Origin of the sequence: Pedobacter sp. ASV12 (genome assembly GCF_016429155.1) — a bacterium.
GTDB lineage: Bacteria > Bacteroidota > Bacteroidia > Sphingobacteriales > Sphingobacteriaceae > Pedobacter.
This window is the reverse complement of sequence record NZ_JAELUC010000002.1, coordinates 115,343-165,852: the sequence shown is the minus strand read 5'-3', so window position 1 is coordinate 165,852 and position 50,510 is coordinate 115,343. Positions and strand designations below refer to the sequence as shown.

General features: G+C 44.9%; 45 protein-coding genes, 2 tRNA genes and 1 pseudogene (1 of these 48 cut by a window edge). 26 read left to right on the top strand and 22 right to left on the bottom strand.

Annotated features, from left to right (window positions below):
- From JHD69_RS01695 to JHD69_RS01665, 7 genes and pseudogenes are all read right to left on the bottom strand, one after another.
- Positions 1-401: pseudogene (locus JHD69_RS01695) on the bottom strand (hypothetical protein); the annotation flags it as partial.
- Positions 402-413: 12 nt separating this feature from the next.
- Positions 414-1,004 carry a dephospho-CoA kinase gene (gene coaE, locus JHD69_RS01690; protein ID WP_199136688.1) on the bottom strand — a complete coding sequence of 197 codons (591 nt, stop codon included), beginning with the start codon at positions 1,002-1,004 and terminating at the stop codon, positions 414-416.
- Complete coding sequence (locus tag JHD69_RS01685) at positions 1,004-1,951, bottom strand: CdaR family protein (RefSeq protein WP_199136686.1); 948 nt, start codon at positions 1,949-1,951, stop codon at positions 1,004-1,006. The genes coaE and JHD69_RS01685 overlap by 1 nt, the downstream gene beginning before the upstream one ends.
- 68 nt (positions 1,952-2,019) lie before the next feature.
- On the bottom strand, positions 2,020-2,331 hold the full coding sequence (yajC, locus tag JHD69_RS01680; RefSeq protein ID WP_199136684.1) for a preprotein translocase subunit YajC: 312 nt from the start codon (positions 2,329-2,331) through the stop codon (positions 2,020-2,022).
- Between the two features lie 68 nt (positions 2,332-2,399).
- Positions 2,400-2,855: a DUF1573 domain-containing protein gene (locus JHD69_RS01675; protein ID WP_199136682.1), complete on the bottom strand. Its 456-nt coding sequence runs from the start codon at positions 2,853-2,855 to the stop codon at positions 2,400-2,402.
- Between the two features lie 5 nt (positions 2,856-2,860).
- Positions 2,861-3,814 carry a transcription antitermination factor NusB gene (gene nusB / locus JHD69_RS01670; protein ID WP_199136681.1) on the bottom strand — a complete coding sequence of 318 codons (954 nt, stop codon included), beginning with the start codon at positions 3,812-3,814 and terminating at the stop codon, positions 2,861-2,863.
- A 34-nt stretch (positions 3,815-3,848) separates the two neighbouring features.
- Positions 3,849-4,937 carry a Glu/Leu/Phe/Val family dehydrogenase gene (locus JHD69_RS01665; protein WP_199136678.1) on the bottom strand — a complete coding sequence of 363 codons (1,089 nt, stop codon included), beginning with the start codon at positions 4,935-4,937 and terminating at the stop codon, positions 3,849-3,851.
- 113 nt (positions 4,938-5,050) lie between these two features.
- Here JHD69_RS01665 and JHD69_RS01660 point away from each other — a divergent pair, with 113 nt between their 5' ends.
- Both JHD69_RS01660 and JHD69_RS01655 read left to right on the top strand, forming a co-directional pair.
- On the top strand, positions 5,051-6,835 hold the full coding sequence (locus tag JHD69_RS01660) for an ABC transporter ATP-binding protein (protein ID WP_199136676.1): 1,785 nt from the start codon (positions 5,051-5,053) through the stop codon (positions 6,833-6,835).
- 145 nt (positions 6,836-6,980) lie between these two features.
- The gene (locus tag JHD69_RS01655) at positions 6,981-7,310 is read left to right on the top strand and encodes a DUF3276 family protein (protein ID WP_199136674.1); all 330 of its coding nucleotides are present in this window, start codon (positions 6,981-6,983) and stop codon (positions 7,308-7,310) included.
- Between the two features lie 84 nt (positions 7,311-7,394).
- On the opposite strand, the gene JHD69_RS01650 is transcribed toward JHD69_RS01655, so the two are convergent.
- On the bottom strand, positions 7,395-7,856 hold the full coding sequence (locus JHD69_RS01650) for a DUF5362 family protein (RefSeq protein ID WP_199136672.1): 462 nt from the start codon (positions 7,854-7,856) through the stop codon (positions 7,395-7,397).
- A gap of 304 nt (positions 7,857-8,160) precedes the next feature.
- On the opposite strand from JHD69_RS01650, the gene ychF reads away from it, so the two are divergent.
- Entirely contained in the window at positions 8,161-9,255 is a 1,095-nt protein-coding gene (gene ychF / locus JHD69_RS01645) for a redox-regulated ATPase YchF (RefSeq protein WP_199136670.1), read from the top strand.
- A 132-nt stretch (positions 9,256-9,387) separates the two neighbouring features.
- On the opposite strand, the gene mgtE is transcribed toward ychF, so the two are convergent.
- Entirely contained in the window at positions 9,388-10,764 is a 1,377-nt protein-coding gene (gene mgtE / locus JHD69_RS01640) for a magnesium transporter (RefSeq protein WP_199136668.1), read from the bottom strand.
- A 256-nt stretch (positions 10,765-11,020) separates the two neighbouring features.
- Between mgtE and JHD69_RS01635 the strand changes: the two genes are divergently transcribed.
- The 5 genes from JHD69_RS01635 to JHD69_RS01615 all read left to right on the top strand — a co-directional run bounded on the left by JHD69_RS01635 (position 11,021) and on the right by JHD69_RS01615 (position 15,532).
- Positions 11,021-11,092, top strand: a tRNA-Arg gene (locus JHD69_RS01635).
- Between the two features lie 163 nt (positions 11,093-11,255).
- Positions 11,256-11,891 carry a class I SAM-dependent methyltransferase gene (locus JHD69_RS01630; RefSeq protein WP_199136666.1) on the top strand — a complete coding sequence of 212 codons (636 nt, stop codon included), beginning with the start codon at positions 11,256-11,258 and terminating at the stop codon, positions 11,889-11,891.
- Positions 11,892-11,960: 69 nt separating this feature from the next.
- On the top strand, positions 11,961-13,250 hold the full coding sequence (locus JHD69_RS21360) for a TlpA family protein disulfide reductase (protein WP_199136664.1): 1,290 nt from the start codon (positions 11,961-11,963) through the stop codon (positions 13,248-13,250).
- A gap of 15 nt (positions 13,251-13,265) precedes the next feature.
- Positions 13,266-14,783, top strand: coding sequence for a sensor histidine kinase (locus JHD69_RS01620; RefSeq protein ID WP_199136662.1), 1,518 nt, complete (start codon positions 13,266-13,268; stop codon positions 14,781-14,783).
- The gene (locus tag JHD69_RS01615) at positions 14,780-15,532 is read left to right on the top strand and encodes a LytR/AlgR family response regulator transcription factor (RefSeq protein ID WP_199136660.1); all 753 of its coding nucleotides are present in this window, start codon (positions 14,780-14,782) and stop codon (positions 15,530-15,532) included. Before JHD69_RS01620 ends, JHD69_RS01615 begins: the two co-directional genes overlap by 4 nt.
- An 85-nt stretch (positions 15,533-15,617) precedes the next feature.
- Here JHD69_RS01615 and JHD69_RS01610 read toward each other — a convergent pair whose 3' ends face one another.
- From JHD69_RS01610 to JHD69_RS01570, 9 genes are all read right to left on the bottom strand, one after another.
- Positions 15,618-17,024, bottom strand: a complete 1,407-nt coding sequence (locus JHD69_RS01610; RefSeq protein WP_199136658.1) for a TolC family protein — start codon at positions 17,022-17,024, stop codon at positions 15,618-15,620.
- Positions 17,025-17,256: 232 nt separating this feature from the next.
- On the bottom strand, positions 17,257-20,427 hold the full coding sequence (locus JHD69_RS01605; protein ID WP_199136656.1) for an efflux RND transporter permease subunit: 3,171 nt from the start codon (positions 20,425-20,427) through the stop codon (positions 17,257-17,259).
- 9 nt (positions 20,428-20,436) lie between these two features.
- Positions 20,437-21,627 (bottom strand): efflux RND transporter periplasmic adaptor subunit, encoded by a 1,191-nt coding sequence (locus JHD69_RS01600; RefSeq protein ID WP_199136654.1) that lies wholly within the window; start codon positions 21,625-21,627, stop codon positions 20,437-20,439.
- Positions 21,628-21,701: 74 nt separating this feature from the next.
- Positions 21,702-22,301 (bottom strand): TetR/AcrR family transcriptional regulator, encoded by a 600-nt coding sequence (locus JHD69_RS01595; RefSeq protein ID WP_199136652.1) that lies wholly within the window; start codon positions 22,299-22,301, stop codon positions 21,702-21,704.
- A 250-nt stretch (positions 22,302-22,551) separates the two neighbouring features.
- Positions 22,552-24,966, bottom strand: a complete 2,415-nt coding sequence (locus JHD69_RS01590; RefSeq protein ID WP_199136650.1) for a GAF domain-containing protein — start codon at positions 24,964-24,966, stop codon at positions 22,552-22,554.
- A gap of 55 nt (positions 24,967-25,021) precedes the next feature.
- Complete coding sequence (locus JHD69_RS01585) at positions 25,022-28,630, bottom strand: BamA/TamA family outer membrane protein (RefSeq protein WP_199136648.1); 3,609 nt, start codon at positions 28,628-28,630, stop codon at positions 25,022-25,024.
- Between the two features lie 44 nt (positions 28,631-28,674).
- Entirely contained in the window at positions 28,675-29,556 is an 882-nt protein-coding gene (locus JHD69_RS01580; protein WP_199136646.1) for an SdiA-regulated domain-containing protein, read from the bottom strand.
- Complete coding sequence (ppk1, locus tag JHD69_RS01575) at positions 29,546-31,603, bottom strand: polyphosphate kinase 1 (protein WP_199136644.1); 2,058 nt, start codon at positions 31,601-31,603, stop codon at positions 29,546-29,548. The genes JHD69_RS01580 and ppk1 overlap by 11 nt, the downstream gene beginning before the upstream one ends.
- Positions 31,604-31,605: 2 nt before the next feature.
- A complete protein-coding gene (locus tag JHD69_RS01570) occupies positions 31,606-32,829 on the bottom strand; it encodes a Pycsar system effector family protein (protein WP_199136642.1) in 1,224 nt (407 codons plus the stop codon).
- A 103-nt stretch (positions 32,830-32,932) separates the two neighbouring features.
- On the opposite strand from JHD69_RS01570, the gene JHD69_RS01565 reads away from it, so the two are divergent.
- From JHD69_RS01565 to JHD69_RS01550, 4 genes are all read left to right on the top strand, one after another.
- On the top strand, positions 32,933-34,135 hold the full coding sequence (locus tag JHD69_RS01565; protein ID WP_199136640.1) for an alginate lyase family protein: 1,203 nt from the start codon (positions 32,933-32,935) through the stop codon (positions 34,133-34,135).
- A 67-nt stretch (positions 34,136-34,202) separates the two neighbouring features.
- Entirely contained in the window at positions 34,203-34,691 is a 489-nt protein-coding gene (locus JHD69_RS01560) for a TspO/MBR family protein (protein ID WP_199136637.1), read from the top strand.
- A gap of 55 nt (positions 34,692-34,746) precedes the next feature.
- On the top strand, positions 34,747-37,038 hold the full coding sequence (locus tag JHD69_RS01555) for a patatin-like phospholipase family protein (protein ID WP_233165619.1): 2,292 nt from the start codon (positions 34,747-34,749) through the stop codon (positions 37,036-37,038).
- Between the two features lie 18 nt (positions 37,039-37,056).
- The gene (locus JHD69_RS01550) at positions 37,057-37,584 is read left to right on the top strand and encodes a hypothetical protein (protein ID WP_199136633.1); all 528 of its coding nucleotides are present in this window, start codon (positions 37,057-37,059) and stop codon (positions 37,582-37,584) included.
- Positions 37,585-37,642: 58 nt separating this feature from the next.
- Here JHD69_RS01550 and tamL read toward each other — a convergent pair whose 3' ends face one another.
- Entirely contained in the window at positions 37,643-40,072 is a 2,430-nt protein-coding gene (gene tamL, locus JHD69_RS01545; protein ID WP_199136631.1) for a translocation and assembly module lipoprotein TamL, read from the bottom strand.
- Between tamL and JHD69_RS01540 the strand changes: the two genes are divergently transcribed.
- The 11 genes from JHD69_RS01540 (at position 40,063) to JHD69_RS01490 (ending at position 45,177) form a co-directional block, all read left to right on the top strand.
- Positions 40,063-40,803 carry a TrmH family RNA methyltransferase gene (locus JHD69_RS01540; RefSeq protein ID WP_199136629.1) on the top strand — a complete coding sequence of 247 codons (741 nt, stop codon included), beginning with the start codon at positions 40,063-40,065 and terminating at the stop codon, positions 40,801-40,803. The genes tamL and JHD69_RS01540 overlap by 10 nt on opposite strands.
- A 110-nt stretch (positions 40,804-40,913) precedes the next feature.
- A tRNA-Cys gene (locus tag JHD69_RS01535) sits at positions 40,914-40,984 on the top strand.
- Positions 40,985-41,022: 38 nt separating this feature from the next.
- Positions 41,023-41,199, top strand: a complete 177-nt coding sequence (locus tag JHD69_RS01530) for a spore protein (protein ID WP_199136627.1) — start codon at positions 41,023-41,025, stop codon at positions 41,197-41,199.
- 152 nt (positions 41,200-41,351) lie between these two features.
- Positions 41,352-41,660 carry an ArsR/SmtB family transcription factor gene (locus JHD69_RS01525; protein ID WP_199136625.1) on the top strand — a complete coding sequence of 103 codons (309 nt, stop codon included), beginning with the start codon at positions 41,352-41,354 and terminating at the stop codon, positions 41,658-41,660.
- A gap of 24 nt (positions 41,661-41,684) precedes the next feature.
- Positions 41,685-42,122: an SRPBCC family protein gene (locus JHD69_RS01520; RefSeq protein WP_199136623.1), complete on the top strand. Its 438-nt coding sequence runs from the start codon at positions 41,685-41,687 to the stop codon at positions 42,120-42,122.
- 11 nt (positions 42,123-42,133) lie between these two features.
- Entirely contained in the window at positions 42,134-42,580 is a 447-nt protein-coding gene (locus tag JHD69_RS01515) for an SRPBCC family protein (RefSeq protein ID WP_199136621.1), read from the top strand.
- A gap of 168 nt (positions 42,581-42,748) precedes the next feature.
- Complete coding sequence (locus JHD69_RS01510; RefSeq protein WP_199136619.1) at positions 42,749-43,141, top strand: STAS/SEC14 domain-containing protein; 393 nt, start codon at positions 42,749-42,751, stop codon at positions 43,139-43,141.
- The gene (locus JHD69_RS01505; RefSeq protein ID WP_199136617.1) at positions 43,138-43,518 is read left to right on the top strand and encodes a VOC family protein; all 381 of its coding nucleotides are present in this window, start codon (positions 43,138-43,140) and stop codon (positions 43,516-43,518) included. The genes JHD69_RS01510 and JHD69_RS01505 overlap by 4 nt, the downstream gene beginning before the upstream one ends.
- A 75-nt stretch (positions 43,519-43,593) precedes the next feature.
- Positions 43,594-44,031 (top strand): VOC family protein, encoded by a 438-nt coding sequence (locus tag JHD69_RS01500; RefSeq protein ID WP_199136615.1) that lies wholly within the window; start codon positions 43,594-43,596, stop codon positions 44,029-44,031.
- Between the two features lie 94 nt (positions 44,032-44,125).
- On the top strand, positions 44,126-44,530 hold the full coding sequence (locus tag JHD69_RS01495) for a YdeI/OmpD-associated family protein (RefSeq protein WP_199136613.1): 405 nt from the start codon (positions 44,126-44,128) through the stop codon (positions 44,528-44,530).
- A 20-nt stretch (positions 44,531-44,550) separates the two neighbouring features.
- Complete coding sequence (locus JHD69_RS01490) at positions 44,551-45,177, top strand: hypothetical protein (RefSeq protein WP_199136611.1); 627 nt, start codon at positions 44,551-44,553, stop codon at positions 45,175-45,177.
- 103 nt (positions 45,178-45,280) lie between these two features.
- Here JHD69_RS01490 and JHD69_RS01485 read toward each other — a convergent pair whose 3' ends face one another.
- Positions 45,281-46,309 (bottom strand): quinone-dependent dihydroorotate dehydrogenase, encoded by a 1,029-nt coding sequence (locus JHD69_RS01485; protein ID WP_199136609.1) that lies wholly within the window; start codon positions 46,307-46,309, stop codon positions 45,281-45,283.
- A 215-nt stretch (positions 46,310-46,524) separates the two neighbouring features.
- On the opposite strand from JHD69_RS01485, the gene JHD69_RS01480 reads away from it, so the two are divergent.
- On the top strand, positions 46,525-46,758 hold the full coding sequence (locus JHD69_RS01480) for a hypothetical protein (protein ID WP_199136607.1): 234 nt from the start codon (positions 46,525-46,527) through the stop codon (positions 46,756-46,758).
- 61 nt (positions 46,759-46,819) lie between these two features.
- Here the strand turns inward: JHD69_RS01480 and JHD69_RS01475 are convergent, their stop codons facing one another.
- Positions 46,820-47,467, bottom strand: a complete 648-nt coding sequence (locus JHD69_RS01475; RefSeq protein WP_199136605.1) for an NAD(P)-dependent oxidoreductase — start codon at positions 47,465-47,467, stop codon at positions 46,820-46,822.
- A 55-nt stretch (positions 47,468-47,522) separates the two neighbouring features.
- Positions 47,523-47,933, bottom strand: a complete 411-nt coding sequence (locus tag JHD69_RS01470; protein WP_199136603.1) for an Rrf2 family transcriptional regulator — start codon at positions 47,931-47,933, stop codon at positions 47,523-47,525.
- A 208-nt stretch (positions 47,934-48,141) separates the two neighbouring features.
- Between JHD69_RS01470 and JHD69_RS01465 the strand changes: the two genes are divergently transcribed.
- Positions 48,142-50,055 (top strand): ABC-F family ATP-binding cassette domain-containing protein, encoded by a 1,914-nt coding sequence (locus JHD69_RS01465; RefSeq protein ID WP_199136601.1) that lies wholly within the window; start codon positions 48,142-48,144, stop codon positions 50,053-50,055.
- A gap of 9 nt (positions 50,056-50,064) precedes the next feature.
- Positions 50,065-50,510, top strand: the 5' portion of a protein-coding gene (locus tag JHD69_RS01460) for a DUF5103 domain-containing protein (protein WP_199136599.1). 817 nt of this gene lie beyond the right edge of the window; only the first 446 of its 1,263 coding nucleotides appear in the window; its start codon is at positions 50,065-50,067; its stop codon lies beyond the right edge, outside the window.

Genomic DNA, 50,510 nt, shown 5'->3' with positions numbered 1-50,510 from the left:
CCCCCCCCCCCCCCCCCCCCCCCCCCCCCCCCCCCCCCCCCCCCCCCCCCCCCTTTTTTAGATGTGTATAAGAGACAGATCAACACCAGCGCCGAACCCAACATATGTCCGGCGGGATAAAAGCTGATGGCTACACCGTGGAGGTTAAAAACTTCGTGATAAGTTTTTAAATGAAAGTTCGCAGCCGCAAATTTGCGATAACGATGTTGCATAAAGGCCGCTGTAGGCGCCGTACAATAAACATTTTGATTGCCACTTACCGCGTGGTCGCCGTGGGCATGCGAAATAACCGCCTCAACTACAGGTTCTTTGGGGTCGAGATAGAAGTTACCATAGCTACAAAATAAGCCAATTTTGGTTTGAACGATAAAATCGTCGAGAATTGCAACAGAATTTGACATGTATAAAGATGGTTAAAGCTTCAAAAATTGTTCGTGAAGCGCCAACACTTGTAAGATAATGGATTGATGTTCGGTATTTTCGATAAAGTAGTCGGCCATTTTGCCTTTTTGCTCATCGCTCCATTGTTTGTCCATACGGGCTTGCACCTGTTCTCGACTGGCGCCATCGCGCTGCATAACCCTGGCCAGCTTGAGTTCGAGCGGCGCCGTTACCAGTATATTTTTGTCGCATAGTTGATAGGAACCACTTTCAAACAACAAAGCTGCTTCTTTTAAGGTATAGGGAACACTTGGAGGTACTTTTTTTACCCAGCTATCGAAAGCCCTGAATACGGCCGGATGTACCAAGGCATTGAGCTTATCGAGCTCAGCTTGATTGTTGAACACGATCTGCGCAATATGCTTGTTATTGAGGGCACCACTTACCGCGTAGCTTTCTTCTCCAAAGGCCTTTTTTACGCCTGCTATCAACACCGGATCGCTTACCATGAGTCCTTTGGCCACGGTATCGGCATAAAAAACCGGAATGCCCAAGGTTTCGAATACTTTGCAAACCGTGGTTTTGCCACTGCCTATCCCGCCTGTTATTCCTATCTTCAGCATTATTTTTCGATGATAAAATTGATTTTTCGCGGCACCACCTTTACCAGGGTGCAATATTCTGGAAAACGGGTCAGCTTTACGGTTAATTTATCGTGATGCAGGTTTTTCCATTCGTTGAGGTCTAAAGTAGCTTCTATAAAGTCTTCATCCACTTCCTGATAGCTTGAAAGCGCCACCATAAAAGTAACCTGTACTTTTTTGGGATAGAGCTTTACGTCGTAATAATCGCTGTTGTTGATGATTTTTAAGGGTACATCAATCGTTTTCTCGGTAAATTCATCAACCGGTATTTTTACTCCGATGCTGCTGGGATAAACGCTTACGTTATTAGAATTGGTTTGCCTAATAGCCAGCCGGGTATTGACGGTTTGCTGCAAATCGGCCAGTTTTAGGGTATCAGTATACCATTGGCTAATTTTGGCCAGTTCTTCCTGCGGACCGGAAATATTAACATAAGAAGGTGTAAGCTGTACCTGACTTGCAATGCCGTACTGCTTTACGAAGCTGAGGTCTGACACCAATTTAACGGGGATGCGCTTAATGGTGCGCTTAGAAAAATCGAAATAAAGCGTATCTGGTTTTACCGAAATCACCCTTTGCGAAGTTTCCAATTGCTTGTTAATCTGTTCCAGCTGGTCTGAAAACAGGATATAGCTGCGATTGTTGAGTTTTTCTAAACTTACGGTAATAGACTGGGGTTTGATGCGAAGGCGCGAAAACAGCAGCTGCCAGCCCGTTCCTTCTACCTGCAGGTTAACCCGATCTGGCTGTAAAGGCTTAAAGGCCTTGTTTTGCGGTTCGTCTTTATACAAAAGCTCTGTTTTGGCGACATACTTGTACTTGCCATTTAACGCCATGAACAGCCAAGCGCCTATGGCACAGACTAAACAGGCAATGAGCGTTCCCAAACGCTTTCTTTCCAGTTTATTTAGCTTGATCAATGGCATGACGGTAAAAATACAAAAAAAGCCGCTCTCCTTTGCTGGAAGAGCGGCTTTTTATCAGTCAAAAACAATTATGCTTTCGGTGCCGCAGCTTTGGTTGCATCCAAAGAGATGGCTGTTTTGTCGAAACGGATTTTGGTACCGCCTTCTACTTCGATTAAAAAAGTAGTATCGTTGTTGCCAACAATTTTGCCGTGAATGCCAGCGGTAGTTACGATTTTGTCGCCGATTTTAAGTTCTTCTACCAATTTCTTATGGTCTTTGGCTTTTTTTACCTGTGGCCTAATCATGAAGAAATAAAAAACGATCATGATCAAAACCATTGGAATAACCATACCCGTAAGTTGGTTACCGGCTGCTTGTAATAATACTGTTGATGTCATTATTTTTGTTTTATTGTTGAATTGTTAAAATTGCTTTACTGGTGGATGGTGAAATTGCAGGCCGAAAACTATGGCCTCGCTTTCACTTCGCCTACCAGGTGCAGTTTCGGGATATCGGGATTTGCATTAGAAATAATAGTTACAACTTTATCCTGCATGCCCATTTTGCCTTCGCTGTTAAATGTCACTTTTATCGTGCCTTCTTCTCCGGGCTTTACCGGCTCACTAGGATATTCTGGTTGCGTACAACCGCAAGTAGCACTTGCATTGGTGATGATCAACGGGGTTTTGCCTTCGTTTTTGAACTTAAACTCATAGTGTACTTTTTCGCCCTGCGTAATTTGGCCAAAATCGAAAATCTCCTTTTCGAACTTCACCTTGGGCGCATTGGCAACGGGCGCAGCTGATGCACCGGCAGCCGAGAGACCACTAGCTTCTGCTTTTTGTTCAATTGTGTCAGACTTGCTTCTGTTGCAGGCGGCAAAAGCGATTACCACACAGGCAGCGATCAATAATCTTTTCATGGATATTAGTCTTCTATAAGGCCACGGCCAATTTTCTTGATACTATTTGTTCTTTTCAGGTCGTTCAAAATCTTGTCTAAGATACCATTAATAAACGAATTACTTTTCGGCGTACTGTAATCTTTTGAAAGCTCGAGGTATTCGTTGATGGTTACTTTTACCGGGATCGACGGGAAATTCATCAGTTCGCAGATGGCCATTTTCATCAGGATGGTATCCATCAGGGCTATACGCTCCGATTCCCAGTTCTTGGTACGCTCGGCAATCAGTTCCTGGTATTTATCGTCGTTTTTAAGGGTATAGGCAAACAAATCTTTCACAAATTTGCTGTCTTCGTCCCAGTCGGCACTGATGGGCGTTAGCTTGTTCTTGAACGAATCTTCGAAAGTAAAGTTCTTCAGGGTTTTGGCAATCATGCCTTGCATTACTTCCCTATCCACTGGCCAGTTAATAAACTTGTCTTCAAATGCCTGGATGATGTTCTGGTTTTTGAGCAGGAGCTTGCGGAAAATGAACTTGATGATCTCCTTCGAGCTCTCCAGGGTTTCTTCGGCTTCTTCGGCCAGATAAGCTTCGTACTCTTTGGTGGTCTTCAGCTTGTTGAAGATTGATTTAACCAATTCTGGATCGGCAAACCAGTTTACCTGATACTTGTTCACGGCCGAAACATACTCTGGGTTTTCTTTTAAGATCGTTGCAAACCGGTTGTGCAGCAATTTTTGGTTCGGGCTCAAATCTTCGGCAGTTGGCAGGTGCTTATTGGCTCTCTCCAATGCATCGTGGGCGGTATATTCGGTTACGTCGACCAAAAGGGCCAACATACGGATATACATTTCATAAACATTGTCAATGCTCTGCATCAGCTTTTTCTGACTGCTTAGAATGTCTTTTTTGTCTGTCATGTGCCAAGCAAAAATATTTTGCAGGACTTTGATTCGGAGGTGCCTTCTGTTTAACATGAATGTAAGAACGATTGGTATTTTTACCGTTTAATTAATATGAGGATTTTATTTTTTTGATGTCGCTTATTCTTTTTTCGGCAATGCGGCTGGCGGCCAGATTGGTCGGAATTTGTTCTGTTTTAGAGAGTTTGATTACTTCGCGGGTAGCATCGTAAATGTTTTCGGTTAGCTGCATGGTTCTTTTTTTGCCAAAACCGGTCAGTTCGGCATAGCAGTTGATCAAGCCGCCGGCATTGATCAGGTAATCTGGCGCATATAAAATGCCTTTTTCCAGCAACAGTTGTCCATGCACCTGCTCATCGGCCAGCTGGTTGTTAGCCGAACCTGCAATGATGGCAAACTTCATCGTTTTGATGGTTTTATCGTTTACTGTTGCGCCCAATGCACAAGGGGCATAGATATCGGCTCCAATGGTAAATATCTTATCGGCATCAATTGGCTTCGCCTTGTATTTGCGCGCTACTTCCTGCAAGCGGTCTTGGTTGATATCGCTGATGTAAACTTCTACGTTTTCTTGGCGCAACAATTCCACCAAATGCTCGCCCACGTTGCCAATGCCTTGTACCACAACCGATTTTCCGGCCAGCATATCGGTGCCAAAAACTTCTTTAACACAAGCCTTGATTCCCAAAAACACGCCTTTTGCCGTATAAGGTGCAGGATTGCCTGCGCCACCCAACGATTCGGGAACGCCGGTAACATAATTGGTTTCCATGCGGATGTACTCCATATCCCTGGTGGTAGTCCCCATGTCTTCGGCTGTAATGAATTCGCCGTTCATGTTTTTGATGAATCGGCCATAGCTGCGCATTAAAGCTTCTGTTTTTTGTTTTCTCGGATCGCCGATGATAACGGCTTTGCCGCCACCAAGATTTAATCCGGTAATGGCTGATTTGTAGGTCATGCCCTTCGAAAGGCGCAGCACATCTTCCAACGCTTCGGCCTCAGAGTTGTAGGTCCACATGCGCGTACCGCCCAAAGCAGGGCCCAACGTGGTGTCGTGTACGGCAATGATGGCTTTTAATCCGGTATCTGGATCATTGCAAAAAACCACTTTTTTGTGGCCTGATGCACTTAATTGGTCTAAAACTGAAGGAACGATAGTACTGTTACCAGACATACAAATTTCTTGAAATGATACGGACAAAATTAAAACAAAAAAACCATTATTTTACGTTGTTTTTTATGTAATTGCGAAAAAAAGAAAAGTCTTTTGGCTAACTTTGCCTATACATGAGGCACCTTCTATTTTTAAACAAATACTTTTATAAATATAAATGGTGGATTATTCCGGGGGTAATCTTCGTGGTCATCTCCAACATTTTTGGCGTCGTTCCGGCGCAGGTGGTTGGACATGCCTTTAACCTCATTACCGAGAACATTGCCATTTACCAGCTCTGCAACGGCTTTGAGCGCCAGCAGGTGATGTACGATATTTTCAGCAACAGCCTTTTCTTTTTTGGGGCGCTGATTTTGGTGCTTTACCTGTTGCGAGGACTTTTTCTTTTCTTCATGCGCCAAACGATCATCCTCATGTCTAGGCACATCGAGTTCGATATGAAGAACGAAATCTATGCGCATTACCAAAAGCTGAGCCTTGGTTTTTACCGCCGCAACAATACCGGCGACTTAATGAACCGGGCTACCGAAGACGTTAACCGCGTAAGGATGTACGTTGGTCCGGCCATCATGTATACCATTAATACAACGGTACTGTTTTTCCTCATTATTTATTTCATGTTTTCGGTAAACAGCACTTTGGCCATTTACTGCTTATTGCCCCTACCCATTTTGGTGCTGACTATTTATTATGTGAACACCATCATTAACCAGCGCAGCGAAAAGATACAGGAACAGCTTTCGCGCCTGTCGAGCTTTGTACAGGAGCGGTTTTCGGGCATCAGGGTTATCAAATCTTACGTTAGGGAAGACCACACCCAGGATGTTTTTGCCGAAGAGAGCCAATCGTACAAGAATAATTCGATGGGCTTGGTCAAAGTGCAGGCGCTTTTCTTTCCGTCTATGCTCCTCCTCGTGGGACTGAGCACAACCCTAACCGTATACATTGGAGGCAAGCAGGTAATCGAAGGCTCAATTACGCCGGGCAACATTGCCGAATTTATCGTGTATGTAAACCAGCTTACCTTTCCGGTAACCATGCTGGGCTGGGTAACTACGCTTATCCAACGTGCGGCCGCCTCGCAAAAGCGTATCAACGAATTTTTGCAGCTCAAGCCCGATATCAGTTCGGCCAGCACCGAAGAAAAGGATTTTACAGGCAAGATCAGCTTTAAAAACGTAAGCTTTACCTACCCGGATACAGGTATCGAAGCGCTTAAAAATGTAAGCTTTGACATCGAAAAAGGACAGTTTTTAGCCATCATTGGCCGAACCGGCTCTGGAAAATCAACCTTGGCCAACCTCATCATGCGCATGTACGACGTAAACTCGGGCAGTATACAAATCGATGGCAACGAACTGAGAAACCTTAACCTGCACAGCTATCGCAACCAAGTGGGTTTTGTGCCCCAAGAGGTTTTCCTGTTTTCGGATACGATCAAAAACAACATCGCCTTTGGCTTAGACAAGGTTGAACCCGGACAAGTAGAACAGGCCGCGAAAAACGCCGCCGTTTATCAGAATATCATCGATTTTGACTTGCAGTTCGAAACCATGCTGGGCGAAAGGGGCATAACGCTTTCGGGTGGACAAAAACAACGGGTTTCTATTGCCAGGGCCTTGATCAAAGAACCCAAGATCCTCATTTTCGACGATTGCCTCTCTGCAGTAGACACCAAGACCGAAGAAGAAATCCTTGGCAATCTTGGTGCAATTATGAAAGGCAAAACCAGTATTCTGATTGCCCATCGTATCTCGACCATCAAGAACGCCGATAAAATTATTGTGCTCGACGAAGGCCGGATTATTGAGCAGGGCACGCATCAACAACTGCTTGATTTGGGAGGCGCCTACGCCGAAATGTACGACAACCAACTACTGGAAGAAGAAAACGGCTAATCTGTCGTAAAAAACGCCCATACCAATGCGTGTAGCATAAAGTTCAGTTTTTTAACTAAAACTAAAAACTGCGATATTCTATTTTGAACTTTGAGAATTATTGCTTTATATTTACGACAACCTTAAACAAATACTACACACAACAATGGGAGATTTTGACAACAAAGAGAGAGAAGAGGTTTTTTCCAAGAAGGTAAGAGCAGGTAAACGGACTTATTTTTTTGATGTAAAAGCTACACGTTCAGGCGATTACTACCTTACCTTAACAGAAAGCAAAAAAAGATTGGAAGATGGCGTTTTTGTGAAACACAAAATCTTTTTATACAAGGAAGATTTCGAGAAGTTTACAGAAGGCTTATCAGAAACCATCGACTACATCAAATCACATCAAGAAGTAGTGGAAAAACGCTACGAATATTCTGAAAACGCAGAATATAACGTTACCAAATCTGAAAACGACGATTTTTCTTACTAAGAACCACCAATATTTACAATCCCTCAGCCAACATTGAGGGATTTTTTTTGCACCTTAATTTTTGAGGCTCATGTGGGTAATCGACTAAACCTTCATGGTCATGACAGTAGAAACCAGCGCAATGACATAAAAGCTGATTAGAATAATCGTCATGATGCCCCAGTATTTGAACAGCGATTTCAACCTCATCAAAGCCTCGTTCAGGCTGTTTTGGTCGCCATACAAAACTCCCAGTTTAGCACGGGAAGCATATTTGAAAAGCAATAGGCTCGGATAAAAAATAGCAAAGGCGTATAATAGGCAAACCAGGGTAATGCCTAGCCCACCCAACGCCGCGAAAGATTTGAGGGATGCCAATTCTGGATTTGTACCAATAGCCGCCCCTACGGTGAAAGCACTAACGATGATCAATCCCGTAAAAACAAAGCCTACGATAGCTAAAAAAGTAGCCCATTTGGCCATTTCATAAAGATAGCTGCGCATTTCTTCGCTTACAATCAGTTGCGGGTGGGTTGATGACACAGGAGTTAATTCTTCGTTTTCCATGATTTGGGCATTGTGATTTACAATCAAAGATAAACAATTAATTTTGCCTACCACAAAACACTAGGGAAAGGGCTTAAAAATTAATATCTTTGCGGCCTTGAAAGGAAGTTCTGGGTGGAAGGTGGAAGGTGGAAGGTGGAAGGTGGAAGGTGAAAAGTGGAAAGTGGAAAGTTCAATGTTGGGAGTGGAAAGATTTGAGAGCAGATGAAAACCATTAACAAACAACTGGAAACTGTTAATTGAAATTTAACAACGAGCAACCCAAAACTGATAACTGAACAATAATCGTAAATCAAAAATATAAATGGCATTACAATGTGGTATAGTTGGCTTACCCAATGTGGGTAAATCAACCTTATTTAACTGTTTATCTAACGCAAAGGCGCAAGCGGCCAATTTTCCGTTCTGCACCATCGAACCCAATGTGGGCGTAATTACCGTACCCGACGACCGTTTAACCAAACTTGCCGAGCTGGTGAATCCGCAAAAAGTAGTACCCAATACCATCGAGATCGTTGATATTGCGGGCTTGGTAAAAGGCGCTTCGAAGGGCGAAGGATTGGGCAACCAATTTTTGGGCAACATTAGGGCTACCAATGCCATTATCCACGTGCTGCGTTGCTTTGACGACGGCAATGTAATCCACGTTGACGGTTCTGTTGACCCTATCCGCGATCGCGAAATCATCGATACCGAATTGCAGCTCAAGGATTTGGACACCGTGGTTAAGCGCATCCAAAAAGTAGAGAAGCAGGCCAAAACCGATAAAGACGCCAAAAAGACCTTTGATGTTTTGAGCGTAGTGAAAGCACATCTCGAAACCGGAAAATCGGTTCGTACCGCTCCTCTGCAGCCAGAAGATTTCGATTTCATTAGCGATTTGGGCTTACTGACCCAAAAACCTGTGATGTATGTTTGCAATGTTGACGAAGGCTCGGTGGTTACCGGCAACAAATATGTGGACCTGGTGAAAGCCAATGTGGCCGACGAGAATGCGGAAGTTTTAGTGATTTCGGCAAAGATCGAATCGGAAATTGCCGAATTAGACAGTTATGAAGAGCGCCAGGAGTTTTTGGCCGATTTGGGACTGACCGAATCGGGGGTTAACAAACTGATCAGGGCGGCCTATCGCCTGTTGGATCTATACACCTACTTTACGGCCGGTGTACAGGAAGTTAGGGCCTGGACCATTACCAAAGGCTTTACCGCGCCACAGGCTGCAGGCGTAATCCATACCGATTTTGAAAAAGGCTTTATCCGTGCCGAGGTAATCAAATACAACGATTTTGTAACGCTAGGCTCTGAAAATGCCTGCAAAGAAGCCGGAAAACTGGGCGTAGAAGGAAAAACCTATGTGGTAGAAGATGGCGACATTATGCACTTCAGGTTTAACGTATAAGCTTGACGCTTATGGGTGAGAACGCCTAGCAAAAAACCATTTAAAAAATCCTGTAGACAGCATCTATGGGATTTTTTATGTAAAGACTGTTTAGAAATCGACTAAAAGTATTCGCTCCCTGTAGAATATCGGCTAAAGCAACGTTCCCCTTAAAATTAGCACAGCGATGCTGAAATAAATGACGATACCGGTTACATCGACCATCGTGGCTACAAAAGGTGCCGACGACGTGGCCGGATCGAGCTTCAGTTTTTTCATGATAATCGGCATCATGGAACCGATTAAACTTCCCCACAGCACGATTCCAATCAGCGTAAAGAAAATGGTAACCGACAAGAGGAACCAATGTGTACCATAGTCGTAAATGTGCAGGCTTTGCCATAAAACAATCCTCACCAAGCCTATCGTTCCTAAGGTTACGCCCAGCAAAAGACCAGAAATAATTTCTCGGCGCATCACTTTCCACCACTCGGTCAAGGTTACCTCGCCCAAAGCCATGGCCTGTATAATCAGCGTGGAGGCCTGTGAGCCGCTGTTGCCCCCGCTGCTCATGATCAGCGGGATAAACAAAGAAAGCACCACGGCTTTGGAAAGTTCAATTTCAAAGTGCTGCATGGCCGTTGCGGTCAGCATTTCGCCCAAAAAGAGTACGATGAGCCAACTCGCCCGTTTTTTTACCAGTTTAAAGATGGGCATATCGAGGTAAGGCTCGTCCAAAGCTTCGGTACCCCCTATTTTCTGCATGTCTTCGGTATATTCTTCGTGGGCAATCCACAAAATATCATCCACCGTTACAATGCCCAACAAGATATTTTGGTCGTCAACCACCGGCAGGGCCACGCGGTTGTTCATCCTAAACACATTGATGGCTTCCTCTTGCGGGTCGTTTACATTGAGCGAAATCAATCTGTTATCGGTCAAATCGCCGATGCGCATTTCGGGATCGGCCAATAAAATCTCCCTGATCCTGATATCATCCAACAGTATGCCGTCCTTGTCAATTACATACACCACATCGATGGTTTCGGAGTTTTTGCCATAGCGACGGATATGCGAAAGCACACGATTTACGGTCCAATCGGTTTTAACCGCAATAAAATCGGGGGTCATCAAACGGCCAACGCTGTCTTCCTCATAGCCCAGCAGGTGCAGTGCTTCGATACGGTCGTTGTCGGGCAGCAAGATGAGCAGTTTTTTAACCGCATCGCCTTTCAGTTCGCCCAAAAGTGCCGTCCTGTCATCGGGAGGCAGCTGCCTGATGATTTCGGTCAGTTTGTTGCTTTGCAGTTTTTTGATGATCCTTTCCTGAGTCGGGAAATCGAGAATACGGAATACATTGACTGCCCTTTTGGTTGAAAGGGTTTCGATAAATTTAACGGCATATTGTGGAAGTTCGTCGATGAGCTGCTCTACATCAGAGATGTTCAGCTCGTTCAGGTACGCTTTTAACTGCCTATCGCTCTCGTTTTCTATCAGTTGCAACACTTCTTCTACTAGCAGTTCTTCCATAATCCGTTAAATTTTAAGTTTACATAAGCAAGCTATTCCGTCTTTTTTTTGCAAAAATGGCTTTTTCTTTTCAGAATGCAAACTATAATCGGTCCAAAATATCCTTTTTAAGGTTAAATCATAGTTAAGGAATAAAATGCCAGCTGTTGCCAAACCCTGCTGGTTTTTATACGTTGCTGCCATTTTAGGCAGGATATAGGGGAATTTAAAAAGTGATGAATAAATTTAGCCGCGGATTAGCTATATTTGCGGTTCTGTTTCCGTAGTTCAATGGATAGAATGTCAGATTCCGGTTCTGATGATGGGGGTTCGAATCCCTTCGGGAACACTAAAAACACCAAACCGCCTTTAATTTCATTAGAGGCGGTTTTTTATGCCCCATAGTTTTCAAATTCACCATTCACCTGCCAAATTTCGGTTTAAATCGTCCTATTATCTTCTACATTAGCTATTTCTTGCTAAATTGCAAATGCAACATTATAGCAACAATTATGACGAACGAAACCGAAGACCCCACATTCTGGGAAAAGGCCTTTAGCGAAAAACAGGAAATGTGGGGCTTCGAACCTGCACAATCGGCGGTACTGACCAAAGATTTTTTCCTTCAAAAATCGGTAAAAAACGTATTGGTTCCCGGCATCGGCTACGGACGCAATGCCCAGCTTTTTGTAGCTAACGGCATGGCCGTAACCGGCATAGAAATCTCAAAAACGGCTATCGCAATGGCCAGGAAACACTACGGAACAGCCCTAAAAATCTATCAGGGTTCGGTAACCGACATGCCTTTCGACAACAACAAATACGATGGCTTGTTTTGCTACGCCCTTATCCATTTGCTGGATGAAAAAGACCGGAAAAAACTCATCAGCGACTGTTATAACCAACTAACAGAGGATGGCTACATGGTATTTACGGTTATCTCCAAAACAGCGACTACCTATGCGCAAGGCAAATTTTTAAGCAAAAACCGCTACGAAATATTCGAGGGTGTGCAAATGTTCTTTTATGACGAAGAATCAGTCGGCACCGAGTTTGGTCCTTACGGTCTGCTCGAAATCGTTCCTATTCAAGAAAGCCAGCCCTTCCTGCTCGTTAAATGCAGCAAGCGGCCTCGTGCCAATGCCTGATTCACAGCCAAGGCGACCATTTTCACATTGCTGTTATTTTATGGTGTTTTTAGCCCGCATCTTTGGGGCATGAAACATAGCTCAACAAACCGACAGTTCTTCAAAATAGGACTGCTCATTGCATTTTGCCATCTAGCCTGCTGTGCCATTGCCCAAACCAAAGATCCATTGCAGGAGCAGCTGCAACGCATGTCGAAGGAAAAAAGCCCCGAAAAAAACGTGGCGACCATGAACGAGTTGCTCACGGCCTACAAGCTCGACCCCGTTAAAAACATGGAGGACATCGATGTAATGAAAGGCACCATAGCGCTCTCCTTTCTTCGAGCCAAACGCTACCCACAGTTCGAGCAATACATTAACCTGATCAGCAATAAGTTTAACCAGACATCCTATTTAAATATGGCTGCAGATCAGTTGATTGAACAAAAAGCAGCTCTGGTTTATGCCGAAAAGCTAGCCAAACGTACGCTCGATTTGTATAATGCCTATAAAGACGATACGGCAGCCAGACCTGCCTATTTTCCATTGGAAGATTGGAACAGGTTCATGCAAATGGCCAATGGCCCCTACTGCGATACCTACGCCACGGCTTTACTGGCCAACAAAAAATACCAAAAAGCCTTGCTATACCAAGAAAAAGCGCTTGGCAACAAAGACCTTGCCGACGCCTATTTACCTGCTGTAGAGCGCTATGCACTGCTTTTGGAACTGAACAACCAAAGCGACAAAGCTTACCGTATTTTGCTGCAACTGGCCAAAACCGGCAAGGCAAGCGCCAACATGAATGCACAGCTGAGGAAACTTTACTTTCGAAAAAATGGGGCAAAAGCCGTGGATTCTTTTTTTGTGCGCCTTAACGAAATGGCTTTTCAGGAACTAAAAAATAATTTGAGCAAGACCATGCTCCATTCGGAAGCCCCCGCATTTAGCTTATTGGATTTGGAAGGCAACAAGGTATCACTGGCCGATTTCAAAGGCAAAATCGTAGTGCTGGATTTTTGGGCCACCTGGTGCGCTCCCTGCAAAGCTTCCTTCCCTGCCATGCAAAAGCTGGTGGAAAAGCATCCTGATGTTGTTTTTCTATTCATTGCCACCAACGAAAGCGAGGGTGACGTTACCGCTAGGATAAAAGGCTTTATTCATGAAAACAAATATCCTTTCCGGGTATTGATCGACCAACCTTTAGCCAACCAGTCCAAAACCTTTCAAGTGGTAGCAGCTTATAAACCCAATGGAATTCCAGCCAAGGTTGTCATCGACAAAAACGGCATGCAACGGTTCTTATCTGTAGGGTTTTCATCCGAAACCGAACTTCTGAACGAAATGGAGGCCATGATTACCCTAACCAGCGAACAATAACCTAAATTTACAGAAATGAAAAAGCATATCGTTATCTTGTTCTTGTTGCTTGGTGCTCAATTGGGCTACGCACAAACACAGGTTACGCTATTAGACAAGCCAGCCTTTTACCTCTCTGCCGAAGGCATATTGCTGAGCCAAATCCAAAAGTCTATTGGCAAAGACCATGGAAAAACAAATCACATCTACCTTGCCGGAGGTTTTATCAATGTACGTCCAATCGACTATAAGCTGGGAACCGTCATCCGTTTTTCGAAACAAGGAAGTGCAGCCGACATTGATCTGCTCCGCCATTCGCGCAATGCCAAGCTCTATTACCATACCTATTTTGCTGCAAGCAATGGCCAAACCATGCCTGCTCCAGTTAATGAGCCACTAAAACTATGGCTTCAGGATCAAAAAACGAGTACCGCCTACTTAAGGGTAAACGACGTCTTTAATGTAGATATCCTGGACTATCAGACCGACACCTTGGTCAAAAGGTATTCGATCAAAAGAATCAGGGTATTTCCATCCATACACTTTAATGCCATTGTTGGAAAAAAGGGAAAAAACATACCGGTTTCCGAAAACAAGCAGCTTGCAGTTGCTTCATCCGATAAAATCGAAGTACGCGCCGCAAACAACGACCTGCGCTACCAACCTTTGGACTATACCCTAACCAATTTGAAAACCGGGAAGCAAGAGCGCTTTCTGGGCAGAAGAACTATCCAGTTGCCCAAGTTAACGGCCAATACCGATTATGAGTTGCGCTGCAACTTCGATATCCAGCCCGAAAGTACCCTTTCCTATCACATCCAAGTAAAGGCCAAATGGTATCAGTTGCCCTTGGTGTATGGTTTGGCTGTAGGCTTGCTGATCTTGTTTATGGCTATTGCTGTTATTTGGCGATTGAAAGGCGAAGTGAAGCGCTCGCAAAAAAAACAAAAGGAAATCGAACAGTCCATTTTAAGGTTGCAATCGCAACTTAACCCACATTTTACCTTCAATGCGCTGAGCTCTATCCAAGGGCTGATGAATACCAACCGTATTGCCGAAGCCAATGATTACCTGCAGGATTTCAGCAGCCTGCTTCGGAAGACCCTTAGCAAGGGACAACAAATTTTCAACACCTTGGATCAGGAGCTCGAAATGATGCAGACCTACATCCGGTTAGAGGCCTTGCGCTATAATTTTACTTGGGAAATCCAATTATCGCTCAGTTGCAATGCTTCTATTATCGAAATTCCTACCTTATTGTTGCAGCCTTTGATCGAAAATGCCATCAAACACGGCATTGCCTCGCTAGGCAGCAAAGGCCTATTGCTAATCAGCTGCCACACCAACGACCAAGACGATTCGCTATGCATCAGCATCAGCGACAACGGCCAGTGGACAAATGCCAACAGCCATATCGGCTACGGGCTCCAATTAACCTACGATAGGATTTCGGCCATTAACAAGCTGCATCAAGAAAAGAAAATTGTGCTTAATTTTGAAAAACAGCAAGGCACAGTTGCTATTTTCACTTTTCAAAACTGGATAAATCAATGATCAGCGCCATACTAGTAGACGACGAACCGATCAATAACGACAACCTTAAGGCGCTCTTGGCGCAACATTGTCCACAGGTTGAAGTACTGGCTTCGGCCACCAGTGCCGCCGAAGCCAAGGAACTGTTGCTGGCCAACAAGCCCGACGTAGTATTTCTGGATATTCAAATGCCTGAAAAAAATGGCTTCGACCTATTGAGATCGATCGGCGAACCCGGCTTCGAAGTGGTTTTCGTAACCGCTTTTGATGCATATGGCATCATGGCCATTAAATTTTCGGCCTTAGACTACCTGCTCAAACCCATTAACGCCGCCGAGCTCAAAACCGCGGTGGGCAAAGTTGAAGCCTCGGTAAAGGACAGGAAGAAAAATGCGCGCCTGGAAAATTTGATGCAGCTCCTCGACAGGCAACAACTGGACGAAAACGAAAAAATTGGCTTGCCTACCCAGAGAGAAACTTTCCTAACCCCAATTAAAGCTATTGTCAGGTGCGAATCATCGAACAATTATACCAGCTTCTATTTAACCGATGGCACCTCGTTGCTCATTTCAAGACCGATTTACGAGTACGAAGAACTACTGACACCCTATGGCTTTATCCGTTGCCACCAATCGCATTTGGTGAACAAGAAACATGTGAAGAGTATTTTGAATGAAGATTCGGGCTACCTGGTCATGGAACCCGACCATGCCAAAATCCCAATTTCAAGACAGAAAAAACCACTCATCAAAGCCATTTTTAAAGCTTAGGACTATTTAGAGTTTAATTAACCCCACATTAAACAAAAAACCATAGCGAAAAGCTATGGTTTTAACTATATGAATAACTCAATACCTATTGCCAACCGCCACCTAGTGCACGGTATAAAGCCACACCGGCATTCAGCTGTGCTGTTTTGATCGTGGTCAGATCCAATTCGCCCCTCAATAGGTTGCCTTGAGCTGTAATCACTTCCAAATAATTGGCCATGCCGCTTTTAAACAACAGTTCTGAGTTTTTAACGGCTAGCTGTAAGGTCTGCACCCTGGTTTGCACCGTAGCATATTCATTTTTGAGGTTGATGAGCCTAGCTTGTTCGTTAGAAACTTCGGCCACCGCCCCAATTACAGTCTGCCTAAACTGCAATACCGATTTCTCTCTTTCTATTTTAGCCAGTTCGAACTGGGTTTTCAGTTCCTTGCGCTGAAAAATAGGTTGCGTAATGCCACCGCCTACTACGCCAAACAGCGATGCCGGAATGTTAAACCAATTGCTGGCCTTAAAAGAATTTAAGCCACCACTAGCCGAAATGGTTAGGCTGGGGTACATCATGGCATTGGCTATGCCTACTTTGGCATTGGCGATCCTCAATCCCAATTCCATACTTTTTACGTCGGGCCTGATGCGCAACAAATTTGCCGGCACACCCACCGCCAACTGATCGGGAACGGTTAAATCCGCCAAAGTAGCCGCGCGTTCAATAGCTGTTGGAAACTTGCCAGTTAATACGCTCAGCGCATTTTCTTGAATGCTGATGGCTGTGGTAATCTGCGGAATCAATTGGGTAGCGCTCAACAATTGGGCTTCGGCCTGCTGAATGGCCAACGAACTTACCTGCCCCGCATCGAACTGCATTTTGATCATTTTAAGTGTGCTTGTATTCAATTCGATATTCTTTTGCGCAACTTTTAATTGCGCGTCCAACATCAGCAATTGATAAAAGCCCATAGCCACTTCGGCCACAATACGGGTCTGCACCGCTTTCTTTACTTCGGCCGATTGCAGGTAACCGGCATAAGCGGCTTCTTTTTGTTTTTTGATCTTGCCCCAGATATCAGCTTCCCAGCTTAAGCCGAGGTTGGCATTAAAATCTTCGATATGACTGGTCTTCAAAAATTGCGAGGTGCTCAATCCATTCAAACTATTGTCCGATGGGCGATTAGAATTGGCCGTAATTTGCAAATTCAGTTGAGGCACATTGCCCATTTTTGCCCTTTGCAGCATCAGTTCAGAGGCCTCGATATTTTTCAAGGCCATTTGCAGGTCGATGTTTCGCAGCAAAGCGCTATCAATCAGATTGCGGATGGCTGGCGTACCAAAAAAATCCTTTACCGGCAAAGCACCAATGCTGCTGGTATCCGTATTTCCATCCCTAAAGTTCATCGGTACATCCTTAATGGGGTTGGCGATGTTTTTGGTGAGGCTACAGCTGCTTGCAGCCAAAATCAGCAAGGCTAAAAAGCCATTTATAAATGTTTTCATCTGTTTATCTATTATTTCAACGGTGATGAAGCCACCATGTTTTTAGGATCATTCCCCTTCGGGTTTGGGTAAAATCATGATGGTTCATTATATCGTTCTGAATTATTGCCATGGAAAGCACAGTTGTCAAAACCGTGCCTTCCACTCATTTTAGTTATACCATTTCTTCAACCATGAAGAAACGAGGGGCAAAAACTCTTCGAGTAGCGAAGGCTCTTGCGTTGTAGTTTGGTTATTTTCCATCGTGAACTAAATGATGATTTTCTTCGGGATGTACATTGGTAGGCACACCCGTAATTTTTTCCTGTAAAAACTGGAAGAGGATAAAAAGTACCGGAATAAAGAACACACCGAGCAGTACTCCCGAAAGCATACCACCGGCTGCCGCCATACTGATGGAGTGATTACCCAATGCCGATGGACCTGTAGCCCTCATCATCGGGATCATTCCTACAATAAAGGCCAAAGAAGTCATGATAATCGGGCGTAAGCGCAACTTGGCGGCCTCCAATGCCGACGACAGCAGGGTTTGTCCGGCTCTTCGGCGCTGGATGGCAAACTCAACAATCAGGATGGCGTTTTTGGCCAGCAAGCCAATCAGCATCACCAAGGCTACCTGCACATAAATATTGTTAGAGATTCCTGTAAAACCAATAGCCGCAAACACGCCAAATATACCGGTAGGAATAGACAAGATAACAGAAAAAGGCAGGATATAGCTTTCGTACTGTGCCGACAGCAAGAAATAAACAAACAGCAGGCAAAGGATAAAAATAACCACCGATTGGCCACCCGAAGAAATCTCTTCTTTGGTCATTCCCGAAAACTCGTAGCTATAACCACCCGGCAAGTGCTTGGCGGCTACCTCCTCTACCGCTTTAATGGCATCGCCAGAGCTATAGCCCGGTTTGGCAATGGCATTGAGGCCAATAGAACTGAACAAGTTGTAACGCGATACCGTTTCTGGGCCGTACACCCTGCTCAATTTAACCAAGGTGTTGATAGGCACCATTTGACCCCTATTGTTTTTCACAAATACACCGTCCATAGCCGCCGGGTTGGCCCTGTCTTCCTGATCGGCCTGTACCACCACGCGATAGTATTTGCCAAAACGGTTGAAATCGGAAGTTTGGGCGCTACCAAAATAGGCCTGCATGGTTTGCAAAATATCACGAACGCTTACGCCCAACTGGGCCGCTTTAACCTCGTCAAGTTCCATGGCCAATTGCGGGTAATCCGACCTGAACGAGGTAAAGGCTACAGCAATCTCCGGGCGTTTCATCAACTCGCCAATAAAATTGGACGAAACCTCGCTAAACTTGTCCAATTTGCCTACCGTCCTGTCTTGCAATACGATATCCAAACCATCGATGTTACTGAAACCCGGTACGGTTGGAAAAGTGAACACAAAGAAATTGGCTCCTTTAATGGCGGCCAGTTTTTGCCTTACCTCGCCCATAATACCATCGATATCCTTGATTTTTCCGCGCTCTTTGGTGGGTTTGAGCAACACAAAAGCCACACCCGACGAAGGGCTCGACGACTGGGTGAGCATGTTGAAACCAGAAAGCCCCATTAAGGTTTGCTTTGATTCCATCGATCCCAAAATGCTTTCCAACTGTTTGATAACCTCCGTGGTACGGTCAAGCGAAGCACCAGCCGGCATCGACAGCGAAATAGCGATAAAGCCCTGGTCTTCTGAAGGAATAAAGCCCGATGGCGTACGCTTAATCATCACGCCTGTAGCCACAATTACCGCAAGCAGTGCTACCATGGTAGCCCAACGGAACTTGATTAAAAATTTAAGGCCATTGGTATACTGATCGGTAATTTTCTGGAAACCCGAGTTAAAACCTGCAAAGAACTTTTGCTTAAAGGTTTTCTTTTCTCCCGCAGCCGGATTGTGTTCTTTCAAGAACAAGGCCGCCAAAGCAGGGCTCAAGGTTAAGGCATTTACCGCCGAAATCACGATAGCAATAGCCAGGGTAAACGCAAACTGCCTGTAGAACAACCCGGTTGAGCCTTCCATAAAGCCTACCGGCAGGAATACCGCCGACATGATCAGGGTGATGGAAATAATGGCACCCGTAATTTCGCTCATGGCCGAAGCCGTTGCCGCTTTAGGAGGCAAATGCCGGTGTTCCATTTTGGCATGAACCGCCTCTACCACCACAATGGCGTCGTCTACCACAATCCCAATGGCCAACACCAATGCAAATAGGGTAAGCAGATTGATAGAGAAACCAAAAATCCACATGAAGAAGAAAGTTCCCAAAATGGCCACCGGCACCGCTATGGCTGGAATGAGGGTCGACCTGAAATCCTGCAGGAACACAAACACTACAATAAACACCAAGATAAACGCCTCGATCAAGGTGTGGATAACCTGATCGATAGACTGGTCTAACGAATATTTGGTATTGTATAAAATGAGGTGTTTTACGCCTTTCGGAAAGTCCTTAGACAGTTTTTGCATCAGCTTGTCTATCGCGATCTGAATCTCGTTCGAGTTTGAACCTGCCAGCTGCACAATACCGATGTTAACCCCAGGCTTGCCGTTTACCCGGGTAAAGTTGGTATACGAATAGGCCCCAAATTCAATTCTGGCCAAGTCTTTCAATCGTAACACCGAACCATCAGGATTGGCTTTGATTACCATATCGCCATATTCTTCTGGTTTGTTAAGCTTGCCTTTGTAGGTAATCACATATTCGAAAGCTTCTCGGCTGCTCTCGCCGAATTTGCCCGGCGCCGCTTCCAGGTTTTTATCCTGGATAATGCCCATTACTTCTTTTGGCGTCAAGTTATAAGTCGCCATTTTCGAAGGGTTGAGCCAGATACGCATGGAGTAATCTTTGTTGCCTCCAAAAATGGTTGCCGAGCCTACCCCTGGTATACGTTTAATATCAGGAATGATGTTGATTTGGGCATAGTTGGCCAAGAAAGTCTGGTCGTAGTTCTGCTCATCATCGGTGAACAAATCGACCACCATAATCAAGCTGTTTTGTTGCTTGGCTGTGGTAATACCTGCTTGTACGACCTCGGCAGGCAACTGGCTGGTGGCTTGGGCCACGCGGTTTTGCACATTTACAGCTGCCTGATCGGGATTGGTGCCCAGTTTAAAATAAACGGTAATGACCAACGAGCCGTCGTTACTGGCTGTAGAGCTCATATAGCTCATGTTTTCGACACCGTTGATAGATTCTTCCAACGACGGCGCTACCGAGCGCAATACCGTTTCGGCATTGGCACCGGGGTAGAAAGCCATAACCTGAACTGCAGGAGGCGCTATATCGGGGAACTGTTGCAAGGGCAATTTAGATAGTCCCAAAACCCCAAGTATAACCAATAGGATAGAAATGACCGTAGCGAGTACCGGCCTGTTTAGAAATATTTTGAACATGATTTTTTCTTATTTTGTAGCGTTGTAGGCCGTTACGGGTTTGCTGATTTCTGGCTGGATCAAGTCGCCTTCTTTTAAGCTCTCGAAGCCTTTGGCAATAATCTGCTCGCCCGATTTTAGGCCATCTTGTATTAAATAGTTGGTACCGCTTGTGCCCAGTACCTTAATAGGGCGTTTACTTACCTTGTTGTCTTTGCCAACGGCATATACAAATACTTTATCCTGTATTTCGATGGTAGACGCTTGCGGTACCAACAGCACGTTGTTATGCGCCATGCCTAGCCTTACCTTGCCGGTATTACCCGATCTTAACACGCCTTTGGCATTCGGGAAACTGGCTCTTAGGGTAATGGCGCCCGTAGTTTTGTCGAACTGGCCATCAACCATGTCTATTTTGCCATTGGCGGGATATAAAGTCTGATCGGCCAACACCAACGAAACCGGAGGCAAATGCTTCAGCCTGTCGTTTACCGAATTGCCTTCGTATTTAGCATTGAAATTGATAAAATCGGTTTCAGCCAAAGAGAAATACACATGGACTTCGTGTACATCAGAAAGGTTGGTTAAAGCCTCTGGATCTGACGGTCCCACCAAACTGCCTTGTTTTTTAGGCAAACGACCAATATAACCGCTAATTGGAGCTTTAATTTCGGTATAGGCTAAGTTGATTTGGGCATTGTTTACGCTGGCTTTGGCCTGTTCAACATTAGCTAGCGCGATTTGATGTACAGTTTTTGCAGTTTGCAATTGGAAAGCAGATACCACTTTGTTTTGCACCAATGGAGTAAGCTTGTCTATTTCCAACTGTGCGTTCAATACCGCAGCCTGTGCAGCCTGTAAAGCGGCTTTGGCATTATTTAATTGCGCCTTAAAGGGCAATGGCGAAATTTGGAACAACAATTGGCCTTTCCTTACCAATTGGCCTTCGTTTACATAAATACGGTCTATGGTACCCGAAACCTGCGGACGGATTTCCAAATCGGCCGCGCCTTCAATGGCAGCCGGATAATCTATAAATGTTTCTTGAGAGCCTTGGCTAATGGTAATGACCGGTAATGATGGAGCTTGGGCAACTTGGGCCTGCTCTTGTTTGCCCGAACAGCTTGCCAAGAACAAGGCTAAAGCCAAAGCAAAAAACCTAACATAGTTAGATAACTTAACATTGTTAAGTAAAGAAGTGGAATTGGAGATATATTTCATGATTATTGGGATTTTAATGTTTATTTTACGTTAATAAATTAATCTAACAGCGTTAAGTAAAGGCCAAAAAAATTTTAATCGTTGATGGTTCTGATGATCGCTTGGATAGCGCCCCTCAAAATCTGCTGATTAATTTCCTCATTGGTCCCTTTTTGTGTTAGGTTGATCGATATCAGGCCGTGTATAACCGACCAAAAAGTATAATATTTTAAACAGATGAGGTCATCTGGTTGTGGCTCTTTGGTCACGAGCTTTGCAATGGCATCTGAAAAAAGCTTGGTTGTATATTCTGCTTCAGGCAACGATTTTTTGAGCTCGCAGCAGTTCATGTCAACACCGTACATCAGCTGGTACATTTCCTTGCAATTGAAGGCAAATTCCCAGTAGGCCATCCACATGGCTTCCAATTGCTTGGCGGGTTCGGTTTCGCTGTCTTGGGCTTTTTTGATTTTCTGGCCCAAGATGGCATAGCCTTGGCGGGTTAATTCTATCAACAGACCCTCTTTGTTGGGAAAGTACTCGTAAATAATCGGCGCGGTATACTCGATGGCATCTGCAATCTTACGCATACTCAGCGCATTCCAACCCTCCTGCCTTACAATTTGCAAAGCGGCATCCAATATCCCTTTGCGGGTATCTTCTTTTTGTCGCTGGATTCTTTCTTTACTTCCCATGGCCGGTTAAATGACATAAAATAATCTAACACCGTTAAGCAAATGTAGAAAGGATTTTGAAACGGCGTATCATTTATTTGTCAGATAAATTGAAATGTATAATTAGAGGTTTGAAATGAGGTTTTTTGATTAAAAATTTTCTTGGCATCAGTGATCTATCTAGCTCAAAAGACATTCTTACCCCTTGTCGGGATTGAGAATATCCTAGCTGAGATGACGAAACCGACTCACCGAGAAAAATTAAAATAGACTAAGCGCTTTCCTTTTTCAAGGGGCTCTTTTTGATGGTCTTTTTCAGTTTGGTCCACTGCTCATCGTAAAAATCGCAGGCCATGTAGTTTACCCCTATCCTCAGTGCCTTGAGTCCGCTTACGCCTTGCAGTTCTTCCAGCTCCAGGGTTTCGAGGTCGTTGTTCAGGAAACCTTGCTCCTGCAGGTACTTGATATACTCCAAGTATTCGTTGGCCTCATAGGCATTGAAGTAAACCAAAGCGATTTTACCGGGCTGGGTCAGGCGCTCATTGGTACCCTTTACCAAAACCTTGTCTATCCTTTTCTTCACCACTTCATAGCGGATGTTATAGGCGCCTTCTACGTCGAACCTGCGCTCGTCGTTCCTGAAGCTGATATCGATAGGATTTGAATGCACAAAAATCAACTGTGTAGTCAGCAAAGCTCTTGGCATTTGACTCACCAATCCATTGGTTAAACGTGCCACTTCTACCATAGCCGTCAATTGCCATAGGCGGATATTTTTAAGGTACAACAAATCAAAAGGGATGTCGGGCGCAATATCCTGCCCGATGTAGATGTCGTATTCTACCCCATCGGTCCTGAATTTGGCAAAATAGCAGGGATAGGTAGCCTGCAGGGCCTGTTGCGCTTCGTCTAAATATTCGCTTACCGATGTATTGATAAACTGCATAGAGGTTTCGAGCGTTCTCCTGTTTTCGAAAGCAATACCGTTTGCAGGGTTAATGGCGGCAAAATATTGTTGCACCAAGGCCACAGCTTGTGGGTGTCCCTTTTCAATATGCTTCAATACCGGATAAACTTCCAGCTCCAAAAATTCGTTGAACAGGGCCTCTTCGCTCGAACTGATGAAATCTTCGATACGTTTGAGCCAATCCTTGCAGTTGAACAAAATCTTATCGATCAAATCGAGCGAAACAATGGCTCTTAAACCATTCAGGCTTTCAATCAGCATCGTCAGTTGCACTTTCAGGTCTTCCTTCAGGGCAAAATTGCGCTCTACCGTCGAGTTGCGGATGTCTATGGCACCAAACAGCGGATAAAGGTCTTTGAAAGTAACCGTTTCTATTTCAACCGATTTCTTTTTTTCCTTGCTCATTTTCAGGAAATCCCATACTACCTGGTTAAACTTCCATTGTACCGAGGGCTGCAGGGCCGTGAATTTGTCTTTCAGCACGGCATCCATTTTGGCGTTGAATTCTTCGATACGGTATTGCAGCAACTGGCCCAGCAAAGGCATGGCCGAGTGCAAGCGCGACAGCAGCTTCTCATCCACTTCCAGGCTTTCGGTCGAGTAGATTTCCAATACTCCGGCCAGCTGGTTGTTGTAAAAAACAGGGAGGAATGAATAAGAGTGGATTCCGTTTTTCCTCAATACCTCGAGAAAGGGGAATCGCTGTATCTTTTCATCGTCGAGGTTATTGAAAAATACTGGCCGTGGGTTATGCTGGTATTCTTTTACCAAAGCATAAAACGATTCTTCCTGCAAATTGTACTTTTTGCCCGAATTGAGCAGGATGCTTTGCGAATTCTGCTCGTTGTCGAACACAAATTTGCCGTTTACCACCAAGAAAGGCAATAACCCAAACTCGATATGTCCATCGCCGGCCAAGGTTTTCAAGGCCTGTATTACATGCTCATAGGCCTCGTTTTCGTAGGTATGGTTAACCAAGGCATTGCGGATGCCATCAATGGCATGTTGCAGGGTCACATCGCTTAGCGAAATTACCGTAAAGCCATCGAACCTGAATTTGCTGAGTGGCAAAATCTTTTGCAGGAGCTCAATCTCGGTACCGTCTTGAATGAGGCTGGCTACCTGCTCAAAATTGAGTTCGGGCAGTTCACCATCGTACTGGATGTCGATAAACTGGGTATCGGCATTGATGTTGTAGTACTGGGTAAGGTGTGTTTTCGGATTGGTGTACGAGTGCAGGATTTCGTGTCGCGAAATGGAAGTATAATTGTAAAATCTTTCCAAAATCATCCTGTAGATAAACTGCATCTGCTGCTTTTCTTTGGATGCGGGATTTTCCTCTCCGTTTTGGCGTTTTTCTTCGATTTGGAAGGAAAGAAAATCGTAAAAAGAATCGGTACTGAAAAAAATCTTGTCGGGCACGGGTGTACTCAATGCCCAGAACAGGTCTTTTTCATTGGCCATTAAAGGCGTTAGAATGGTAAAAATCAGTTCGAGCGTATCTTTGTATTTGCCCAGTTCTTCTACTTGGATGTCGTTTCTCAACGCTTCTTCACGTTCTATCTTTTCGAGCAAAAAGCGATAAAACTCTGCCTTTAAGGTCTGTTCGGTTTTCAGCCTGTTTTTGAGGTAGGCAATCAAAGGCCTGAACGACAAGGTAAATTCTACCTGGCAGCCTACGCATTCATTTCTGTTGATCTGAATAATATTGGTATTCATCCGAGTATTTCAATTTTTTATGGCCGGATGGAACTTGCGTTTCATCTCTAGTTAACTAAAATCTAAAGTTCATCGAAACGTAAGGATACCATCCTTCTTTCGAATAGCCCATCACCAACCTAAAAATGGTTAGGGATGCTGGGGCAAAATATACGCCGGCACCTACGCCATGGTGCCATACATCTGATGTTTCGTTGGTTTTCCAAACGCGGCCTACATCATAAAATCCTAATAAGCCTACCTGGCCCGGAAGCACGTAGCTTACAAAATCGCCCAGTTTGGCCCTCAGCTCCAAGTTATTGTAAAAACTATGCTGACCAGAGAACCTAAACTGCCTGTACCCCAACAAATTGCCCTGTCCGCCCAAAAACAAGGTTTGGTAAAACGAGGGCTTGCCAATGGTTATACCGCCTCCAAAACGATCGGCCAATACCAATTTAGCCCTACCGTCCAAGTTCTTGTACAGGGAAATATTCGCCGTAAACTGTACAAAGGAACTGGCATATTTGTTCAGGCTCTTGTAGCCCACCAGTTTAAAATCGGTGTAGCTGCCTAGTGTCGGCAAAATCTCGTTGTCGCGGGTATTATTGATAAAGTTGACTGCTACGCCGGTGTAAAGTTTGTCTTTATCAACGGTTAAACTATCATAAGAGTGCAATTGTGACGTGTTGTTGATAAATCTGCCTGCATTGTCTTCTCGGTCAAACTTATAAAACTGAAAAATAGGTCCCACGGTGAAGGTCGATTTCGGCCTGCGCCACCTGAGCGATGCCTCAGCTTGGTAGATGTTGAACCTGGCCCTGTAATACTTCACTTCGTTGCCAGATTTCTTAAACGGGGTTTCGTTGCCCATGCCAAAAAAATTCTGGGTATTGTCTGGCGCAAAGGCATCGGCCTTCAACACCAAATCGGCCTTGCCTACAGCTTGTAGCCAATCGCCGCTGTAGTTGAAACGGAAGGCCGAAGTGGCAAACGAGTGCAAAAACGAAAAGTTTTGCTGGTTGCCATAGGGCTGTTTCCTGAAGCCTGGATTAGTAATTTTATAATTCAGGCCCATCAACAGGCCATCATCAACATTAAAACCGGCATTCAGCAACAGCGAATAGCGGCTGTACAGGTCTTTGCCCAAATAAGACACATTGGACGTATCGGTAGCAAGTATTTTGTTGAGCTTGCCCACATCATGGCCTTCAAAGGTTGATTTCTTGTTTTTGAGGCCAAAAAGCTGCACGCTCCTGCTGGCGTTTTGCACATCGTAGATTTTTTTGCCTCCTCCGGCAATGATCCTCAGTTTGATGTTGGAGGTTTTGTTGTTCAAGATCACGCTGTCGTTGCCATCTTTTACGTACAACCTGATTTCCTTGGTCACCTTCGGATCGAAGGTGCGGCTAAAGATCTCTTCCTTGATATCGCCGTCTTTGGCAATTTTATGAATCTGGATGTTCAGGTGCTGATCGGCAGAATCGGTAATCACTACCCGTTCGTTTTTGTTGCTGGTTTGGATATCGACAATGCGGTTAAAAAAATGATAATACTCGTTCATCATTGCCGGTAAGGCCGCTCGACGCGCTTTCATTTGCTTTAGAAACTGGTCGTGGCGCAACGTATAATTAGGTTCAGGCAACCTGCGCAAGGCCTGTTCCAACACATCGTCGGTAAGCTTGGCGCAAAAATCCTTGATGATCTGGTCCCATTCGGCTTCGCTAAACTGCGAAAGCAAACGGCTGTTCATGGCCCTTCCTTCCCATAAAAACCAGTTGATGCGTTTAATGTTGCGTTCGTAACCCTGCATCATCGGCAACAACGACGAACCCTGGGCATAACGCTGAATCAAGCCATCCGAACTGAAGAAAACCTGGTCGCGGTCTCTTGGAACAGCCAGGTATTTCGAGCCTTTTTCTCCTTTCTCAGGCTTCCAACGCCATTGGTCTTCATGCCGGTCCCAATCGCCCAACATCACATCCAACGCACGCGCACGCAACAACAAAGCCCCATCGTAGGTGTTGTCATTATCGTCGTCAAGCTTTTTGAACATTTTGGTGGTATTGTCTGAATTCCCCAGCGGCTCCCTCTCCTCGAGCAGGCAAAGCGTGTTGGCAAAAGCATTCATATAGTCGCCCAAGTTAGGATCGGGCGATACCCAGGCGATCATCGGATTGCTGTGAGGCACGTTTACGGCTTCGGCCAACGGCGGCACCACCAGGGCGCCAAAAGGGTGTTGGGCCGACATGTTGTCTTTCAGGATGTCTTTGGCAAACGTATTTCTCAATCCCTGTGGCAACAATACTTCTGGGTATTTCTCCACGCTCCTGAGCACCCATTCCTTACCATTTTTATCTTCGAGTCTTAACGAACGCGACTGGTTGCCACCACCCAATTGCGTAGGTTTTAAACCTCCCTTAAACTCTGAAATACGCAACACCGGAAATTTGGTTTCCATGGCGTAGTCTTTGCGGTAGTTTTCGCCGAATAAAAAGCGGTGAAATTTGCCCACACTATCGTAAGCAGGATGCACTTTGATGCTGATGCTGTCGGCTTTAATGACCTTGTACTCATTCTTTTTGGCCGCCGCCACCTCTTTGTAAGGCTGGGTATAGCTAAAAACCTTGACCACACCGGTATCGGCATATACATAATAATCATAGCGCATATCGTTGTTGAGCAATTGATCGGCAATGACATAGCCTTGGTGGTACTCGTGAAAAAGCGAATTTTTGCCTTTTTTATTGGGCGACCATTTTGAACCGGCTCCACTTACAAGCTGCAATTGCTTGCCTTTGATGAGCTGCAGGCCGTGCTCATGCCCCGCCACATAAACCACATTGGGCTTCTCGCCGAAAACACTGTTCACGCTTTTGATCATGTCTTTATACAGCGGGTGGTTCAAATCTTCAGGACTTAACAAAGTAGAGCGCAGGAAAGGATAAACCGAACCGATAACTGGCAAAGGAATAACCAGGTTTTTGTTGAGCAAGGTTAAGGGCAGCAAATGGTTGCGCCAGGTAAAATAACCGCCATGCGCACCATAGCTCTGAAACGGATGGTGCGAAGCCAGCAAAATCATCCGGTCGCGGTTCTGCTCCATCAGGTCGTTCATGCGGGCAATTACCGCATCCTTGGTTTGGCAATCGCAATCGGCCGCCGGATTTTGTTTATTGTAGGGAAAAAGCCACCACTCGCTGTCGTAGGCAATAATGGTGAGTTTATCTGTTAGCCTGATGGCAATGGGATCTGGACAACCGTTGGACGGAATGAGTTTGAGCAAAGGATCGCCCAGCGATTCGAGATACTCGCTCTGCCTTTTGATCTTAGCCAAGCCATTTGGACCAGATTTGTCCCAGTCGTGGTTGCCCGGCACAAAGAAAACCGCAGCGCCTGCATCGCGCATAGGCTGAAATTGCGACTGCAGGATCTTGATGGTTTCCTGTTCGTCGCCAAAACCCGGAATGGCCATTCCCGTAGGGTAAATGTTATCGCCCAAATAAAGCGTGGTTGTCTTGCCTTTGATCACATGCTTGGCCGCATTTTTAAGCGATTCCATCTGACCGGCATTCATTTCGCCCGCATCGCCAATTAAAATAACACGATACTTTACCTCTTCTTGGGCCAGGCCAAACAAGCTTGCAAACAATAAAAAAACAAATAGGGTAACTTTCTTCAACATGCTGGCTATTTGAACGTTAACGGAAAATGGTTGTGGCTATAAATTTAAGGTTTTTTATAATCGAACCTCAAAATATTGCCTTGTTGGGTTTCGCTGCCTTCGTTAGAGATGTACAGATTGTTATCCTTGTCAAAGGCAATGCCCTCGGGCTGGTTAAATATATTGGAACTTAAATGATACACGTTCTTGATTTTCCACTTGGCATCGGTTACGATAAGCGCCTTGTTTACACTCGAAACAATATACCACTCGTTGGTTTGCAGGTTCATGGCCAGCGCCGAAGGATGGAAAGCACCCTTTTTTTTGCCCGATAATTTATCTATTTGACTGGCATCGACCACAAAAGTGCCTTTAGGTTTGACGGTGCCATTTTTTTGGAGCGAGAAAATATAACCACTTGCCTGTTTTTTGCCACGATCTGTTTTACAGTCTTTGCAAAGCACATACAAATCGCCGGTGGCTTGGTTGGCAAACATGCCTTCGTACTCGCCTTTTGGCAACATGTTCTCTAATTTTTGTACGTTGGCTGCTTCGGGCTTTTGGGTTTCGCTTAGCGGAAAAGTATATAAATGGCCATTGCTTTTTAACAGAATGGCCCAGCCTTGGCTAATGGCAATATCTTCATAATCGCCTTTGCCGGCAAACTTGGTGGCACTTTCGTTTTTAGTACCCAAAGGTAGGCGAAAAATCTTGCCCTCTTCGTCTTGTTCGGCATAAACCATCTTGTTATCGCCTTTATTGAAGGCAATTCCAGATATTTCCTGCAGCACATCGGGCATGTTATATTTTTGGGGTTTGCTCAGGTCGTATCCCGGAGGACTTGCCGGCCCCTTGCTTTTGGTTTGCGCGCACGACAGCTGCATGGTGGCCAAAGAGGCCAGTGCCAGCCATAGCAGTTGATATCCTTTTACGATGCTATTTTTCATACTTACTCTTTAAAAATTGATAAATACGGTATTGCGACTGTTCGGGCTCGCCTTTAGTCACAACCGGAACATTGTTCAGGTCTTTGTCTAAAGCCACGGCTTGTACATTATCGGCCAGCTGCAGGTTAATCACCGATTTAATTTCATCCCTGATTTCTTGGTCAAGAACCGGGAAACAAACTTCAATGCGACGGTAAATATTCCTGTTCATCCAATCGGCCGAGCCCAAATAAATCTCCTCCTTACCGCCATTATGGAAGACAAATATCCTGCCATGTTCCAGGTAGCGGTCAACAATTCTTCTGGCCGTAATGTTTTCGCTCAGGCCTTTTACACCGGGTTCGAGCCTGCAAATCCCCCTTACAATGAGCTGTATCTTTACACCGGCCTGCGAAGCTTCGTACAGTTTGCCAATGAGTATTTTCTCTTCGAGATTGTTTAATTTAATGATGATTGAAGCTGGCCTGGCCTGTTGGGCTTCGGCTATTTCACGTTCTATCAAAGCCAAAAAGGCTTGTTGCAGGTTAAATTGGGCTACCAAGAGGTAATTAAACCTGATCAGGTCGGGGTTGGTTGGCTTTTCTCTTTTGGCCAGGAAGATAAACACCAGTTCCATTTCGCGCAACATGCCCTGATGGGCCGTCATGAGGATGTGGTCGGTATAAAAATTGGCCGTGGTTTCATTAAAGTTTCCGGTGGCAAAAAGTCCGGTATAAACTGTTCTTAAACCAGTTTTTCTTTTAACCAGTGCAATTTTGGCATGTACTTTTAGCGCGGTTACGCTGTAAATGATTGTTACACCGGCCTCTTTCATTTTCTTGGCCCATTTAATGTTATTGGCTTCGTCAAAACGGGCCTTGAGCTCGACCAATACAAAAACTTTTTTACCGTTTTTGGCGGCGCTGATCAGGGCATTTACAATTTTCGAATCGCTGGCCACACGGTAAAGGGTTACATAAACTTCCTCTACGTCGGCATTGGTGGCCGCCTCGTTAAAAAAGCGCAATACGCTGTCGTACGATTGATATGGTGGATTAATGAGAATATCTCTGGCCAAAATCTGATCGAAGATGGACTGGTCTTTTACAATGGGCGGATAGGCGATTTTAGGCCACGAAACATTGGATAAACTGGCGATGCTGACCGGAAACGAAGAAAAATCCTTCAGGTTGTGGTAACAGCCGCCTTCAACCAGGTTGGCATTTTGCAGATTCAGCTTATCGGTCAGCAAATTAAGGGTAGCCTGTGGAATGCCTGGCTGGTACAGAAACCGGGTTGCCAAACCAAAATCGCGCTTTTGCAACTGTTTTTCAATCTGCTCTGCTAAATTGCCCGCATACTCGTCTTTAAGATCGATTTCGGCATTACGGGTAATCTTAAAGCTAAAGCAGCCTGTAATGGTTGCATCTTTAAACAAGCGCTTGAGGTTGCACCTGATGATATCATCTAAAAATACGATGAAAGTCTCATCGCCTTTGACCACTTTATAAAAGCGAGGCAGCTCATTAGATGGGATGTTCAGGATAAAAGTCTTTTCCTGTGTGCCTTCGGTCAGGTTAATCAACAGGTAAAGCTCGTTGTTGTTGGGAAAGAAAGAAGATTTGGCCTCGGCCAGGTTAACCGGTTGCAAGAAAGCCAATACCTGGCTCAAAAAGTAGCGTTCTATTTCTTCATCCAGTTGGGCCGGTATTTTTTCGTCGTAGATGAGCTGTACGTGGTGGCTCTTCAATTCGGGAATAATGTTTGCTTTTAAGATCCTGCCATATTCCTGTTGTTGCAACTGAATGGCTTCGTTGGCCCTGTCGAGCAGGCTTTGGTCTACCTTAACGCTGTTATTTTCCTTTTTGCTTAGTTTGGCCAAGGCCAAAAGTACCGGCATGCGCACGCGGTAAAACTCGTCGAGGTTTGACGAATAAATAGAAAGGAACTTGATGCGCTCGAGCAAAGGAACGGTGGTTCTTCCGGCCTCCTGCAATACCCTTTGGTTAAAGGTAAGCCAGCTTAAATCTCTATCAAAAAAAGCATCTTCAACTCTTGTATCGGGCATTTTTAGTCTAATTTACCGTAAGCGACGTAAGAAATTACATAAGCGAGTACCGCAGTAATCAATCCGTACATAAAAATGTTATAAGCTGTACGCAAGAGTTTGTATTTGCGCCCCAACACCACGCCCTGCGAGTACACATCGGTAATGAGCGTGCCGTACAAAAATTCCTTATCGTTCATCACCTTGATCATCCCTCTCGAATAATCCTGCAAAGCCATTTTATAAAAATTGCCAAAGAAAAGCAGGTTTACCTTTTTGCGATCGAGGTCGTTATCAGTAAACACCCCATTCGGAATGGATGGCCTGGTAGCCAAAATGGCAAAAATAATGCAAGAAAGCGCCACCATGAGCAAAATAAAGGTAGGCACAATGAGAAAAGCATTGTCTTCGAGCCTTCTGAGCACCAAACTCACAATAAGCGAAAGAATGATGGAATTAACGGTAATGAGCAACTGCGATTTATTATCGGCCATATCGCTCAGGCGCTGGTTATTGCCCGAGGTAATCCTAAACATAGTTTCGATACCTTTATCAGGCCTTTCCTTGTCTTTGTTTTTACGCAGTTTTTCTTGTTTTGGCTCTTCATTGGCAACCAATTCATTGGTATTGGCCAAACCTTGTTCGGCTTCATCTTCAACCAACTTAGCTTTGAGCTTAGCTATATTTTTGGCCTTTTGATCGTTGAGCAGCAGGTTGCAGTAATCGGTATGGTAGTGATGCGTTTCGAGAAAGGCAATGTCTTTTTTACGCCATTCTATCTTGCTGATGTGCTTATTATAAAGCAGTTCTATTTCCTTGTGCATGAGCTTGCCCTTTTTCCTGAAATTTTCGCCACCCAGGTGAAAAAGATCGCCGTCGCATAGAATATTTTCGAGCTGATTGGTTGGTTTTTGGGGCATTTTGGTAGATAAGATCACCTGCGCCACAGCATCCCGCACGTCTGCCGGCACCTCATGCTCCTTCAAAAAGTTGCCGGCTAATTCCGCACTTTTCTGCTCATGGCTGGTGGGCGCTTCAAAATAGCCGGTATCATGAAACCAAGCTCCAGTATAAACAATAAAAAAATCCTTGTCGTTGAGCTGGTAGTGATTGGCAATCTGCGTGGTGGCTTTGACCACATCTCGGGTATGATCTAGGTTATGGTAAACAAGTTTTTCGTCGTGGTGCGTACTGAAATAAGCGAGCACGTGTTTTTCAACTTCTTCCTGAAGGTGCTTATAGTTCATTGGTTGATATGCCGAAAAAGGGCTATTTTTCTTTTAACTTAATTAATTAGATATTTACGAAATATACGCATTTTTATTCATGGCCTACCAAAAAACCCATAAAATGAAATTTGTTTCATCTTTTGTGCCGAAGCTCAGTTTCAGTAGATTTTACCTAACAATTTTAATTGCAGTTGGTTTGGTTTGCAGCAGTTTTAAAGCCGACGATTTTAAAGACGAGCTTACAGCTACGCTACGCCAACAGGTTTTAAAAGAAGCCAGCTGGGCCATGCAGCAAAAACCGATTACCGTTACCGCCTTTCGTGCCGAAAGGAGCAGCGGTGGTTTGCACGACTTTTATTCGGAAGGCGACTATTGGTGGCCAAACCCCGAAAACCCAAACGGACCTTATATCCAAAAAGACGGGCTCACCAACCCGCAGAATTTTGTGGCCCATCGGCAGGCCATGATCAGGTTTAGCCAGCTTATAGGCGCTTTGGCATCGGCCTACCGGCTTACCGGGGATGATAAATATGTAAAACAGGCCGTTGTACATCTCAACGCCTGGTTTGTTGACGAAGCTACCAAAATGAATCCCAACTTATTATATGCCCAGGCCATAAAAGGCGTTGCCACGGGGCGTGGCATTGGCATTATCGATACCATACAATTGATGGAAGTAGTACAAGGCATATTGGCCATGCAAAAATCAAAGGCTTTGCCGCAACAAACCCTAAAGGGTGCTAAAAGCTGGTTTGCCCAATATTTGGATTGGCTCGTTACACATCCCTATGGCAAAGACGAAATGAACGCCAAAAACAACCACGGCACTTGCTGGGTAATGCAAGTAGCTTGCTTTGCCAAATTTACCCATAACCAGCAACTCATCGATTTTTGCAAGGAACGTTACAAAACGGTAATCCTACCTCAGCAAATGGCAAGCGATGGCAGCTTGCCTTTAGAACTTAAAAGAACTAAGCCTTATGGCTATTCGATTTTCAATTTAGATGCCATGGCAACCATTTGCCAGTTATTGAGCACATCGCAAGATAATTTATGGAACTATGAAACCAGCGATGGCCTTGGGATTAAAAAAGGAATCTCTTTTCTCTATCCTTTTCTGGCCAACAAAGACAAATGGCCTTATCCCAAAGACGTCATGCATTGGGAAAGCTGGCCGGTAGCCCAGCCGTCGGTTTTGTTTGGCGCCATGGCCTATCAGCAGCGAGATTGGCTAAACACCTGGAAAGTGGCTGAGCACAACCCCAAAAACGAGGAAATCATCAGAAATTTACCCGTAAGGCATCCCCTAATCTGGCTCGATTAATTTTCAATTTTGTTACAAAACAACAACTCTTAAAATTTGTTAATTGTAAACCAATTAAAACTAGCTCATGCCCAAGAAAACCAGTAAATTCCAATTTGTTCCTTTCCTGATCTGCCTTTTTATTCCTCTGTTTGTTGGTTTTTTAGGCAGTATGCTTACGCTTGATTCTGTCAAAACCTGGTATTTGACCCTCAACAAGCCTGCTTTTAATCCGCCCAACGCAGTTTTTGGCCCAGTTTGGAGCCTGCTTTATGTCTTGATGGGCATTTCTTCGTACCTGGTTTGGAAAAAACGCAAAACCGCCATGGGCTATTCATGGGCAATCGGCATCTATGCGCTGCAGCTGCTGCTTAACCTCATGTGGTCTTTTCTGTTCTTCTATCAGCACCAAATCGGCTTTGCATTGATAGAAATCGGCCTTTTGTTGTTAACCATCATCATCAATGCCTTTATCTTTTACCGCATAGACAAAACGGCGGGATGGCTCTTTGTGCCTTATATTCTTTGGGTCAGCTTTGCGTCTTATTTAACCTATTCCATCTCGCTTTTGAATTAATTTGAAAGAAAAACAATATTTTTATAGGGTGATGAACCCTAAAAAACTATATGTTTTGCTCTTCATACTTTTGGCACTGCAAGCCCAGGCGCAAAAAGTTGGCCTGGTACTTAGCGGCGGCGGCGCCAAGGGACTTGCCCATATTGGCACCTTAAAGGCCTTGGAAGAAAACCACATTCCGATCGACTACATTACCGGCACTTCGATGGGTGGCATTGTAGGGGCCATGTATGCCGCAGGCTACTCGCCAAGCCAAATGGAGAAAATTGCCTTGAGCTCGGATTTTCAGGATTGGGTAAACGGCCGTTACAAAAGCGATTACAGCTATTATTTTCAAAAAACAAGTCCAAATGCTTCGGTGCTTACCGCCAAGCTTTCGATAGATACCAGCCTGAGGCTGAGTTTCAGGTCTAACCTTATTAACGACATCCCGCTTAATTTTGCGCTGATGGAGTTGTTTTCGCAGGCTTCGGCCATTTCAAAAGACAATTTCGACCAGCTTTTTGTGCCTTATCGCTGCATGGTATCTGATGTGCTTTCGCAACAAAGCATTACGGTGGGCAAGGGCAATTTGGCCGAAGCCGTGCGGGCTACCATGACGGTACCCCTGATTTATCGGCCCATTAAACTGGCTGACAAATATGTATTTGACGGCGGAATTTACAACAACTTTCCGGCCGATGTGATGAAAAAGGAGTTCAATCCCGATTTCATTATCGGCGCAAACGTATCGTCAAAAACATTTAACGAATATCCCAAAAACGACGACCGCCTATTGAACCGTTTTTTGGTATATATGTTTTTGGCCAAGTCCGACTCTACCTTGGTGGGCGAAAATGGCACCTACATCCAGCCAGACCTTGCCAATTTCAGCTCGACCAATTTTGTACCTGTAGCCGAGCTCATCAAACGTGGCTACGATGCAACCATGGCCGAAATGGAAAGCATTAAAAACAAGATTGCCAGAAGAGTAGGCACCCAAGAACTCTTGACCAAGCGCATGGAATTTAACCAGCGCAAACCCGACATGATTTTTAGCAACGTGGTGGTTTCGGGCGTAAACTCTCAACAGAAAAAGTATATTGAAAGGCTTTTTAAAAGCGACCAGGCTACCTTTAACCTCACCGATATCAAAAGGGGCTATTATAAACTGGTGGCCGACGAGACTTTTGAAACCGTCTATCCCAAAATAAGCTACAATCCGGCTACGGATAGTTATACTTTCGAAATTGTAGCCCGACCTAAAAAAAGCTTCAAGATCGATTTTGGAGGCAATATCTCTTCAAGGCCGATCAGCAATGTTTATTTGGGGCTGCAGTACAATTATCTTAACCGAAAGGCCTATACTTTTGGGGCCAACTTCTATTCGGGCAGGTTTTACGAATCGGCCCAGCTAAGTGGCCGTGTCGACTATCCTTCTGGCCTGCCCCTGTTTTTGGCTACCGAACTGACCTACAACCACTGGAACTATTACAATACCAGCCAAATTTTTATCGAAAACCCCCATCCTACCTATGTAGAACAAGGCGACAGGAAAATAGACCTCAAACTGGGCATGCCTTTAAACCGCAATGCCAGGATTACCCTGATCGGCTCGTTTATCAACAACAACGACAGCTACAGCCCTACCAATACTTTTCAGGTTGGCGATGTGTTGGACAGGACTGTTTTTAACGGCCTGAGAACAAGCGTACTTTTTGAGCAGAACTCGCTGAACCGTAAGCAATATGCCGACCGTGGCCACAGTTTTTTTTTCAGCGTAAACTTTACTACCGGCAAGGAAAACTATACACCTGGAAACATTTTCAGAAGCAATACCAGCTTTGCGAACAGCCTGGAAATAGCGCGTACTTTTAGGGAATGGTTTCACCTGAAGCTGAGCGACGAACATTACTTTTTCCATACCAAACATTATACCTTAGGCTATTTGGTAGAAGGCGTAATTTCTTCGCAGCCGCGATATTTCAACTACTATGCCACCTTGCTGGCTGCGCCGGCTTTTTATCCGCTTCAAGACAGCAGATCGCTTTTTCTTGAAAAGTTCAGGGCAACAAGCTATGCCGCAGGAGGCCTCAAAAATGTATTCAACATTAAAAGAAACCTCGATTTGCGACTGGAGGCCTACCTGTTCCTGCCTTACAAGGAATTTGAACAAACCGGGCTGCAGGAAGTAAAATATGCAAAAGCTTTTAGGCGCTGGCATTATGCGGGTACCGCCGGATTGGTTTACCATACCCCTGTTGGCCCCATAAGCCTCAGCTATAATTTATACGACGATCCTGTAAAAAGAAACGGCGTTTTGCTACATTTAGGGTATCTCATCTACAACAAACGATCTTTAGAATAACTGGCTTTAACATTAGACATGAAAAACCTGCTTGCTGCTTTGCTGCTTTTTATTTCGGGCACCTGCTTTGCCCAACATACCGATATTAATAATTTCTTGGTCAAGGAAAGCCTGCTCAAAAATAGCAAGCTGGCCATTATCGCTGCCGATTCGTTAGGCAACCCGATAGAAAACATCAATGGCGTTTATACGTTCAGCATCAGTGGCTTTACCCAATCGCTGAGCTTTAACGGCGGCGTAGCCGTTATTCCCCTGCAAATCGACAAATCTACTTTTGTGTACATCAAGCACCAAAACGACAATGGCACGCACAGCAAACTGTTGTATGTGTACAAAAAAGACGGCGACCTCAATCCATTTACCATCAGCAGGATATTCTTGATCGTTATCCCTTTGATTATTATTATTCTGGCCTTTGCCTTTAAGCGCTTCATTTATATCGCCATTATTCTGTTGCTGATTTTCTTCTTCTTCAGCTACAGCAACGGGCTCAATATCTCTACTTTCTTCGAAACTACTTTTGATTACCTGAAGAATTTGATTTAATGCATGATCGGTTTACAGTTGGCAGTTCCAGCCCAATGAACTAGTCAACCAATGCCCATTAAAACGGCATGCCAATACCGAAATTGTATTGCATAAAGCGGTAGCGGTCTGGGCTATGTGCAATGTTGTATTGGGCTTTGAAATCGCCGCCACCTCTTAGGAATTTCCCGATTACCCATTGTTCGCTGCCTTCAAACTGCGGATCTTTTACTTTGAGGCCCAGGTCGAACCTGAATACAAAGAACTGCACATCGTACCTTAAGCCTACGCCCGTACCAATGGCAAGCTGCTTTCCGAAATCCTTTAGCTTAAATTTGGCCCCCGACTGCAGTTCGTCGTCGGTAAGGTTCCAGATATTACCCATATCTACAAACACAGCTCCCTTAAGCTTGCCACCAAAAAACTTGTTGGTCAGCATGGTTCTGTATTCGAAATTGCTCTCAATGCGCATTTCGCCCAACTGGTCTAAACCAAAAAGCGCGCTCCTGAGCTCTGGCGTTTGCAAAATAGCCCTATTGTAGTTACCCGGCCCCAGTGTTCTGGCTTGCCAAGCCCTGATGCCGCTCGAACCGCCGGCATAAAACATTTTTTCGAAAGGAATAGATGTAGAGTTGCCATACGCATAGCCAACGCCTGCATTGATCCTGGCTACAAACTGCTTGTCTACCCCAATATTTTTGTACCAGCGCACATCAATTTCAGGACGGACATACTGATTAAACGGCAGGCCCAATACTGTACCGAAATCGCCTTTGGCAGGGTCGTGTTTATTACCCAAGGCCCTGGTGGCCAATTGCAAGAGGTTGCCTGCCATATCTATGCCACCTCTGAAATACACAAACGACCTATTGCTCAGCAGCTTATCTGCATTAAGCGAATAGGTGTATTTTACACCAAGCGTGAAATCCTTCCTGCCCAGCAAAAAGATGTTGTAAAAATTATTGGCCAACAGTTTTTTGTTCACCTGGGCATTGGGGTTCGAACTATTGGTATCGATCAGTACGTTACCAAAACGATATTCAAAGTTGAGCGGCGTTAACGAGTGGAGCTTCGACTTGGTTTCTACCCAATCGTAAGAAATGGAATTGATAAAAATCCGCCTTACCGCAACGTCTTTTTGCAAGGCATACAGGTAACTGGTCGAAATAGTGGTATAAGGCATCCCGTTTTTGCCCATCATCGGAATACCAAAAGGCACCATCAATCGGGGTACGCTCAAACTGGCACTTACCGAAAAATCGCGCTGGTAGATATCCGAAAAAATCGACTTGCCCCCATTCGTCCTTGATTGCAAACCGCCTTTAATCTGAAACTGGAAACGCTCTGCGCCCTTCAGAAAGTTGTTGTCGGTATAGGTATTGCTCAGGTTAAAGCCAACCGTACCGCCATTAAAAGGAATCTCGCCTTCTATCCTGTTGCTACGTCGTTTTTGTGGCGTTAACAACAATACCGGCTCTACTTTGTTGCTGCTATCTTTGGCCTTGGTATAATCTATTTTCACGTTTTTGAAGACGTTGAGCTGATAAAGCCGGTCGTAGGTGAGCTGTTCCTTGCTGACGTCGAAAATTTCGCCCTCCCTTAAAAAATCGTAGCGCACAATGGGGTTGCGCCTAAACCGCTTGGACAAATCGGTAAATTTAATGCCACGGATGGTCCTTTTTACTTTGAGCGAATCGCCCAGCTTATCCAAATCGGTGAAACCATCCGAATTAGGGGCGATGATGATATTGGTTTCGCCAATGGTATAGATCTTGTGTTTCTTGACAAGGCTGTCTATCGGATTGTCAATGATCAGCTTAATGTTTACCTTGCTCGAGTTCAGGCCCGAATCAGGTTCATAGCGCACATAAGGCCTCACAAAATCGAAGTACCCGTTTTGGCGCATCACCTGATAGATCTGCTCCCGTTCGTAAACCAGCGAATCTTCATCATATTGCATGCCTTCGCGCAGGTGCGTAAACAGCACTTTATGCGAAAAATACAGTTTTTTTACGGACGTATCCGGAATTTGATAGCTCAGCTTGTTCACCATAAAGGCTGGGCCTGGTTCGGCGATAAATTTGAGGCTGGCCTTTTTGTTTTTGATGTCGATCTGCGATTTGACCTTTGCCTTAAAAAAACCCTTGCTCTTCAGGTACTTTTCGATCTGCGTACGCGAAATTTCTACCAAAGTACTGTCTAAAATAGGCGGTGGCGAGCCCAAAGGCTTGATGTTGCTGGTTTTGTATTTGCCGTTCTTGGTGTTGAACATGTTGTAGATGGCTACATTGATGCCCAAGCCGCCCGCAGGCCTGATGTCTTTTTGCACATAGTTATACGCCTGCTCTTCGAAAGCCTTGCCCACACTATCTATTTCAACTTTTTTAACGATCGACTGATAGTCTTCGATGTACTTTGTTGAAGAGCATCCTGCCACAAACACCAAAATAAATAGTAATATTGCAGTAATTTGTACCTGTTGTCTAGAGTTGTATTTGTATGCTTTCAAAATCTCAAATCAGTTTTATAAAATCGCTACATCAGAAGAAGTACCGCAAAGAAAGCGGAATTTTTATGATTGAAGGTATAAAATCTATCACAGAATTCATAAACTCAAGCTACCAAATCCACAGCATTTATTATACGCCCGCCTACTTTTCCCAATTGCCCAAAAATCTCGCAAATATAAAGTTATTTGAGGTAAACAACGCTGAACTGGAGAAGATTAGTACCTTGCAAAATCCGCAGGGCGTTTTGGCACTGGTTGATATGCCCGCCAAACAGGAAGTTGATATGGCCTCTTTAAAAGGCCAGTTTTCGCTGGTTTTAGACGACATCCAGGATCCCGGAAACTTCGGCACCATTATTCGCACCGCCGATTGGTTCGGCATCAAAAACGTGATCTGCTCTGAAAATACCGTTGAGGCCTACAACCCCAAAACCGTACAGTCGACCATGGGCTCGCTGTGCAGGGTCAACGTAATCTATACCCCGCTCGATCCTTTTTTGGCAAGCGCCAAGCTACCGGTTTTTGGCGCCCTGCTTGATGGACAAAATATTTACCAAACCAGCTGGGGCAGCGAAGGGCTGATTTTATTGGGCAACGAAGGGCATGGCATTAGCCAGGCATTGTTGGAAAAAATAACCATCCCGGTTACCATTCCGCGCATTGGCGAGGCAGAATCGCTAAATGTAGCGGTAAGCGCCGCTATTTTTTGCTCCGAAATCAAACGTGGCTAAACAGCTGCCAAACTTTCTTTTGGATTTTAACCAACAGAATAAAAAATTAAATTCAATTTGCTTTGAACCCTAATTTTTAATTATTAACTTTGCAACCTTGAATTTTTAAGGGTCGAGTGGCCGAGTGGCTAGGCAGAGGTCTGCAAAACCTTGTACAGCGGTTCGAATCCGCTCTCGACCTCAAGATTAAAATAATTAAAAGAAATAAAGCGCATTACCATGGCAGTAACAAGATTAAAAAGAAAAGACAGATACAATAAAACTGTTTCTCGTTTAGAGGTGAAAAACCTAAAGTTAGCGACTAACTTAGAGTTAGGAAGCCGTTCTAAGCAATCTACAAAAGACCAATTGGCTAAAAACAACGCTATCTTGGCTCAATTAGAAGCTAAAGCTTAGTCAGTTTTCTTTTTAAAAAGATTTGAAGCATTCTAGATCACTCTAGGATGCTTTTTTTTTGCAAATCCCCTTCCGCCTTTCATCTTATCTTAAAATAAATTTGCGTAAGCAAATACTTACACATATATTTGTAAGCAAACACTTACATAATTATGAGAAGAGATGTTTTTCAGGCCATTGCCGACCCCACAAGAAGAGAAATTATAAACCTAATTGCTTTTCAATCGTTAAACCTAAACGCCATTGCCGATCATTTCGAGGTGAGCAGGCCAGCCATTTCGCAGCACATCAAAATATTGAACGAATGCGGCCTGCTTAACATCAGGCAGGATGGCCGCGAAAGGTTTTGCGAAATGAAATTCGAAAAGCTGCAAGAAGTAGCCAATTGGATAGCCCGCTACCAAACGTTCTGGAACAACAAGTTGGACGACTTGGAAAAACACCTCAATCAAAAACCCTAGTATTTACCCTAAACAAAACCAACCATGAGCAACAAACCCGTTATTGTAGAAAGAACCTTTGCCGCACCAATTGCAAGAGTATGGCAGGCTATTACCGATGTAAACGAAATGAGAAACTGGTATTTCCAGCTTAAAGACTTCCAACCCAAAGTTGGCTTTAAGTTCGATTTTATGGGCGGACCAGAAGAAGGCCCGCAATACCTGCACCTGTGCGAAGTAACCGAAGTAGAAGAAGGCCAAAAAATAGCCTATAGCTGGCGTTACGATAATTATCCTGGCAACTCTGTAGTCAGTTGGGAGCTTTTTGAGCAAGGCGAAAAAACCTTGTTGCGAATTACGCACGCCGGTTTGGAAACCCTAGCCGAAAACGGACCTGATTTTGCCAGCAAAAATTTTGTGGAAGGCTGGACCTATTTCTTATACACTGCACTAAAAGGTTATCTTGAACCTGAACAAAACTAATTTGATCAGCCATGGAAAAAGTAGTTATCATCGCGCAAATGCTAATCAGAAAACCCGCAAGAGAGGTTCTTGAGGCATTTATTGATCCCGCCATTACCACCAAGTTCTGGTTCACCAAATCGTCGGGCAAGCTGGAAGAAGGCAAAACCGTTACCTGGGAATGGGAAATGTACAACGTAAGCAACGAGGTTTCGGTAAAAGAAATCATTGTCGATAAGAAAATAGCAACGCAATGGGGCCAACCGGCCACCAACGTCGATTATGAGTTTACGGCAGTAAGCGCCGACAGCACTTATGTAGAAATCAAAAGCTACGGCTTTAACCTGGATACCGATGAACTGATTAAGGCTGTCATGGACAATACTGGAGGCTTTACCACGGTATTAGACGGCGCCAAGGCCTACCTCGAGCACGGCATACAGCTTAACTTGGTGGGCGATAAGTTTCCGCACAGATGACCTCAGCCCCAAAGCCCAGAGCGCACCGATAAGATATGGGTGCGCTTTGTGTTTTAAACAGCATCTAATTCAAGGGTGCCGATTGCTAGATTGGGACACCCTCTTTAAAAATTAAGCTTAACTTTAGGCTATTGAATAGGGCAAACAACAAGCCATCACCTCATAACAATGGAAAATTACCCAACAAACAAAGCCATAACCAAAGGCGAAATTGCAGATTACTGGTTCGAAGATGGGATTTTGGTTTCAATGTCCAAGTCCATTAAACGAACCGTACCGCTAATAGCAGCCAATGTAGACCTGGTTAAGCAACTGACCAACAATACGCCTGTTCCTTTGCTGATCTACCTTAAAAGCTCGCCAGTTCCGGATGCCGAAACCAGAAGGTTTTCTGCCACCAAGCTACCCGAGATCTATTCGGCCATGGCCATGGTGGCCCAACCAGGGCTTTCTAAATTTATCATGAATATTTTGTTCAGCCTTCAAAAACCTCCCATACCGATGAAAAGCTTTACCAATGCACAGCAAGCCAAGGCATGGCTCAAAAAAATCTCCCAATGAAACTGAACCTCAACACCATCATTATTTTTGCGCAGGATGTAGCCAAGCTCAAGCCTTTTTACGTAGATGTATTAGGGCTCGAAGTACTAGAAGAATTTCCGTCAACATGGCTATTGCTCAAAGCCGGCGCCTGCCAGATCGGGCTCCATCAAATTGGCGATGCCTATCTGGACAAGAACGCACCTCCTTTCCAATTCGACAACAACACCAAAATTGTTTTCGAAACCGATACAGATATCTACGAACTCAGGCAGCAGCTACTCCACCAAAATGTGGCCATGCGCGAAGTAAAGCATTTCGAACAAAGTGATTGGTTGTTTTGCGACGGCGAGGATCCCGAAGGCAATGTTTTTCAGCTCAAACAGCACAAAGTATAAGTCTTTTGTTTCAAGAGGCGAAATTCATTCATTTGAAACCAAAGTTTCTTATCTTAACCTACCAAACTAAAAAAAATGACAACAGTAAACGTCTACCTCACTTTTAAAGGAAACTGCAAAGCCGCCTTCGAGTTTTACCAATCGGTTTTTGGCGGCGAGTTTCAATTTATCGGCTTTTTTAAGGATATGCCGCCTCAAGAAGGCATGCCACCGATGTCGGCCGAAGCAGGCGAAAAAGTAATGCATGTTTCCCTGCCCATCAGCAAAGAAACCTTTCTTTTGGGCAGCGATACCGACGATGTATGGTCGCCAAATTTTACCCAGGGCAACAACTTCTCCATCTCGATCAGTACCGACAGCCAAGCCAAGGCCGACCGTTTGTACAATGCACTAGTTGCTGGCGGACAGGCAACCATGCCGATGAGCAAGACCTTTTGGAGCGCCTATTTTGGTATGCTAACCGATAAGTTCGGCATTAACTGGATGATTGGGCTTGAAGATGAGCCGGAATAGCAAATCACTATTCTTTTTCTCGAATACAAAATAGGTCTGCCATAAGGCTGTCAGCAGCACCTTTATTTTTGCTCGACGATTTCATCAAAATCAAATGGAAAACACAGCAGAAACCAATAGAGGCGTGGCTACTTTTTACGCCCAAACCCGGCAGGAATGGCGCAATTGGCTGGCACAAAACAATCAGTCGGCAGTGGCAGTATGCCTGATCCTCTACCATAAAAAAAGCAAAACGCCAAGCGTAAGCTATGTCGAATCGGTTGAGGAAGCCTTGTGTTTTGGATGGATTGACTCTTTAACCAACAAAAGAAACGCAGAAAGCTTTTACCAAAGGTTTTCGCCCCGCAAACCTAAAAGCAACTGGAGCCAAGCTAACCGCGAACGTGTGGCTAGGCTTGCCAACGAGGGCCTGATGACCGAACATGGGCAAAAAACAATTGATATAGCCAAAGCGAATGGCCGATGGATGCCTGAAGCAAAACCCAAAAACAACCAATAAACCAAACCGCTTAACCAAACATGTCAATCATCGAACAACTAGCCTCCTCTTTAGGCAGAAGAGACGAAGTTCCTAATCAGGAATTGGCCCAACAGCTTGTAGCCAATGGCGATGAAAAGGCCGTGGCGATACTGGCAGAAAACCTCCACCACAAAAACAAGGATATCCAGAGCGACTGCATCAAAACCCTGGACGAGATCGGCAAACTCAGTCCTAAACTCGTTGCGCCGCATATCGAGGCTTTGCTGGCCCTGCTCGACCATAAAAACAACCGCCTGCAATGGGGTGCCATGACCGCCTTAAATGCCGTGGCCAATGAAAATCTAAAAGCGGTTTATCAGGCGCTGCCTAAAATCATTGCCTGTGCCGACAAAGGCTCGGTCATTACCAACGATAACTGTGTAGGCATTTTAATCAAGCTTTGCGCCGTGCCTACTTATGCCGACGACGCTTTTGCCCTGCTCAACGAAAGGCTAATGAAATGCCCTACCAACCAGTTGCCCATGTACGCCGAAAACGCCTTGCCCATTATCAACCAGCAAAACAAAAGCACTTTCCTCAGTACGCTAACTGCACGTTTGCCTGAAATTGAAAAAGACAGCAAGCGCCTGCGCGTTGAAAAGGCGATCCAGAAAATCAACAAATAGTCGCCTAAGCTTACCATTGCCTAGTTGAGCAAAAAAATCAGTTGATGGGAAACAGGCTGATTTGGGCTAACTGGTGAAATAAAAGTTTAAGTAACGCAGCCAATTAAGCCAAAGCCTTGCAGATTCGCTTGATCAGCCCCGGTCCTTCGTAAATAAAGCCCGTATACAGCTGCACCAAAGAAGCGCCTGCCTCTATTTTTTCCTGGGCGTCGGCCGGCGAGTGGATGCCTCCTACCCCAATAATAGGGAACGACTTATTCGATTTTTCGGAAAGGTAACGGATAACCTCGGTAGACCTTTTGGCTAAAGGCTTGCCGCTCAAACCACCGGTTTCGCTTTTCAGCTTTTCTTCGGTATATAAGCCGTTCCTGTCAATTGTGGTGTTGGTTGCAATTACGCCTGCAATGCCCGTTTCTTTCACAATTTCCACAATATCGTCCAATTGTTCGTTGGTTAAATCGGGAGCTATTTTAAGGAGGATTGGCCTCGAAATATCGTTTTTGCGGTTGCGTTGCTGCAAGGTATGGAGCAATTCTTTCAACGGCTCCTTTTCTTGCAGGGCCCTTAATCCGGGCGTATTGGGCGAACTTACGTTCACCACAAAATAATCAACCACATCAAACAAACGATCAAAGCATTTGATGTAATCGCTGGTGGCCTCTTCGTTTGGCGTACTCTTGTTTTTGCCAATATTGCCACCTACAATAATGTGAGGTTCTTTTTGTTTGAGCAAACGCAGACGTTCGGCCATGACGTCGACTCCTTTGTTGTTGAAGCCCATGCGGTTAATCAAGGCTTCGTCTTCTTCCAGCCTGAACATCCGGGGCTTGTCGTTGCCCGGCTGAGGCAATGGCGTAACGGTTCCGACCTCTATAAAACCAAAGCCCAAATTGCTCAAGGCCTCTACATATTCGCCATTTTTGTCGAAACCCGCAGCCAAACCTACCGGGTTTTTGAATTTGAGGCCAAAAACCTCGCGTTCCAGCCCTTTTAGATGGATATCAAAACTGCTGCGCAGAATGGTTTTGCCCAACGGAAAATAATCGTGGAACCATTTGAGACGCTTTACCACAAAATAGTGGACATTTTCTGGGTCGAACTTAAAAAATACAGGTTTGACTAGCCGATACATGCAACGAAGATAAGAACGATTTTGTTGTCTTTTATTGAAGAAAAAAAAAATCTGTGCAAATCGGCAAAATGCTCTATTTTTTTACAACCATTTCCGCTGCTTTGAAATGAAAGAACATTTGGATAAGTTAGATTTTACTTAGGAACAATTGGTTTATGTTCAACAGCGAGCAATGGCGCATACCCTTGCAACCACCTAAACAAAAGATCCTCAATATGAAAAAAGCAAATTTGCTCAGCAAAGCTGAAATGAAAAACGTAACGGGTGGAGATGGCGAAACCGTTGGCCACATTGGCGGCGACCAGGCGGTGATGTACTGTCGTACCAGGTACGTAGCCTTGATTGGCGACCCGATTAACGTACCTGATTGCGCGCCCAGCAATTGGGCTAGCTATTGCGCAGGCAAGGATGGCTATTCTGAAGACGATTCGCAGTGCATCTACTTTTAGTTAAAGCCAAAAAAACTTTAAAAAGCCAGCTTCGTACCTCAAGAAGCTGGCTTTTCTATTTTTAATAAGCAGCGGTAAACCTTTGCCTGGCATGCTGGTTGCTCGCTACCTCATCGGCAATAACAACCGCTAAATCCTGTACAGAAAGTATGCTTCTGCCCTCGGCATTAAACACTGGATTTTCTAAACCCAACCGATAATTGCCGGTACGGCCGGTATCAATGCCCGGATGCATCTCTATGGCCGGACTAAAAAAGGTCCAATTGATTTCCTGTTCGTTTTTAAGGACGTTCAAATAATCCCTGGCAGCTGTTGCGCCAGCTTTGTATTCGGCCGGAAAATCAGGGCCATCTACCAATTGGTGCCCATCAATAAACAAACTTCCGGCGCCACCAATAACGATTAAACGGGATACACCGGCCAGCTTTACGGCGGCTTGTATAGCCTCAGATCCCTTGATAAAATCGGCATACAAATTTGGGTTGGTCCATCCTGCATTAAATGCGCTTACCACAACATCGGCACCCTTCAGGGCTCCGGCCAAAGATTCAACATCGCTTACATCGGCGGTTTTTGCCGTTACGTGTTCATTTTGGGCCACAGAAGCTACATTACGCGCAATGGCGATGACCTGGTGGCCACGATTGGCCAATTCTGCTGTTAAGTTTTGGCCAACAAAACCCGTGGCCCCGATTACTGCTACTTTCATTGTTTTTGATTTTTATATTGTAAATAATTTTGTTACAGTTTTAATTAAAAAAATATCAGCCGAACTTGGCACTAAAATCGGCCAGGCTTTGCTTGTTCAGCTGATCAATCAATACGCGTTCGGTATCGTTGTACAGGCCGTCTAAATGGGCGTTGATATTTTTGCCTACCGGACATTGCGGATTAGGCGTATTTTTCTGGTGCCCCAGCAGCGACAGCTGCCTAACGCTTTCGTAAATGGCCCCTAAGCTAATTTCACTTGCCTTTTTAGCCAAAGTTGTTCCCCCGTTTTTGCCTTCCTTGCTTTGCACAAAACCGTGCTGGCGCAAACTGATCAGTTCTTTGCGTACCATGGCCGGATTGATGTTGATGCTTCCCGCCAACCATTCAGACGATACCAATTCGCCCTGGGCCTTGTCCAGCAAAACCAGGATATGCAGTGCGATGGAGAATCTTCCGTTGTTCATTCTGTAATTATTTTTATTACAGTACAAAGGTAGGAACATTTTTTTAAATTCCAAATTTTTGCATGAGGATGTGATGCGTATTGCACAGTACCTAGAGCGAATTGTGGTTGGCGATGAGTTTGCTGCGCTAACAATTTAACTATCAAAGCAATTTTAACCGCCAAAGCAATCAGGAATTAGCCAATTTAATTTGTATTTTTGCGCCGAAATGATTTCTATAAACGATTTAACTTTTTTAATTGGCTCTAGGGCCTTATATGACGAAGCCGATTGGCACATTAAGCCAGGCGACCGTGTGGGATTGATTGGTGCAAACGGAACCGGCAAATCTACCTTGCTTAAACTTATTGTGGGCGAATATACGCCTTCTTCGGGCAGCATTTCGATGGCGAAAGACATCAAGATTGGCTATCTGAACCAAGACTTATTGTCGTACGATTCGCATCACAGCATTCTGCACGTGGCTATGGAAGCTTTTGAGCGCCAAAACCAGCTGCACGACGAGATTGAAGAACTCCTCAAAAAAATCGAAACGGATTACAGCGAGGAGGTTTTAAATAAACTGAGCGATAAGCAACAAGAATTCGAAGCGCTCGACGGCTATAACATCGAATACCGCGCCAATGAGATTTTAGCGGGTTTGGGGTTCAGCACGTCAGATCAGCAACGCCCTTTGAATACCTTTTCTGGAGGTTGGCGCATGCGCGTGATGCTGGCCAAAATCCTGTTGCAAACGCCCGACATCCTCTTGCTGGATGAGCCGACCAACCACATGGACTTGCCTTCTATCAAGTGGCTCGAAAACTATTTGGGCGGTTTTGAAGGCGCCATTGTCATTGTTTCGCACGACAGGTATTTCTTGGACAAAATCGTCAACAAAACCGTCGAATCGCGCAAAGGCAAGCTGACTGTTTATGCGGGCAACTATTCTTTCTATCTGGAAGAAAAAGCGTTGCGCAGCGAGATACAAAGAGGCGAGTTTAAAAACCAGCAAGCCAAAATCAAACAGGAAGAACGTTTGATCGAACGCTTTAAGGCCAAGGCCAGCAAGGCCAAAATGGCTCAATCGAGGATGAAAGCCCTCGACAAAATGGAGCGGGTGGAAGATGTTGACGACGACAACCCAACGGTAAACTTCAGCTTTAAATTCACCAAACCCTCGGGCCGACACGTGGTACGCATCGAAAATGCCTCTAAAAGCTATCCAAACATCGATATTTTGGAACATGCCGATGCCGTCATCGAAAAAGGCGATAAAATTGCCCTCATCGGCGCCAACGGCAAAGGTAAATCGACCTTGTTGCGCATGATTGCCGGCACCGAGAAATTTGAAGGTTCTTGCGAAACCGGCCATAATGTAACCACGACCTTTTTTGCGCAGCACCAATTGGAATCGTTGCACCTGGACAATACCATCCTAGAAGAACTGCAGGCTTTTGCACCAAAACATACTGATACCGAGTTGCGTTCAATCCTAGGTTGCTTCCTGTTCACCGGCGATGATGTATTCAAAAAAATCAGGGTGCTCTCAGGAGGCGAAAAATCGAGGGTAGCCTTGGCCAAGTCGCTAACCACAGATTCGAATTTCCTAATTTTGGATGAGCCTACCAACCACTTGGACATCCAGTCGGTCAACATCCTCATTCAGGCCCTGCAACAGTACGAAGGCACTTTCATTGCCGTATCGCACGATAGGTATTTTTTAGACCATGTGGCCAACAAAATCTGGTTCATCGAAGAAGAAAAAATCAAGGAATATCCAGGCACTTACGCCGAATACGAAGAGTGGAACAGCAAGCGCGTTATTCCGGCGCCAAAACCTATTCCGGTTAAGCCAACGGGCGAGGAAAAGAAACCCAAAGTGGCCGAACCCGCTCCTGCCAACGCCCAGCAGCAACTGAAAAAGCTGAACGAAAAGCTCCGCAGAACCGAGGAGGAAATTGCGGCTTTCGAAATAAGCGTAAAGGCAGCGGAAGCCGAACTGGCCAAGGAAGAGATATTTTCCAACCAGCATAAACTGGACGAAGCGAATAAGCATTACCTGGCCGAAAAGGCTCTTTTAGACCATGCCCAAAAAGCCTGGGAAGAACTGGCCGCCGAAATCATGGAACTCGAATCTTAATATAACTTGATGAAGAAATTAGGCTTGATAGCTTTTATCACCGTTTTATGTACATGCGCTTTTGCCCAAAATGCCAGCGTGGTTTACGACAATAAAATCTATCAGCCTTTCATCAAAACCGTTGAATGCTACAACAGCAAAAAAGAACAGTCGTTTCCGGTTATTACGCTGCGTACCGGCGAAACACTCACTTTTGGCTTTGACGACCTGCGGGGCGGCAACAAAAACTACAGCTATAGCATAGAACATTGCACCTACGATTGGAAGCCATCTAACCTCAACCAGCTCGATTACGTAGAATCGTTTAAGGAGGATATCATTTTTGGTTACCGCTATTCCTTTAATACGCTGCAGAAATTTACGCATTACCAAATTTCGTTGCCCAACGAGCAAGTCAAGCCTAAAATAAGCGGCAATTACCTGCTTAAGGTTTATGAGAGCAATAGGCCAGAAAA

Excerpts from the sequence above, each read along its gene's own strand:
- coaE (WP_199136688.1), bottom strand. The coding sequence starts at position 1,004 with ATGCTGAAGATAGGAATAACAGGCGGGATAGGCAGTGGCAAAACCACG.
- JHD69_RS01685 (WP_199136686.1), bottom strand. The coding sequence starts at position 1,951 with ATGCCATTGATCAAGCTAAATAAACTGGAAAGAAAGCGTTTGGGAACG.
- yajC (WP_199136684.1), bottom strand. The coding sequence starts at position 2,331 with ATGACATCAACAGTATTATTACAAGCAGCCGGTAACCAACTTACGGGT.
- JHD69_RS01675 (WP_199136682.1), bottom strand. The coding sequence starts at position 2,855 with ATGAAAAGATTATTGATCGCTGCCTGTGTGGTAATCGCTTTTGCCGCC.
- nusB (WP_199136681.1), bottom strand. The coding sequence starts at position 3,814 with ATGTTAAACAGAAGGCACCTCCGAATCAAAGTCCTGCAAAATATTTTT.
- JHD69_RS01665 (WP_199136678.1), bottom strand. The coding sequence starts at position 4,937 with ATGTCTGGTAACAGTACTATCGTTCCTTCAGTTTTAGACCAATTAAGT.
- JHD69_RS01660 (WP_199136676.1), top strand. The coding sequence starts at position 5,051 with ATGAGGCACCTTCTATTTTTAAACAAATACTTTTATAAATATAAATGG.
- JHD69_RS01655 (WP_199136674.1), top strand. The coding sequence starts at position 6,981 with ATGGGAGATTTTGACAACAAAGAGAGAGAAGAGGTTTTTTCCAAGAAG.
- JHD69_RS01650 (WP_199136672.1), bottom strand. The coding sequence starts at position 7,856 with ATGGAAAACGAAGAATTAACTCCTGTGTCATCAACCCACCCGCAACTG.
- ychF (WP_199136670.1), top strand. The coding sequence starts at position 8,161 with ATGGCATTACAATGTGGTATAGTTGGCTTACCCAATGTGGGTAAATCA.
- mgtE (WP_199136668.1), bottom strand. The coding sequence starts at position 10,764 with ATGGAAGAACTGCTAGTAGAAGAAGTGTTGCAACTGATAGAAAACGAG.
- JHD69_RS01630 (WP_199136666.1), top strand. The coding sequence starts at position 11,256 with ATGACGAACGAAACCGAAGACCCCACATTCTGGGAAAAGGCCTTTAGC.
- JHD69_RS21360 (WP_199136664.1), top strand. The coding sequence starts at position 11,961 with ATGAAACATAGCTCAACAAACCGACAGTTCTTCAAAATAGGACTGCTC.
- JHD69_RS01620 (WP_199136662.1), top strand. The coding sequence starts at position 13,266 with ATGAAAAAGCATATCGTTATCTTGTTCTTGTTGCTTGGTGCTCAATTG.
- JHD69_RS01615 (WP_199136660.1), top strand. The coding sequence starts at position 14,780 with ATGATCAGCGCCATACTAGTAGACGACGAACCGATCAATAACGACAAC.
- JHD69_RS01610 (WP_199136658.1), bottom strand. The coding sequence starts at position 17,024 with ATGAAAACATTTATAAATGGCTTTTTAGCCTTGCTGATTTTGGCTGCA.
- JHD69_RS01605 (WP_199136656.1), bottom strand. The coding sequence starts at position 20,427 with ATGTTCAAAATATTTCTAAACAGGCCGGTACTCGCTACGGTCATTTCT.
- JHD69_RS01600 (WP_199136654.1), bottom strand. The coding sequence starts at position 21,627 with ATGAAATATATCTCCAATTCCACTTCTTTACTTAACAATGTTAAGTTA.
- JHD69_RS01595 (WP_199136652.1), bottom strand. The coding sequence starts at position 22,301 with ATGGGAAGTAAAGAAAGAATCCAGCGACAAAAAGAAGATACCCGCAAA.
- JHD69_RS01590 (WP_199136650.1), bottom strand. The coding sequence starts at position 24,966 with ATGAATACCAATATTATTCAGATCAACAGAAATGAATGCGTAGGCTGC.
- JHD69_RS01585 (WP_199136648.1), bottom strand. The coding sequence starts at position 28,630 with ATGTTGAAGAAAGTTACCCTATTTGTTTTTTTATTGTTTGCAAGCTTG.
- JHD69_RS01580 (WP_199136646.1), bottom strand. The coding sequence starts at position 29,556 with ATGAAAAATAGCATCGTAAAAGGATATCAACTGCTATGGCTGGCACTG.
- ppk1 (WP_199136644.1), bottom strand. The coding sequence starts at position 31,603 with ATGCCCGATACAAGAGTTGAAGATGCTTTTTTTGATAGAGATTTAAGC.
- JHD69_RS01570 (WP_199136642.1), bottom strand. The coding sequence starts at position 32,829 with ATGAACTATAAGCACCTTCAGGAAGAAGTTGAAAAACACGTGCTCGCT.
- JHD69_RS01565 (WP_199136640.1), top strand. The coding sequence starts at position 32,933 with ATGAAATTTGTTTCATCTTTTGTGCCGAAGCTCAGTTTCAGTAGATTT.
- JHD69_RS01560 (WP_199136637.1), top strand. The coding sequence starts at position 34,203 with ATGCCCAAGAAAACCAGTAAATTCCAATTTGTTCCTTTCCTGATCTGC.
- JHD69_RS01550 (WP_199136633.1), top strand. The coding sequence starts at position 37,057 with ATGAAAAACCTGCTTGCTGCTTTGCTGCTTTTTATTTCGGGCACCTGC.
- JHD69_RS01540 (WP_199136629.1), top strand. The coding sequence starts at position 40,063 with ATGCTTTCAAAATCTCAAATCAGTTTTATAAAATCGCTACATCAGAAG.
- JHD69_RS01530 (WP_199136627.1), top strand. The coding sequence starts at position 41,023 with ATGGCAGTAACAAGATTAAAAAGAAAAGACAGATACAATAAAACTGTT.
- JHD69_RS01525 (WP_199136625.1), top strand. The coding sequence starts at position 41,352 with ATGAGAAGAGATGTTTTTCAGGCCATTGCCGACCCCACAAGAAGAGAA.
- JHD69_RS01520 (WP_199136623.1), top strand. The coding sequence starts at position 41,685 with ATGAGCAACAAACCCGTTATTGTAGAAAGAACCTTTGCCGCACCAATT.
- JHD69_RS01515 (WP_199136621.1), top strand. The coding sequence starts at position 42,134 with ATGGAAAAAGTAGTTATCATCGCGCAAATGCTAATCAGAAAACCCGCA.
- JHD69_RS01510 (WP_199136619.1), top strand. The coding sequence starts at position 42,749 with ATGGAAAATTACCCAACAAACAAAGCCATAACCAAAGGCGAAATTGCA.
- JHD69_RS01505 (WP_199136617.1), top strand. The coding sequence starts at position 43,138 with ATGAAACTGAACCTCAACACCATCATTATTTTTGCGCAGGATGTAGCC.
- JHD69_RS01500 (WP_199136615.1), top strand. The coding sequence starts at position 43,594 with ATGACAACAGTAAACGTCTACCTCACTTTTAAAGGAAACTGCAAAGCC.
- JHD69_RS01495 (WP_199136613.1), top strand. The coding sequence starts at position 44,126 with ATGGAAAACACAGCAGAAACCAATAGAGGCGTGGCTACTTTTTACGCC.
- JHD69_RS01490 (WP_199136611.1), top strand. The coding sequence starts at position 44,551 with ATGTCAATCATCGAACAACTAGCCTCCTCTTTAGGCAGAAGAGACGAA.
- JHD69_RS01485 (WP_199136609.1), bottom strand. The coding sequence starts at position 46,309 with ATGTATCGGCTAGTCAAACCTGTATTTTTTAAGTTCGACCCAGAAAAT.
- JHD69_RS01480 (WP_199136607.1), top strand. The coding sequence starts at position 46,525 with ATGAAAAAAGCAAATTTGCTCAGCAAAGCTGAAATGAAAAACGTAACG.
- JHD69_RS01475 (WP_199136605.1), bottom strand. The coding sequence starts at position 47,467 with ATGAAAGTAGCAGTAATCGGGGCCACGGGTTTTGTTGGCCAAAACTTA.
- JHD69_RS01470 (WP_199136603.1), bottom strand. The coding sequence starts at position 47,933 with ATGAACAACGGAAGATTCTCCATCGCACTGCATATCCTGGTTTTGCTG.
- JHD69_RS01465 (WP_199136601.1), top strand. The coding sequence starts at position 48,142 with ATGATTTCTATAAACGATTTAACTTTTTTAATTGGCTCTAGGGCCTTA.